This window comes from Chitinophaga sp. RCC_12, from assembly GCF_041360695.1.
Taxonomy (GTDB): Bacteria; Bacteroidota; Bacteroidia; order Chitinophagales; family Chitinophagaceae; genus Chitinophaga.
The window spans coordinates 1-57,033 of the sequence record NZ_JBFUPS010000011.1; the positions used below are offsets into that span (position 1 = coordinate 1).

General features: G+C 45.1%; 61 protein-coding genes and 1 pseudogene (1 of these 62 only partly in view). 13 read left to right on the top strand and 49 right to left on the bottom strand.

The genetic code is table 11. The features are described from left to right. Positions 1-96 precede the first annotated feature (96 nt). Genes AB6805_RS26335 through pafA form a run of 3 tightly spaced genes read right to left on the bottom strand, consistent with a single transcriptional unit; the run spans position 97 to position 3,277 of the window. Positions 97-744 carry a hypothetical protein gene (locus AB6805_RS26335; RefSeq protein ID WP_370912441.1) on the bottom strand — a complete coding sequence of 216 codons (648 nt, stop codon included), beginning with the start codon at positions 742-744 and terminating at the stop codon, positions 97-99. 39 nt (positions 745-783) lie between these two features. Further along, positions 784-1,563: an enoyl-CoA hydratase/isomerase family protein gene (locus tag AB6805_RS26340; protein WP_370912442.1), complete on the bottom strand. Its 780-nt coding sequence runs from the start codon at positions 1,561-1,563 to the stop codon at positions 784-786. Positions 1,564-1,612: 49 nt separating this feature from the next. Next, positions 1,613-3,277, bottom strand: coding sequence for an alkaline phosphatase PafA (pafA, locus tag AB6805_RS26345; RefSeq protein WP_370912443.1), 1,665 nt, complete (start codon positions 3,275-3,277; stop codon positions 1,613-1,615). A 174-nt stretch (positions 3,278-3,451) separates the two neighbouring features. Here pafA and AB6805_RS26350 point away from each other — a divergent pair, with 174 nt between their 5' ends. From AB6805_RS26350 to AB6805_RS26360, 3 genes are all read left to right on the top strand, one after another. Next, entirely contained in the window at positions 3,452-4,693 is a 1,242-nt protein-coding gene (locus tag AB6805_RS26350) for an aminotransferase class I/II-fold pyridoxal phosphate-dependent enzyme (RefSeq protein WP_370912444.1), read from the top strand. Between the two features lie 651 nt (positions 4,694-5,344). Continuing rightward, the gene (locus AB6805_RS26355) at positions 5,345-6,388 is read left to right on the top strand and encodes a PepSY-associated TM helix domain-containing protein (RefSeq protein WP_370912445.1); all 1,044 of its coding nucleotides are present in this window, start codon (positions 5,345-5,347) and stop codon (positions 6,386-6,388) included. Next, entirely contained in the window at positions 6,385-8,526 is a 2,142-nt protein-coding gene (locus AB6805_RS26360) for a TonB-dependent receptor (protein WP_370912446.1), read from the top strand. Before AB6805_RS26355 ends, AB6805_RS26360 begins: the two co-directional genes overlap by 4 nt. Before the next feature lie 73 nt (positions 8,527-8,599). Here the strand turns inward: AB6805_RS26360 and purL are convergent, their stop codons facing one another. Further along, entirely contained in the window at positions 8,600-10,825 is a 2,226-nt protein-coding gene (gene purL, locus AB6805_RS26365; RefSeq protein ID WP_370912447.1) for a phosphoribosylformylglycinamidine synthase subunit PurL, read from the bottom strand. Positions 10,826-11,115: 290 nt separating this feature from the next. Between purL and AB6805_RS26370 the strand changes: the two genes are divergently transcribed. Together AB6805_RS26370 and AB6805_RS26375 are read left to right on the top strand one after the other, a co-directional pair. Next, positions 11,116-13,305, top strand: a complete 2,190-nt coding sequence (locus AB6805_RS26370) for a glutamine synthetase III (RefSeq protein ID WP_370912448.1) — start codon at positions 11,116-11,118, stop codon at positions 13,303-13,305. Between the two features lie 212 nt (positions 13,306-13,517). Then, the gene (locus AB6805_RS26375) at positions 13,518-14,327 is read left to right on the top strand and encodes a hypothetical protein (protein WP_370912449.1); all 810 of its coding nucleotides are present in this window, start codon (positions 13,518-13,520) and stop codon (positions 14,325-14,327) included. A 64-nt stretch (positions 14,328-14,391) separates the two neighbouring features. On the opposite strand, the gene accC is transcribed toward AB6805_RS26375, so the two are convergent. The 3 genes from accC to efp form a co-directional block, all read right to left on the bottom strand. Next, the gene (gene accC / locus AB6805_RS26380; protein WP_370912450.1) at positions 14,392-15,729 is read right to left on the bottom strand and encodes an acetyl-CoA carboxylase biotin carboxylase subunit; all 1,338 of its coding nucleotides are present in this window, start codon (positions 15,727-15,729) and stop codon (positions 14,392-14,394) included. 115 nt (positions 15,730-15,844) lie between these two features. Further along, complete coding sequence (gene accB, locus AB6805_RS26385) at positions 15,845-16,324, bottom strand: acetyl-CoA carboxylase biotin carboxyl carrier protein (protein ID WP_370912451.1); 480 nt, start codon at positions 16,322-16,324, stop codon at positions 15,845-15,847. A 137-nt stretch (positions 16,325-16,461) separates the two neighbouring features. Further along, positions 16,462-17,028, bottom strand: coding sequence for an elongation factor P (efp, locus tag AB6805_RS26390; protein ID WP_370912452.1), 567 nt, complete (start codon positions 17,026-17,028; stop codon positions 16,462-16,464). Positions 17,029-17,217: 189 nt separating this feature from the next. On the opposite strand from efp, the gene AB6805_RS26395 reads away from it, so the two are divergent. The 3 genes from AB6805_RS26395 to AB6805_RS26405 all read left to right on the top strand — a co-directional run bounded on the left by AB6805_RS26395 (position 17,218) and on the right by AB6805_RS26405 (position 19,546). Continuing rightward, positions 17,218-17,721 (top strand): peroxiredoxin family protein, encoded by a 504-nt coding sequence (locus tag AB6805_RS26395; protein WP_370912453.1) that lies wholly within the window; start codon positions 17,218-17,220, stop codon positions 17,719-17,721. A 98-nt stretch (positions 17,722-17,819) separates the two neighbouring features. Further along, a complete protein-coding gene (gene mdh / locus AB6805_RS26400) occupies positions 17,820-18,761 on the top strand; it encodes a malate dehydrogenase (RefSeq protein WP_370912454.1) in 942 nt (313 codons plus the stop codon). Positions 18,762-19,084: 323 nt separating this feature from the next. After that, positions 19,085-19,546 carry a MarR family winged helix-turn-helix transcriptional regulator gene (locus AB6805_RS26405; RefSeq protein ID WP_370912455.1) on the top strand — a complete coding sequence of 154 codons (462 nt, stop codon included), beginning with the start codon at positions 19,085-19,087 and terminating at the stop codon, positions 19,544-19,546. On the opposite strand, the gene AB6805_RS26410 is transcribed toward AB6805_RS26405, so the two are convergent. The 3 genes from AB6805_RS26410 to AB6805_RS26420 form a co-directional block, all read right to left on the bottom strand. Beyond that, entirely contained in the window at positions 19,547-20,782 is a 1,236-nt protein-coding gene (locus tag AB6805_RS26410; protein ID WP_370912456.1) for an MFS transporter, read from the bottom strand. A 77-nt stretch (positions 20,783-20,859) separates the two neighbouring features. Next, the gene (locus AB6805_RS26415; RefSeq protein WP_370912457.1) at positions 20,860-21,543 is read right to left on the bottom strand and encodes a DedA family protein; all 684 of its coding nucleotides are present in this window, start codon (positions 21,541-21,543) and stop codon (positions 20,860-20,862) included. Between the two features lie 66 nt (positions 21,544-21,609). Further along, positions 21,610-22,890 carry a dicarboxylate/amino acid:cation symporter gene (locus AB6805_RS26420; protein WP_370912458.1) on the bottom strand — a complete coding sequence of 427 codons (1,281 nt, stop codon included), beginning with the start codon at positions 22,888-22,890 and terminating at the stop codon, positions 21,610-21,612. Positions 22,891-23,088: 198 nt separating this feature from the next. Between AB6805_RS26420 and AB6805_RS26425 the strand changes: the two genes are divergently transcribed. Together AB6805_RS26425 and AB6805_RS26430 are read left to right on the top strand one after the other, a co-directional pair. Continuing rightward, complete coding sequence (locus AB6805_RS26425; protein WP_370912459.1) at positions 23,089-24,585, top strand: amino acid permease; 1,497 nt, start codon at positions 23,089-23,091, stop codon at positions 24,583-24,585. A gap of 175 nt (positions 24,586-24,760) precedes the next feature. After that, positions 24,761-25,471 carry a YebC/PmpR family DNA-binding transcriptional regulator gene (locus AB6805_RS26430; RefSeq protein WP_370912460.1) on the top strand — a complete coding sequence of 237 codons (711 nt, stop codon included), beginning with the start codon at positions 24,761-24,763 and terminating at the stop codon, positions 25,469-25,471. An 89-nt stretch (positions 25,472-25,560) separates the two neighbouring features. On the opposite strand, the gene AB6805_RS26435 is transcribed toward AB6805_RS26430, so the two are convergent. The 3 genes from AB6805_RS26435 to AB6805_RS26445 form a co-directional block, all read right to left on the bottom strand. Further along, positions 25,561-26,283 (bottom strand): response regulator transcription factor, encoded by a 723-nt coding sequence (locus tag AB6805_RS26435; protein ID WP_370912461.1) that lies wholly within the window; start codon positions 26,281-26,283, stop codon positions 25,561-25,563. A gap of 238 nt (positions 26,284-26,521) precedes the next feature. Further along, the gene (locus tag AB6805_RS26440; RefSeq protein WP_370912462.1) at positions 26,522-27,478 is read right to left on the bottom strand and encodes a D-2-hydroxyacid dehydrogenase; all 957 of its coding nucleotides are present in this window, start codon (positions 27,476-27,478) and stop codon (positions 26,522-26,524) included. A gap of 249 nt (positions 27,479-27,727) precedes the next feature. Beyond that, on the bottom strand, positions 27,728-30,106 hold the full coding sequence (locus AB6805_RS26445; RefSeq protein ID WP_370912463.1) for a thiamine pyrophosphate-dependent enzyme: 2,379 nt from the start codon (positions 30,104-30,106) through the stop codon (positions 27,728-27,730). Between the two features lie 218 nt (positions 30,107-30,324). Here AB6805_RS26445 and AB6805_RS26450 point away from each other — a divergent pair, with 218 nt between their 5' ends. Continuing rightward, positions 30,325-30,735 (top strand): DUF1573 domain-containing protein, encoded by a 411-nt coding sequence (locus AB6805_RS26450; RefSeq protein WP_370912464.1) that lies wholly within the window; start codon positions 30,325-30,327, stop codon positions 30,733-30,735. Positions 30,736-30,839: 104 nt separating this feature from the next. Next, on the top strand, positions 30,840-32,039 hold the full coding sequence (locus tag AB6805_RS26455; RefSeq protein WP_370912465.1) for a pyridoxal phosphate-dependent aminotransferase: 1,200 nt from the start codon (positions 30,840-30,842) through the stop codon (positions 32,037-32,039). A gap of 686 nt (positions 32,040-32,725) precedes the next feature. Here the strand turns inward: AB6805_RS26455 and carA are convergent. From carA to rpsJ, 32 genes and pseudogenes are all read right to left on the bottom strand, one after another. After that, positions 32,726-33,838: a glutamine-hydrolyzing carbamoyl-phosphate synthase small subunit gene (gene carA / locus AB6805_RS26460; RefSeq protein WP_370912466.1), complete on the bottom strand. Its 1,113-nt coding sequence runs from the start codon at positions 33,836-33,838 to the stop codon at positions 32,726-32,728. A 142-nt stretch (positions 33,839-33,980) separates the two neighbouring features. Further along, complete coding sequence (locus AB6805_RS26465) at positions 33,981-34,808, bottom strand: hypothetical protein (RefSeq protein ID WP_370912467.1); 828 nt, start codon at positions 34,806-34,808, stop codon at positions 33,981-33,983. A gap of 250 nt (positions 34,809-35,058) precedes the next feature. Further along, a pseudogene (gene rplQ, locus AB6805_RS26470) lies at positions 35,059-35,409 on the bottom strand (50S ribosomal protein L17); the annotation flags it as partial. Positions 35,410-35,525: 116 nt separating this feature from the next. Then, on the bottom strand, positions 35,526-36,521 hold the full coding sequence (locus AB6805_RS26475; protein ID WP_079470750.1) for a DNA-directed RNA polymerase subunit alpha: 996 nt from the start codon (positions 36,519-36,521) through the stop codon (positions 35,526-35,528). 68 nt (positions 36,522-36,589) lie between these two features. After that, positions 36,590-37,195, bottom strand: coding sequence for a 30S ribosomal protein S4 (gene rpsD, locus AB6805_RS26480; protein WP_079470751.1), 606 nt, complete (start codon positions 37,193-37,195; stop codon positions 36,590-36,592). Between the two features lie 154 nt (positions 37,196-37,349). Beyond that, entirely contained in the window at positions 37,350-37,751 is a 402-nt protein-coding gene (gene rpsK / locus AB6805_RS26485; protein WP_079470752.1) for a 30S ribosomal protein S11, read from the bottom strand. 107 nt (positions 37,752-37,858) lie between these two features. Continuing rightward, complete coding sequence (rpsM, locus tag AB6805_RS26490) at positions 37,859-38,239, bottom strand: 30S ribosomal protein S13 (protein ID WP_089903187.1); 381 nt, start codon at positions 38,237-38,239, stop codon at positions 37,859-37,861. A 58-nt stretch (positions 38,240-38,297) separates the two neighbouring features. Continuing rightward, positions 38,298-38,414 (bottom strand): 50S ribosomal protein L36, encoded by a 117-nt coding sequence (gene rpmJ / locus AB6805_RS26495; RefSeq protein ID WP_073083232.1) that lies wholly within the window; start codon positions 38,412-38,414, stop codon positions 38,298-38,300. Positions 38,415-38,484: 70 nt separating this feature from the next. Then, a complete protein-coding gene (infA, locus tag AB6805_RS26500; RefSeq protein WP_012789309.1) occupies positions 38,485-38,703 on the bottom strand; it encodes a translation initiation factor IF-1 in 219 nt (72 codons plus the stop codon). A 149-nt stretch (positions 38,704-38,852) separates the two neighbouring features. Continuing rightward, positions 38,853-39,653 carry a type I methionyl aminopeptidase gene (gene map, locus AB6805_RS26505; protein WP_370912468.1) on the bottom strand — a complete coding sequence of 267 codons (801 nt, stop codon included), beginning with the start codon at positions 39,651-39,653 and terminating at the stop codon, positions 38,853-38,855. Between the two features lie 167 nt (positions 39,654-39,820). Continuing rightward, on the bottom strand, positions 39,821-41,164 hold the full coding sequence (secY, locus tag AB6805_RS26510) for a preprotein translocase subunit SecY (protein ID WP_079470755.1): 1,344 nt from the start codon (positions 41,162-41,164) through the stop codon (positions 39,821-39,823). A gap of 78 nt (positions 41,165-41,242) precedes the next feature. Beyond that, on the bottom strand, positions 41,243-41,689 hold the full coding sequence (rplO, locus tag AB6805_RS26515; protein ID WP_370912469.1) for a 50S ribosomal protein L15: 447 nt from the start codon (positions 41,687-41,689) through the stop codon (positions 41,243-41,245). 121 nt (positions 41,690-41,810) lie between these two features. Next, the gene (gene rpmD, locus AB6805_RS26520; protein ID WP_079470757.1) at positions 41,811-41,996 is read right to left on the bottom strand and encodes a 50S ribosomal protein L30; all 186 of its coding nucleotides are present in this window, start codon (positions 41,994-41,996) and stop codon (positions 41,811-41,813) included. A gap of 92 nt (positions 41,997-42,088) precedes the next feature. Further along, the gene (rpsE, locus tag AB6805_RS26525) at positions 42,089-42,607 is read right to left on the bottom strand and encodes a 30S ribosomal protein S5 (RefSeq protein ID WP_079470758.1); all 519 of its coding nucleotides are present in this window, start codon (positions 42,605-42,607) and stop codon (positions 42,089-42,091) included. Between the two features lie 51 nt (positions 42,608-42,658). Further along, a complete protein-coding gene (gene rplR / locus AB6805_RS26530) occupies positions 42,659-43,012 on the bottom strand; it encodes a 50S ribosomal protein L18 (protein ID WP_370912470.1) in 354 nt (117 codons plus the stop codon). A 90-nt stretch (positions 43,013-43,102) separates the two neighbouring features. Then, the gene (gene rplF, locus AB6805_RS26535) at positions 43,103-43,657 is read right to left on the bottom strand and encodes a 50S ribosomal protein L6 (protein ID WP_370912471.1); all 555 of its coding nucleotides are present in this window, start codon (positions 43,655-43,657) and stop codon (positions 43,103-43,105) included. A gap of 125 nt (positions 43,658-43,782) precedes the next feature. Continuing rightward, entirely contained in the window at positions 43,783-44,181 is a 399-nt protein-coding gene (rpsH, locus tag AB6805_RS26540) for a 30S ribosomal protein S8 (RefSeq protein WP_089903208.1), read from the bottom strand. Positions 44,182-44,296: 115 nt separating this feature from the next. After that, complete coding sequence (gene rpsN, locus AB6805_RS26545) at positions 44,297-44,566, bottom strand: 30S ribosomal protein S14 (RefSeq protein ID WP_079470762.1); 270 nt, start codon at positions 44,564-44,566, stop codon at positions 44,297-44,299. A 20-nt stretch (positions 44,567-44,586) separates the two neighbouring features. Beyond that, the gene (rplE, locus tag AB6805_RS26550; protein ID WP_079470763.1) at positions 44,587-45,162 is read right to left on the bottom strand and encodes a 50S ribosomal protein L5; all 576 of its coding nucleotides are present in this window, start codon (positions 45,160-45,162) and stop codon (positions 44,587-44,589) included. Beyond that, on the bottom strand, positions 45,162-45,500 hold the full coding sequence (rplX, locus tag AB6805_RS26555; protein ID WP_370912472.1) for a 50S ribosomal protein L24: 339 nt from the start codon (positions 45,498-45,500) through the stop codon (positions 45,162-45,164). The genes rplE and rplX overlap by 1 nt, the downstream gene beginning before the upstream one ends. A gap of 169 nt (positions 45,501-45,669) precedes the next feature. Then, the gene (gene rplN / locus AB6805_RS26560) at positions 45,670-46,038 is read right to left on the bottom strand and encodes a 50S ribosomal protein L14 (protein WP_079470765.1); all 369 of its coding nucleotides are present in this window, start codon (positions 46,036-46,038) and stop codon (positions 45,670-45,672) included. Positions 46,039-46,113: 75 nt separating this feature from the next. After that, the gene (rpsQ, locus tag AB6805_RS26565) at positions 46,114-46,374 is read right to left on the bottom strand and encodes a 30S ribosomal protein S17 (RefSeq protein WP_079470766.1); all 261 of its coding nucleotides are present in this window, start codon (positions 46,372-46,374) and stop codon (positions 46,114-46,116) included. 91 nt (positions 46,375-46,465) lie between these two features. Next, positions 46,466-46,666 carry a 50S ribosomal protein L29 gene (gene rpmC, locus AB6805_RS26570; protein WP_079470767.1) on the bottom strand — a complete coding sequence of 67 codons (201 nt, stop codon included), beginning with the start codon at positions 46,664-46,666 and terminating at the stop codon, positions 46,466-46,468. Between the two features lie 69 nt (positions 46,667-46,735). Beyond that, positions 46,736-47,155, bottom strand: coding sequence for a 50S ribosomal protein L16 (gene rplP, locus AB6805_RS26575; protein WP_106527847.1), 420 nt, complete (start codon positions 47,153-47,155; stop codon positions 46,736-46,738). Positions 47,156-47,210: 55 nt separating this feature from the next. Further along, positions 47,211-48,002 (bottom strand): 30S ribosomal protein S3, encoded by a 792-nt coding sequence (gene rpsC, locus AB6805_RS26580; RefSeq protein ID WP_079470769.1) that lies wholly within the window; start codon positions 48,000-48,002, stop codon positions 47,211-47,213. A gap of 64 nt (positions 48,003-48,066) precedes the next feature. Next, positions 48,067-48,414, bottom strand: coding sequence for a 50S ribosomal protein L22 (gene rplV, locus AB6805_RS26585; protein WP_079470770.1), 348 nt, complete (start codon positions 48,412-48,414; stop codon positions 48,067-48,069). 96 nt (positions 48,415-48,510) lie between these two features. Beyond that, positions 48,511-48,777, bottom strand: coding sequence for a 30S ribosomal protein S19 (rpsS, locus tag AB6805_RS26590; RefSeq protein ID WP_079470771.1), 267 nt, complete (start codon positions 48,775-48,777; stop codon positions 48,511-48,513). 68 nt (positions 48,778-48,845) lie between these two features. Next, positions 48,846-49,679 (bottom strand): 50S ribosomal protein L2, encoded by an 834-nt coding sequence (gene rplB, locus AB6805_RS26595; RefSeq protein WP_079470772.1) that lies wholly within the window; start codon positions 49,677-49,679, stop codon positions 48,846-48,848. Positions 49,680-49,767: 88 nt separating this feature from the next. Then, positions 49,768-50,067, bottom strand: a complete 300-nt coding sequence (rplW, locus tag AB6805_RS26600) for a 50S ribosomal protein L23 (RefSeq protein WP_079470773.1) — start codon at positions 50,065-50,067, stop codon at positions 49,768-49,770. Positions 50,068-50,130: 63 nt separating this feature from the next. Then, positions 50,131-50,775 carry a 50S ribosomal protein L4 gene (rplD, locus tag AB6805_RS26605; RefSeq protein ID WP_370912473.1) on the bottom strand — a complete coding sequence of 215 codons (645 nt, stop codon included), beginning with the start codon at positions 50,773-50,775 and terminating at the stop codon, positions 50,131-50,133. Between the two features lies 1 nt (position 50,776). Further along, positions 50,777-51,394 (bottom strand): 50S ribosomal protein L3, encoded by a 618-nt coding sequence (gene rplC, locus AB6805_RS26610; protein WP_079470775.1) that lies wholly within the window; start codon positions 51,392-51,394, stop codon positions 50,777-50,779. Between the two features lie 193 nt (positions 51,395-51,587). Beyond that, positions 51,588-51,893, bottom strand: coding sequence for a 30S ribosomal protein S10 (rpsJ, locus tag AB6805_RS26615; RefSeq protein WP_012789286.1), 306 nt, complete (start codon positions 51,891-51,893; stop codon positions 51,588-51,590). A gap of 506 nt (positions 51,894-52,399) precedes the next feature. Between rpsJ and AB6805_RS26620 the strand changes: the two genes are divergently transcribed. Further along, positions 52,400-52,600: a hypothetical protein gene (locus AB6805_RS26620; RefSeq protein WP_370912474.1), complete on the top strand. Its 201-nt coding sequence runs from the start codon at positions 52,400-52,402 to the stop codon at positions 52,598-52,600. Between the two features lie 1,320 nt (positions 52,601-53,920). Here AB6805_RS26620 and AB6805_RS26625 read toward each other — a convergent pair. The 4 genes from AB6805_RS26625 to fusA all read right to left on the bottom strand — a co-directional run. Continuing rightward, positions 53,921-54,517 (bottom strand): hypothetical protein, encoded by a 597-nt coding sequence (locus AB6805_RS26625; protein WP_370912475.1) that lies wholly within the window; start codon positions 54,515-54,517, stop codon positions 53,921-53,923. A gap of 368 nt (positions 54,518-54,885) precedes the next feature. Next, positions 54,886-55,662 carry a polysaccharide deacetylase family protein gene (locus AB6805_RS26630; protein ID WP_370912476.1) on the bottom strand — a complete coding sequence of 259 codons (777 nt, stop codon included), beginning with the start codon at positions 55,660-55,662 and terminating at the stop codon, positions 54,886-54,888. A gap of 6 nt (positions 55,663-55,668) precedes the next feature. After that, positions 55,669-56,394 (bottom strand): glycosyltransferase, encoded by a 726-nt coding sequence (locus tag AB6805_RS26635; RefSeq protein WP_370912477.1) that lies wholly within the window; start codon positions 56,392-56,394, stop codon positions 55,669-55,671. A 349-nt stretch (positions 56,395-56,743) separates the two neighbouring features. Next, positions 56,744-57,033: the 3' end of an elongation factor G gene (gene fusA / locus AB6805_RS26640; RefSeq protein ID WP_370912478.1), read on the bottom strand. 1,855 nt of this gene lie beyond the right edge of the window; only the last 290 of its 2,145 coding nucleotides appear in the window; its start codon lies beyond the right edge, outside the window; it ends in the stop codon at positions 56,744-56,746.

Genomic DNA, 57,033 nt, shown 5'->3' on the forward strand with positions numbered 1-57,033 from the left:
CGCTTATATCTCCCCGAATCTTTTAAAATCAAAAATGTTCAAATCAGCGTAATCAGTGTAATAAGTTTAATCCTGAGTAAGACAACCTCCGCTCCGCTACATATTCTGCAGCTCCTTTTGGCTCACTTCCTTGTAGCCTGTTTTGGGCACATCAAAATAGGAGGCGGGGATCGGGTATAATTCTATCTTTGTGGCTACTACCCTGGTTTTGGAGCCGGTTTTGGTGATAATCTCGAACTCCAACGGAATACCCTTCAGGTTCACAAAACGACGGTTGTATTGTTTGTTCTCCGGTACCAGGTCGAGGGCATAATACACCTCAAAGGTTTTGCCGTCGGGCATAGTACCAATGGCTTTACGGCAATCGTAGCCTGCTATTTTCTTGGTTTCAGACTGGTCCTGGAACTGGATGCTTTCGTATTGTTTCAGGTCCTTCTGGTATTGCTCTTTCCCTGCGCGTATCAGGTATTTGTTCCCATGCTGGTCTATCAGCGTGGTCATTGTTTCCGTTTTACTGTTGATCAGGTAGGTGTAGTGAACAATATTGAAATTCATATCAATCCTGCTCAGTGGTCCGCGCATATATTGGGTAAAGGTGCTGCCTTCGAGCATGGCATCCATCTGGAGCTGCTCAGGCGGCAGCTCCATTTTGTAAACGATTTTGGCATCAGAAATAACACGCTGCGCCAGCAATGAGCCTGTGCAGCACAGGAAGATAAAAGTTAATAACAACCGGTATGACATAGTGTGGTGTATTAATAATAAAATGGCCTCAGTGACCCGTTACCAGTTAAGCTTCTCTTTGTTTAAAAACGCAGCTATTCCGCGTTTACAATCATCATGACCGCGGGTGGCAGCATTTAGTATGGCTGCGTGCGCCAACCCATCCGCTACCGGTAAGTCCAACACTGTGCCAATCAATTTTTTGGTCACTTTCAGGGAGTTGGCAGAAGCTTCATTACATAGGCTGGCAGCCACTTTAGCTACCTTTTGGGCGATTTCTGAAGCAGGAATCACTGCGGTGATCAGCCCATCGGCGGCCGCTTTTTCGGCTGTTACCAGTTTGCCGGTTAATAACAGCTCCCGGGAGCGGCCCTCTCCTATTTTGCGAACCAGGAAAACAGCTACCAGCGCCGGAATAAACCCGATTTTCACCTCGGTATATCCAAGCAGCGCTTCCGGTACCGCGTAACTGAGGTCACAGAGGGTTACAAGCCCGCAACCACCGGCCACCGCATGTCCCTCTACCTGGCCAATCACTATCTTATCAAGATCATAGATCTCCCGGAATAACTGCATCAGTTCCCGGGAATCTGCGAGATTTTCATCATAGGTATTTTGCTGCAGCTGTTGCAGGTATTCGAGATCGGCGCCTGCGCAAAAAGCTTCGCCGTTCCCCTTCAACACCACTACTTTCACGGCTTTATCGGCTTCCGCCTCACGGAATGCAGCCCGGAGTTCTGCTACCATGGGCCCGTTAAGCGCATTGCGCTTCTCAGGCCGGTTCAGCGCGATGGTAGCTACCCGCTCCGCCACTGTATACTGGATAAAAGAAAATGCCATAAACAAAGAATTACAAGGCCTTGTTTATGGCAATCTAAGCAAAAAAAATTTAATGGGTAATCTCCTGTATTACCTGACCTACATTGCCGCTGGGCATCTGGATATGCAACAAAGCAGCCAGGGTAGGCGTAATATCCGTCATACCAACAGTACGGTTGGTTTTACCCGGGCGAACACCCCAGCCCATCCATACCAGCGGGATATGTGCATCGTAAGGATACCATAATCCGTGCGTGGTGCCCACATTGGTACCATCGATATAACCAGGCGTTAATACCACCTGTATATCACCGCTTCTTTTGGTGTTAAAGCCGTTGGACAACATCGTGCGCATGGGTTCCGGCAAGGTGGTGCCCATGAGGTTATCTATAGAAAAAGCTTTGGCGACAGCGGGTGATTTGAGCAGCTCCCGGATCATAAACTGGCGGATGTCTGCTTCACTTTTACCTGCCTGCTCAATAGCCTCGTGGTTCAGCCAGAACTGGTAGTTATCGGTGGCTTTCACCGCATTTTTTACACCGAATTTGGCTGATACCTGGTCGTTCAGGGTGGCTACTGCTGCTTTGTCGTCCCATGTGCCGCCCGGCAGTTTGTTTTCCGCCATAAACCCGGGTACATGTGCAACGCCGTGGTCGGCTGTGATAAAAAACAGGTACTGCCCCTTGCCTACTTTCGCATCGAGATAGGTGAAGAACGCGGCCAGGTCCTGGTCCAGGCGCAGGTAGGTATCTTCGGCTTCCACTGAGTTGGGGCCGAACTGATGGCCTACATAATCAGGAGAGGAAAGACTGACAGCCAGCAAATCCGTTACCGGGCCTGTTCCCAGGCCGTATGCTTCCATTGCTTTTTTGGCAAATTCCAGCGTCATGGTATTGCCGTAAGGCGATGCCGAAATAGCGGTATTGGCGATCTCCGACAGGTTATGCGGGAAGGAGGTGTTACCGGCATTTTTATACTTTCCTTCGTAAGGTTTCTCATCGGCTGTGCTAAGGGTATAGGTAGATGCAGGATACAGGGTAGTCCATGGTTTGCTGAGATATTGCTGCGGGAATTTCTGCTGGTTAAATTCCTGGGCCCATGCAGGCAATTCATTCATGTAATAGGTGCTGCTCACCCAGTTACCGGTGCTGGCATCGTACCAGAAAGCTGCGTTGGCACTGTGTCCGGCAGGAAGAATAGCGCCCCTGTCTTTAATAGCAACACCGACCACCTTACTCTGGAAATTATTGGATAACTTCAATTCGTCGCCGATAGTGGTTACCAGCATATTCCGGGGGCTCATTTTACCGGCGGCGGAAGAGCTTCCGACGGTGGTTACCGTGGTATCTTCCGCGCAATACATCGTACGACCCAGTTCCGGGCTGTACCAGGTGTTACCGATAATACCGTGGATAGCCGGCACGGATCCTGTATAGATACAGGTATGACCACAGGCGGTGATGGTGGGGGTGTAATTGATCAGCGTATTTTCACAGGAGAAGCCTTCCTGCAGCAAGCGCCTAAAACCACCGGCGCCATACTTGCCGGCGTAGCGGTACAGGTAATCCCACCGCATCTGGTCTACCACCAGGCCTACAACGAGTTTGGGACGGGCTGCGGTGCTGGCGTTCTTAGCAGCAGGAAGACGATGAAGCGGCTTTGAAGGAGCGTTTTGCGCTTTGCCGGCTGTGGCAGATAACAGGAATGCGACTGCCAGGAAATGTGTAAATTTCATTAGATTGTAATAATTTAAAAGTCACTGTAATACAACAAGATAGACGGTTATCTGGCATCAATAACGGCATAAAATAGCTGGTGCCAAATGTAAACCAAGTTTACAAAAAGTAATATTTTAATACCTTTGTGTCCATTTTAAATGGAATGAATTAACCATTACATAATATATCGTATGGATATTTTCGAGAAACTGCTGAAACATCTGGGCCCTATCGGGGAACATTCAGACAGAGCCCACGGCTATTTTGCCTTTCCCAAACTGGAAGGAGAAATAGGCCCCCGCATGAACTTCCGGGGTAATGAAAAGATTGTCTGGAGCCTGAACAACTATCTGGGCTTGGCCAACCACCCGGAGGTGCGCGCTACCGACGCCAAAGCTGCCGCAGACTATGGAATGGCCTCTCCAATGGGAGCGCGTATGATGAGCGGAAATACCAACTACCATGAGCAGCTGGAAAATGAGCTGTCTGACTACATGGGCAAAGAAGCAACTACCTTACTGAACTACGGTTACCAGGGCATCATGAGTGCCATTGATGCAGTAGTAGGCCGCAGGGATGTAATTGTATATGATGCAGAGTGCCACGCCAGTATCCTGGATGGTTTGCGCCTGCACCCCGGCAAACGTTATGTGTTCAAGCATAACGATATGGAAGATTTCGACAAGCAGATGAAACGTGCTACTGAACTGGCTAAAACCCAGGGTGGTGGTATACTCGTGGTAACAGAAGGTGTGTTTGGCATGGCCGGCGACCAGGGTAAACTGAAGGAAATTGCTGCATTTAAAGATAAATATGAGTTCCGCCTGCTGGTTGATGATGCCCATGGCTTTGGAACAATGGGTAAAACCGGCGCCGGTACCGGTGAAGAACAAGGCGTTCAGGACAAGATCGACCTGCTGTTCAATACCTTTGCAAAATCCGGTGCTTCTATCGGCGCTTTCATCAGCGGCGAAAAACAGATCATCAATTACCTGCGCTATAACATGCGCTCCCAGATCTTCGCGAAATCCATTCCTTTACCGATCGTTATCGGCCACCTGAAACGTGTGCAGCTGATGCGTCAGCACCCGGAAATGAAGGCTAAGCTGTGGGAGAATGTGAATAAACTGCAGCGTGGTCTGAAAGAACGTGGATTCAATATTGGCAGAACCAATTCCCCGGTAACACCTATTTACCTGCAGGGCGATATCCCCGAGGCGACTGCTATGTGCCTGGATCTGCGCGAAAACTATAACATCTTCTGTTCTATCGTGGTATACCCTGTTATTCCAAAAGGACAGATCATTTACCGCCTGATCCCCACTGCTGCGCACAGCGATGAGGATATTGAACTTACCCTCAAGGCATTCAGCGAAACCAAAGCAAAACTGGACGAGAAAGTGTACGAGGTGGCAGAGATCCCAATGGTATAACTGACACACGCTATCATATTAAAAGCCTTCCTGCTTTCCAGGAAGGCTTTTCTATTTAAAATGGGAAAAGGCCAGAGGGGTTATGGCTAAAGAAGGTACGGCAAAATAACCGGGAAAAACAAAAAGGGCTGATTTTAGTCAGCCCTTTACTTCAAATCGTTCTTTCACTAGGTGTAATTTTTCATTAGATTTCATCAGGACATGGTAGAGAACAACTGGTTTTCATAGAAATTGGAATAACCAAGTGATTCCAAGTATTTTATAAGAGTTCTTTTATTTTAATTCGGTCTTTTTATTCATTGATGCTTATCAAAAATAGCTCAGATTTCACCAAAAAATATAACACATACGTTGGATTTTGTTAATGGCTTGTTAAAGATTTCAACTGCAACAATAAATCACCAGGATGTTAAAGCAGCCATTTTTTTCCAATCCGATCAATAATTTTCCCCTTTGCGTAAACGGTTTCCCGCATCCCGCGGTAACTTCGCGGCGGAAGCAATACATACTCAACCTTTTAACCATTATGGCGGTGACGGGGTAAGGCGGTAAAAGTGTCTATAGCACTTTCGTTAACGCCCGGGTATATTTTTAAGTCAAACTGATAAGAGACAGGTGTTCAACATTCAATGGAGCAAGCAATTTTTCCGCGTGCACAGAATTACCGGGTTGGTAGCCGGTGCTATGCTGCTATTGGTAAGCATTACCGGCAGCATGCTGGTATTCAGCGATGAAATAGATCATGCGGTGTATGCTCATGCCTATCACGTTCCTCCGCAGGCTGTTCCCAGAACACTGCAGGAACAAATGAGAGACGCCCGCCAGGCGCTTCCCGGAAATCCCTACCTGTTTTTTGTAAGACTCCCCCAGGCGCCCGGCGAAAGTACCGTGCTGCGGGCCGAATATTCAGCAGATCACAAAGTATACATCTTCCTGAACCCCTATACCGGCAAAATATTACAACAATACGCCAATACAGACCATTTTACGGGCTATGTCATGTACCTGCACTTCACCCTGCTAAGTGGCAAAACAGGGGCTGTAATCGTCTTAATCACAGGAATAGGACTGTTTTTATCCGTTCTCACCGGCCTGTTTGTATACCGGCATTCGCTGGGCAAAGTACTCACCTTCCGGCAGCCGCTGGAGTGGCATAACCGTACACGGCGATGGCGCAACCTGCACCGCATCGTTGGCGTGTGGGCGCTGCTTTTTAACCTCCTCATTTCTTTTACCGGCTTCATGATGGAACTGAAAGTAATTGACGCGCGGAAAAACACCAAAGCAGGATATACTGCCGTTCCTTTTCCCGGTGAATATGAACCCCTGCTCATCAAAGCTGCGGCCACCATCCCCGGCTTCCGGGCCACCGGTCTCCGCCCTCCTAAAAAAGCAGGCGACCCGGTACGGATACTCGGTCATGCCCATGAATCCGCATTCTTCGGGGAATACGCTTCGTCGGTATTCATCGATGAACAAGGCGCCGTTAAAAAAAAGGTGGACTTCCGCAACGCCTCTTTCAGCGATAAATTCAATGCATCCATCGCTCCCCTCCACTTCGGCAACTACGGCGGCATCCTCCTGAAAATCATTTATTCACTCTTTGCCCTAACCCCCGGCGTATTATCCGTATCAGGATTCCTGATCTGGTACCGCAGAAAATTTATTATCAAAATACACGGAAACAGAAAATGAAGAAGGCTTTCGTAGCAGCATTAATAGTCATTGCAGCCATCATGCAGGCAGCAGCACAGCAAATACAGGGTGCCCCCGTGCCCACAACTGATAGTATCATTCAACCATCGGATGTAGGTCTGAATGAAATAGTGGTAACTGCCAGCCGTAATAAAGAAACACTGGGCACCGTGCCATCTTCCATTACCATCATCTCCGGAAAACGATTAAGGGAACAAAGCGCGATCACCACCGATATTAACCAGCTGCTCAGCATGAATGTGCCGGGCCTTACACTGGGCACCAATACTTCCACCAACAAAGGACAAACCCTGCGCGGCCGCGGCATGCTCATCATGATCGATGGCATCCCGCAATCCACCCCGCTGCGCAACGGCGATAAAGATATGCGCAGTATAGACGTATCCGTTATTGAAAGAGTGGAGGTGATCAAAGGCTCCACTGCTATTTATGGCAATGGCGCCGACGGCGGTATCATTAACTTCATTACCATCAAAGCCAACCCGAACAAACGTTTCAGCGGAAGCACCGATATCAGCACCGCCGGTTCCCTTACGAATGGCGCCAACAGCCTCGGTGGCCGCATCTCCCAGAACTTCTCCGGCAAACTCAATAAATTTGATTACGTGGTAAGTGGCACCTATGAACAAACAGGTGTGAACAAAGACGCAAACGGAGAAGTAATCGCCCCTTTCCAGTCGCTCAGCCAGAATGAAAACGTAAACCTGTTTGCAAAACTGGGATATGATATCAATGCCGATAACCGCATCGAAGTGATGTACAACTATTACCGCACCATGCAAAACAGCACCTACGTGGATGAAGGCGGCGAATTTGGTAAAAGCCCGATCATTGGCGTAGTGGGCACCAATCCCGGTGATAAACAAGGCACCCCCTATAATCACAATGCTTATGTGAATTATACCAATAAAAATATTTTACACAACACCTCACTGAATGTAAACCTTTACTACCAGGACTTCTACACGGTATTTGAATGGTCCGATTTTTATGCGCCTCCGGGCAATTCTGCCATTGCTTCCAAAAAAATGGGCGCGCGGCTGAACTTCAACACCGTTTTCAATTTCCATCCCAACTTATCCGGAGATGTTACCTGGGGCGTGGATATCCTTAACGATAAAACGTCCCAGCCGCTCACCGACGGTCGTCCGTTTGTGCCGGAGATGAATATGAAAAACTATGCGCCCTATGCACAGCTGAAAACAGTACTCTTCAAAGATTTCCTGGTGAAGGCAGGCGTACGGTATGAAAATATTTCCCTGGACATCCCGGATTATACGACTATCAAATTTGGTAACTATGCCGGCGGCGTATTTGTAAAAGGCGGTGAACTTCCTTACGAAGCGCTGGTATTCAACGCAGGCTTACGGTATACGAAGTTCCCGGTATTCAATCCTTTTGTGAGTTATTCACAGAGCTTCTCCCTGTACGACCTGGGTCGCACGCTGCGACTGGCAAAAGCAGTCAGCAATGGCGCCACCAGCATTAATACCATTGAAACCGAAGCCATCATCACCAACAATTATGAAGCTGGTTTTAACAGTAACATCGGGAAGTTCAATGCGTCCGGTTCGTACTTTATCAGCACCTCCGATCTTGGTACCAGCCTGAAAGATGTAAACGGTGTGGCCGTGCCGGAGCGCGCTCCTGAACGGGTACAGGGCTTTGAATTTACTGCCGGCTACCAGTTCCTGCCTAACCTGTATGCCAGCGGTGCTTATTCTCATGTAGAAGGAAAGAAAGAGGTGAACGGCACTAAAACCTATTTGCCTACCACCCGCATTTCACCCGATAAAATGACATTCAACGTGAACTACTCCCCGCTGAAGCAGTGGGATCTTGGGGTGTACTATATTTATTCCGGCGTACGCAAACGCTTTGATGTAAACGCCACTACCGGTCAGTACGACCTGGGCAATGGGCCTGTGGGGGATTTCTACCTGGTAAACTTATATACCGGTTACCGTTTCAGCCAGGCTGCATCCATCCGCCTGGGTGTGGATAACCTGCTGAATGCCGACTACTATCCTGTTACCTCACAGGGGCGGGTGCGTACAGATTCCTATATCAAAGGAAGTGGCGCTAGATTTAACCTGGGATTCAAATACAGCTTCTGATAATTCACCGAAATAAAAAGGGTTCGCATAAAAGCTATGCGAACCCTTTTTTATGTTGTTGAAAAGCGGAAGATTATTTCTTCAGATGCTCTTCAATGGCGGTATCATATGTTTTTTTCCAGGTACTTACATTGCCCCAGTCATCCCCATTTACTTTAATGGATTCACCGGTTACAACACCTAGTTTTTCGTAGCGTACAGAGTTATCTGACGCATCTACCAAACCATGTAACAGCGCTTCGAACTTCTCTTTATCTGCCGGCTTAACGGTTACCACTACACGGCTCTGGCTTTCACCGAAGAGGTAAGCATCTTTACGGAATTTGTTGTTGAGCGCCAGTTCAAAGCCCAGGCCGGATGGCATAGCGCTTTCGAGCAGGGTAACAAATAAACCGCCGTCGCTTACATCGTGTGCAGACCGGATCAGTTTTGCTTTGTTCAGTTTGGTGATTGCCTGTTGCAGGTGCAGTTCTTCATCGAGGTTGAAATGCGGTGCAGGGCTATATTCTATACCAATGATTTTGTGCAGGTATTCAGAGCTGTTGATATCGTTGCGGCTGCGGCCTACCAGGTATACCAGGTCGCCTTCTTCCTTGAAGTTAAGGGTGATGCGCTGATCCAGCGTATCGAGGATACCCACCATACCGATGGTTGGTGTAGGATAAACCGGGCCGTCGGGTGACTGGTTATAGAAGCTCACGTTACCACCGGTAACGGGTGTATTGAATTTACGGCAGGCTTCACCCATACCTTGTACGGCGTGTACAAACTGGTAGTACACTTCCGGATCGTAGGGGTTACCGAAGTTGAGGCAGTTGGTGATCGCCACTGGTTCGCCACCGGAGCAAACGATGTTACGTGCAGCTTCTGCTACCGCTATCTGTCCGCCTTTATGAGGATCGGCAAATACGTAACGGCCGTTACAGTCGGTAGTCATGGCCAGTGCTTTCTTCGTTGGTTTTACCAATACGATAGCAGCATCGCTTGGTGCGTTGGTGGTGGCGTTTGCAGTACCCACCATGCTGTCGTACTGGTTGTAGATCCAGCGTTTGGAAGCGATGTTTGGTAATGCTACCATTCTTTCTGCTACAAAACGCGGATGTTCTGTATCAGGGATATTCTGGATATCGAATGCTTTTACTTTAGCGAAGTAGGCTGGTTCTGTGTAAGCGCGGTGGTATTGGGGAGCGCCGCCGCCCAGTACCATACTTTCAGCAGGAACATCTGCTTCCAGTTCGCCGTTCATATAGAACTTCAGGTTTTTATCTTTGGTAACTTCACCGATCTGAACGCAGTGCAGGTCCCATTTTTCGAAGATGTCCAGCACTGGTTTTTCTTCTCCTTTCTTAACTACTATCAGCATGCGCTCCTGGCTTTCGCTCAACAGCATTTCCCATGCTTTCATATCTTTCTGGCGGGTAGGTACTTTATCTAACCAGATGTTCATACCATGTTCGCCTTTCGCGCTCATTTCTGCAGTAGAGCAGGTGATACCGGCAGCGCCCATATCCTGCATACCAATGATAGCATTGGTTTTGATGATTTCCAGGCAGGCTTCCAGCAGTTTCTTTTCCTGGAAAGGATCTCCAACCTGAACGGCAGGTAAATCTTCTACGCTGTCTTCCGTGATATTGGCAGAAGCAAAGGAAGCTCCTCCGATACCGTCTTTACCGGTAGCAGAGCCAACAATGAAAACCGGATTTCCTTCACCGTATGAAGTAGCGGAAACAGTTTGACCTACTTTTACGATACCTGCGCTGAATGCGTTTACGAGCGGGTTGGTACCGTAGCATTCTTCAAAATAAGTTTCGCCGCCTACGGTAGGAACGCCGAAGCAGTTACCGTAGTGGCCTATACCATGTACAATACCTTTTACCAGGTGTTGTGTTTTCTTATCATTTATATTACCAAAGCGAAGGGAGTTCAGTGCGGCAATGGGACGTGCACCCATTGTAAAGATATCGCGGTGAATGCCACCAACGCCGGTAGCGGCGCCCTGGAAGGGTTCGATAGCGGAGGGGTGGTTATGCGATTCTATTTTAAATACCACCGCGTAGCCATCACCTATATCTACCAGACCGGCATTTTCTTCTCCTGCTTTAACGAGGAGCCTGTCGCCTTCGCGGGGCAGAGACTTCAGCCAAACGATTGAGTTTTTGTAAGAGCAGTGCTCACTCCACATTACTGAGTACATACTTAACTCGGTAAAATTGGGGGTACGGCCTAAAATAGATTTAATTCGTTCAAACTCGTCAGCGGTAAGTCCTAGCTGTTCAGCAATTTCTACGGTGGTTTGCATGTATTTAAGTATAAAAAACGAGATATTTAAAAGAAGTCGCAAAAGTACATGATTTTCCTGCAAATGCCAAGAGTACCCTGTGGTGGCTTTTCTGCAGTTTTTTTGCAGGCAGGTATCATATTATTTATTTTTAAATTCATCAGATTTAAAGTCTATCTGCTCCAAATATTTAATGAAATGATAAAAAAATACCCCTTTTAAAGCCCTAAATGTAATTTTTCAGTTAAAATGAACAATTTATTTGCATTTATAGCGATGGATGCGTTCTTTTGTGTAAAATAATTTACAGCATGCAATCGTTACGTTTCAAAGCGCTGGAAGGATTAGCTGGCGTAGACTCCACTCTCACCGAACATGACGGTAAAATTACCGATGTATTTGGCAGCAATGTTTTCTCTGGTAAAGTTGTTCGGGAATATCTGAGCGATGAGGCTTATAAAAGCCTGATGAACTCTGTTAAAAATGGCACCAAGCTGGAACGTAAAATGTCCGAGCAGATCGCTTCAGGCATGAAAGCATGGGCGATGAAAAAAGGTGTGACTCATTACACACACTGGTTTCAGCCATTGACCGGCACTACCGCAGAAAAACATGATTCATTTTTCACTTTGAAAGGTGATGGCACTGCACTGGAAACCTTTGATGGTGATGCACTGGTACAACAGGAACCAGATGCTTCCAGTTTTCCTAACGGTGGTTTGAGAGCTACCTTCGAAGCCCGCGGCTACACTGCCTGGGATCCTTCCTCTCCTGCATTTATCCTTGAGCAGGGTTATGGTAAAACACTCTGCATACCTACGATCTTTGTTGCCTACACCGGCGAATCCCTGGATTACAAAGCACCGCTGCTGAAAGCACTGGCTGCAATGGACAAAGCTGCAGTAGACGTATGTAACTATTTCGATAAAAACGTTACCAAAGTAACCGGTACCCTGGGTTGGGAACAGGAATACTTCCTGGTAGACGAAACAATGGCGAACGCCCGTCCTGATCTGATCATGACTGGCCGTACTGTTGTTGGTCATGCTCCTTCCAAAGGTCAGCAGCTGGAAGATCACTACTTCGGTGCTATTCCTGAGCGTGCTTACGCTTACATGCGCGATTTCGAAGTAGAATCCTACAAACTGGGTATTCCTTTGAGAACGCGTCATAATGAAGTTGCTCCTTCACAGTTCGAGTGCGCTCCTATATTTGAAGAAGTAAACATCGCAGTGGATCACAACTCCCTGCTGATGGATGTAATGAATAAAGTGGCAAAACGTCACAAACTGAAAGTGTTACTGCACGAGAAACCTTTTGCAGGCATCAACGGTTCCGGTAAACACAACAACTGGAGCATGTCCACCGATACCGGTGTAAACCTGCTGGCTCCCGGTAAAACACCGAAGACCAACCTGATGTTCCTCACTTTCTTTGTGAACACTATTAAAGCGGTGCATGACTACGCTGACCTGATGAGAGCTGCTATTGCTTCTCCAAGCAATGACTTCCGTCTGGGCGCTAACGAAGCACCTCCTGCCATCATCTCCGTATTTACCGGTAAATACCTGTTCGATGTACTGCAGGAAGTTAAAAACCGTGTAAACAACAAGTTCGACGAACAGGACGAAGCTATCCTGAAACTGGATCTGCACCGTCATATTCCTGAACTGTTGCTGGATAATACCGACCGTAACCGTACTTCTCCTTTTGCTTTCACCGGCAACAAGTTTGAATTCCGCGCGGTAGGTTCTTCTGCCAACTGTGCTTCTGCAATGACCGTTCTGAATACTATCATGGCTAAAACCCTGGTTGACTTTAAAGCGGAAGTAGATTCACTGATCGAAAAAGGCGAGAAAAAAGAGATTGCGATCATGCAAACTCTTCGTAAATATATTGTAGATTCGGAAAAGATACTGTTCGAAGGCGACGGATACAGCGAAGAATGGGAGAAAGAAGCTGAAAGAAGAGGTTTACCAAACGTAAAAACCACTCCTAAAGCTTTGGATGCAATGATCACTCCTAAAGCAACCAAACTTTATGCTGACACCGGCGTTTACAGCGAAAAAGAACTGCACGCACGCCACGAAATTCTGCTGGAAGATTATGTGAAGAAAGTGCAGATCGAAGCCCGTGTAATCGGCGATCTCGCTACCAACACCATCCTCCCGTCTGCTATCAGCTACCTGAACGACCTGGTAGTTAATATCAACGGTCTGAAAGGAATTGGCCTCGGCGATGAATCAGTAAAAGCTCAAAAACAAATTGCTGCTAAAATAGCTGAACATATTAATGTCATTAGTGAAAATGTACAGGCTATGATCGAGGCGCGTAAGGTAACTAATAAGCTTACCGACAGCCGTCAGAAAGCGATTGACTACTGTGAAAAGATTAAGCCGTACTTTGATGTTATCCGCTACCACTCCGATAAGCTGGAGTTCCTGGTGGACGACAAAAAATGGGCGCTGCCTAAATACAGAGAGCTGCTTTTCTTGCGATAAAACCGTAAGATTGTTTTGGTGTATGATTAGCCCCGGATTTTCATCCGGGGCTTTGTTTTAAGATCCACCTGAGCAAGTATTGGTTTAACCTCAGATTATCCTTATCTTCATATTATACCTATATACCAATACCCCATATAACTTTTAGATTTTCCTGTACCGTACGCACCACGTTTATTTAATCAGAATCATTTAAAAACAAGTTACCCAAAATGAAAAGACAACTTTTTCAAACGCTTTGCGTCATGGCTATTGCCATCCCTTTACTGCTCCTGAGCTGCCTCAAACCACCGGTAATCATTCCTGGCCCCAACCACTACAGGATCGTGCAACTGAAAGGTATTCACGGGTACGACGACCTGCTGGATTCTGTCCGGATCTCTTACAACAATAAAGGAAACCCGGTTAGCCTGATCGCCACACAGGTGACAACCGGTTATCCGCAGTTCCTGATAGGATATGATAACAAACACGCGCTCGAATGTATTATCGGCGCCTATTCAGATGACCTCCCCTTTTTTGAAATAGCCCATAAATACATCACCGATAACAAAGGCAGAGTGACAACCGACAGCACATTTACTATTGGGATCTATGATCGTAGTACCATGACAGTCACCTCCGGGTATAATACCGCAGTGGAGTATTTCAGCTATGACAATAAGGACAGGATTGTAAAATCCGTCAGGAAACAATTTCCGGAAGAATATTACGGCATAACCACCGTTTACTATCATTACAATGCCGCCGGCAATGCATATAAGATTTCCACGGTTAACTTCTGGCAGGGAAATACCTCTCCTCCCATTGATGTGTACCCCATTTACGATGATAAATTAAACCCGCATCAGCTTCATAAAATATGGATGTTCAACGACAGGGACTACAGTGTTAACAATCCCTTTGTGGCAGATCAGTACAATAACTACGGCCTGCCGGTCAGCATCACTGCAAAAGATACACATCAGGAGTTCCAATTCCTGAATTTCAACTTCAAAAAACTGGAGATTAAATATAATTAACAGCAAACGAAAAAGTCCTCCTGGTTTGACCAGGAGGACTTTCCAAATAGTATATCCGTTACCGTTACACCAGCTTAAACGTTTCTGTAAACTTCGTGGTAAAGTTACCTTTACGGAAGTTTTCATCGCGCATCAGCTGCTGGTGGAAAGGAATCGTTGTTTTTACCCCTTCAATTACAAACTCACTCAGGGCGCGTTCCATTGTGTTGATCGCTTCCTCACGGGTTTGCGCCATCGTGATAATTTTCGCTACCATGGAATCATAGTAAGGCGGAATTACGTAGCCGGCATAGATGTGTGAATCCACTCTCACACCATGACCACCGGGGATATGCAGGGTAGTAATTTTACCGGGAGAAGGGCGGAAATCGTTGTAAGGATCTTCCGCATTGATACGGCACTCGATGGCATGCATCTGTGGCGTATAATTTTTTCCGGAGATAGGAATACCTGCCGCAATTTTGATCTGCTCTTTTACCAGGTCGAAGTTGATCACTTCTTCTGTAACCCCGTGTTCTACCTGGATACGTGTGTTCATTTCCATGAAGTAGAAGTTGCGGTGCTTGTCTACCAGGAACTCAATGGTACCCACGCTTTCGTAATTGATAGCGCTGGCGGCCCTGATAGCAGCATCCCCCATTTTCTCACGCAGTTCAGGCGTCATAAACGGAGAAGGTGATTCTTCTACCAGCTTCTGGTGACGACGCTGGATAGAGCAATCCCTTTCACTGAGGTGACATACTTTACCGTATTGATCACCCGCAACCTGGATTTCAATATGGCGGGGTTCTTCCACGAATTTCTCCATGTAGATACCGTCGTTACTGAAGGAGGCACGGGCTTCATTTTTAGCCATGTTGTAGGCTGTTTCCAGCTCACTTTCTTCCCATACCACACGCATACCTTTACCACCGCCACCGGCGGTAGCTTTGATAATTACGGGAAGTCCCATGTTTTTAGCGATAACTTTCGCCTCTTCCACGCTCTGGAGCAAACCTTCAGAACCTGGAATAACCGGTACGCCGGCCGCAATCATGGTTTCTTTGGCAGTCATCTTATCCCCCATTTTCCGGATCATTTCCGGCGTGGGGCCGATAAATTTGATACCATGTTCGCCACAGATTTCAGCAAAACGGGCATTTTCTGCCAGGAAGCCGTATCCGGGGTGGATCGCATCTGCATTGGTGATTTCTGCAGCCGCCATCAGGTGAGGGATGTTCAGATAAGACTCTGAGCTTTGTGGCTTGCCGATGCATACTGCTTCATCGGCAAATTTCACATGCAGACTGTCTTTATCCGCTGTTGAATAAACCGCCACCGTTTTAATACCCATTTCCTTACAGGTACGGATAATCCGAAGGGCAATTTCACCACGGTTGGCAATCAATATTTTTTTGAACATTGTTTTCCTTATAAGTTTAATAATAGCTGTTAGCATTTAGCTGTTAGCCTTTAGCCATCAGCGCACTGCCATTTGGCAAGTCTGAAAGCTAAAGGCTAACGGGTAAAGGCTATTATTATGGTTCAACTAAAAATAAAGGTTGATCGTATTCTACCGGAGAAGCGTCATCTACCAGTACTTTCACAATTTTCCCACTTACTTCACTCTCTATTTCGTTGAATAACTTCATTGCTTCGATGATGCACACCACTTTACCGGAAGTTACTTCGTCACCAACATTTACGAATGGTGCTTTATCCGGACCGGCGCTGCGGTAGAAGGTACCAATCATGGGAGATTTGATGGTTACCAGGTTATCTGCTTTGGCAGGTGCAGCAGGTGCAGCGGCTGATGCTGCGGTGGCCGGAGCTGCTGCAGGAGTTACAGCGGCTACTGCCTGAACGGGTGCCATGGCTGCAGGAACAGTGATTACCTGCTGAACTTCATTATCCTTCTGCTTTATTGTAATCTTAAACTTGTCCTGTTCAATGCTCAGTTCACTGATATTTGATTTGTTGATCATTTTTACCAGTTCCTGAATCTGTTTAAAGTCCATGTAGACAGTTTTTGGTTTAGAAATATATAGAATATGACAAATACTTTTTCACGCATTCAGCAACTTTGTTTCAGAAACATATCTTTCTGAAACAAAGTTGCTTTTCTCTGAAAACCAGTATTTCAGAAATGATTTATTTATGCTTTTACTCTTTCGATGTACTCACCATTTTTAGTGTTTACACGGATCAGTTCTCCTTCGTCTACAAACAGCGGAACCATCACAGTGGCGCCGGTTTCAACGGTAGCTGGCTTCAGGGTACGGGTAGCCGTATCACCTTTCACACCGGGTTCAGAATAAGTAACCAGTACTACAATTTTATCAGGCAGTTCAACAGCCATGTACTGTTCAGTTTCTGTATTGATCTGTACACTTACTTCCTGTCCTTCTTTCAGAAACTGAGGTGCATCGATTGCTGTTTCCGGCATAGCGATCTGCTCAAATGTTTCATTGTCCATGAAATTGTAGCCGGTATCATCTTTATATAAATACTGAAAAGGTTTCTTTTCAATACGGATCGGAAAGATAGTATCACCTGAGTTCCAGGTATGCTCAATGGAACGGCTATTATCAACGCCTTTCAATTTAGCCCAAACCTTTGCGGCTGCACGGGCGGTTTTGTTCTGACCAAACTCTACAACAGAATACAAGCTGTTATCCAGCTTGATAATTAATCCTGTTCTGATATCTGCGGTGGTAGCCATAAATAGGTTACTGATTTTAAGTTAAAAATTTATACGGATTGCAAAAGTAAAAATTTTCGCATATGAACAAGCAACTAATTCCCAAAATTAGAGAGATTAGTCCCTTTTCGGCTCAATTTTCGGCTTTTTTATTCAAATAATGACATTTATCCGGTAATTTTAAACTCAAATCAAGAAACTTTTATAAGTATGCGCTACGTGTTTTTCGTTATTTTAAGCTGTTTACCCGTGTTTTTGATGGCCCAAACGCCTGCTAATTCCAGCACCAAAGCACCTTATTTACAATACCCGATCATTCCCGCTTTTCCGTTAAGCCTTGTTGATGGCCACACTATCACCAAAAACGACCTGAAGAAAAATGAGAAGACCATGCTCTTTATATTCAGTGTTGACTGTGACCACTGCAAACACCTCACCGAGGAAATGCTGAAAAATATTGACAAGTTCAAAAAAACACAGATTGTGATGGTCACTCCCTTCAAAGTGGAACAAATGAAGGAATATTACGATCATTATAAAATTCAGAACTATCCCAACATCATTATGGCCAGTGAACCTTCCCGGCAGATCATGTACTTCTATGACCTCCATTATTTCCCTGGTTTGTATATATATAATAAGAAACAACAGTTTGTAAAAGGTTTTGAGGGAACAGTAAAGCTCGATTCCCTGCTGCTTTATCTCAACAAATAATGCTTTGTGAAAATGTAGCCGCCAGCGGATTATTGTAAGGCCGAATCCTTACATTTGTTCAATCACATTCATTCTTCACTTTTAAAGCTAAAGACAAAATGAAAGTTACAGTAGTAGGAGCCGGGAATGTAGGCGCAACGTGTGCCAATGTACTGGCCCACAAAGATTTTCTGCAGGAGGTGGTTTTATTGGATATTAAAGAAGGAACGGCTGAAGGTAAGGCGCTGGACACATGGCAGCAGGCTCCCATTGATTATTACAGTACCAAAATTACAGGGGTAACCAACGATTACACCAAAACCGCAAACAGCGATGTAGTGGTAATTACTTCCGGACTTCCCCGTAAACCCGGTATGAGCAGGGACGACCTGATTTCTACCAATGCCAATATTGTGAAATCGGTTACCGAAAATATTACAAAACATTCCCCGGATGCTATCATTATCATTGTAAGCAACCCGCTGGATGTAATGACCTATTGCAGCTATCTCACTGCAAAGAAAAACAGCAGCAAGGTATTTGGTATGGCAGGCATCCTGGATACCGCCCGCTACCGCGCTTTCCTGGCTGATGAAATAGGTTGCTCTCCCAAAGACATCCAGGCGATCCTGATGGGTGGTCATGGCGATACAATGGTTCCTTTGCCCCGTTATACCACCGTTGGCGGTATCCCGGTAACTGAACTGGTAGCCACCGAAAAGCTGGACGCTATTATCCAGCGCACAAAAGTAGGCGGTGGTGAAATTGTAAACCTGCTCGGTACTTCTGCATGGTACGCACCCGGCGCCGCCGCTGCACAGATGGTGGAAGCCATTGTAAAAGATGAAAAACGCATTTTCCCCGTTTGCGCATGGCTTACCGGCGAATACGGACTGAAAGATATTTACCTGGGTGTACCCGTAGTATTGGGTAAGAACGGCATCGAAAAGATCATCGAACTACAGCTCAATCCTGCCGAAAAAGAATTACTGAATACCTCTGCACAACACGTTAAAGAAGTAATGGACGTACTGGACAAAATGCAATCCGCTACAGCGTAATGCGGATTTTGTCTTTCTCAGGATTACGCTGATTATACTGATTACTCAGATTTGATCCTGTTTGATTTTTTAAGATTAAGGGAGATATAAGCGAATATGCCCGCATATATCTCCCTTAATCTTTATAAAATCATCACGTTATCCAATCCTTAAAATCAACAAAATCAGCGTAATCCTGAGAAAGACAATTTAAAATCGCCGAAGGCGATCCTGACTATAAATCCACATTTATTCGTAATTTTACCCCGATCCTGTATTGGCTAAAGCCGTCTAAATGAAGCAGTTCTAATTAGTTTCATAAAATTTGGTTTAACTCTGAATGTATGTCTAACCTGGAAAAACTGATTACGCAGAAAACATTTGAAAACGAAAATCAGCGCGGCCTGATAAGCCTGATTTTCATCGGGAACTGGATAACGTCCCGTCACCAGCAATTTTTTAAACGTTATGGAATCACCATGCAGCAGTTTAATATACTGCGGATCCTTCGCGGTCAGCATCCACAGGCTGCCAGCATCAACATCTTAAAGGAAAGAATGCTCGATAAAATGAGCGACGTATCGCGCCTGGTGGAAAGGCTCCGCAAAGCAGACCTGGTAGAACGTAAGAACAGTGAAATGGACAGGCGCGCGGTAGACGTACGTATCAACGATAAGGGCCTGCAACTGCTGAAAGAAATCGATACCGAAATCAGGCAGCTGGATAACACACTCCAGTCGTTAAACGAAAAAGAGGTTATCCAGCTGAATAAATTACTGGATAAAATGCTGGATAGTTATCATTAATTAAATCTCTTCCAGGTAGTTAAGATCTTTGCCAAATGTTTCTTCCACCTTCCAGGCTGTAATCAACGCAACGCCAATACATACCACTGCCACAATAGCCCCGCTTTGAAGGAAAGTAAAATATTTCTGTACTTGTATAAATAATATAGAGATCAACGGTAGCATTCCCCTCGCAAAATTCGGAACAGTAGTAGCCACGGTAGCCCGCAGATTGGTACCAAAGCTTTCAGCTGCGATCGTTACAAAAATTGTCCAGAAGCCCACGCTGAAACCGAGTATACAACATACGGTATAGAACACCCATGTTTCTACGCCATGCAGGTTTAAATATACAGTTACCATTATCCCGGTGAAAACGAGGAACAATAACATCACCTTCCGGCGGCTTCTCCATAGCTGGCTGATCAAACCGGAGGCGAAATCACCTACTACCAGCCCTGCATAACAAAACGCTATCGCGTCGCCGGGGCTAATGGCGCCTTTTACGTTCATCATAGTGGCAAACTTGTTGGAAAAAGCAATGAGGATCCCTACCACAAACCAGGTAGGAGTACCCAGCAGCATACATTTCAGGTATTTGATAAACCGCTCGCGGTTAGTAAACAAAGCCATAAAACTGCCCCTGGAAGCGGATGAACTTTTCACCGCATTAAATAAATGGGATTCCATTACGCTAACCCGCAGGACCAGCAGTGCCAGTCCTAAACCGCCGCCTATGAAATAACAGATCCGCCAGTCGCCTACCAGCTTGGCAATCAGGTTGGCAGCCACTGCGCCGGAAACCCCTACAGTAGCCACGATCATGGTACCATAGCCCCGCTTCTCTTTTGGCAGTATTTCCGATACCAGCGTAATACCGGCGCCCAGCTCTCCCGCCAGCCCAAAGCCGGCCACAAAGCGCCATAGCACATACCCATTGATCCCCTGAACAAAACCATTGGCAATATTGGCAACAGAATAAATAAGGATAGAACCGAACAAAACGCTCAGCCTTCCCTTTTTATCTCCGATAATACCCCAGAAAATACCCCCGATAAGCAACCCTACCATCTGGATATTAATAAGCAGCATACCGGCGCCGGCATCAATTTCACTATCAGGCAATCCCAGTGATTTCAAACTCGGAACCCTTACAATTGTAAACAGCAGGAGATCATAAATATCTACGAAATAGCCCAGTGATGCCACTATAACGGCAATATTGAAAATGGAGACGGGACGGTTGTCGGCTTTCATTTCTTAATTTGGTTGACGATAATAACGGGAATAAAAAAAAGGGCCTCGTTTAAAGGCCCTTTTAAAGATATAAAAAATTATATTGGAGAATCAGTTTTTTCTGTTTCAGCTGGTGTGTGCGCCGGCTGTTGTTTTACCTTACCAAATACTACTTTAATAAGTACCGGTAAAGTAGTGATCACCACTATGACCAGGATAATCAGTTCCAGGTGATCTTTCAGGTTAGGGAAGGCTTTATCCAGGTAGTGACCCGCCAGCATCATGGAAAATACCCATGCAAAGGAGCCGATTATATTAAAGAACATGAATTTCTTACCGTCCATACCCACAATACCCGCCACTATAGGGGCAAAGGTGCGGATGATAGGCAGGAAGCGGGCAAAGAAGATAGCGCCGCCGCCATACTTTACAAAAAACTCATGGGCCTGGTGCAGGTGCTTCTTTCTGAAAAAGAAAGTATCCTTCTTCTTAAATAAAATAGGTCCGGATTTTTTACCAAACCAGAAGCCAACCATATTCCCGAGCACACCGGCGGTGGCAATCAGGAACATGATCACCACAAATGGAAGATCAAAGAAGCTGCGGCAAAGGTCTTCGCTGTAGATACCCGCTACAAAGAGCAGGGAATCCCCTGGCAAAAAGAATCCAATAAAAAGACCTGTTTCTGCAAAAATAATTCCCAGTAACAGGTAAAGGCCACCATGTTCAATAATCCACGAGGGATTAATGAGGTGTTTAAAAAACTCAATAATCTGGTCCATGCTAAATACGCTATTTCTATTTCTGAAGTGGTAAAATAATCAATAAACTGTTACGCATTTGTTAAGTTAGGCTTTGGCAGCATCTTCTGTTGGCGGCGTAAGCTTATTTTCCCATTTGGAAACAACGGCGGTAGCCATCGCGTTTCCGATAACATTGGTGGCAGAACGGCCCATGTCCAGCAAGTGATCCACGCCCAGCAGCAGTATAAGGCCGGCTTCGGGGATCTTGAACATTGACAGCGTGCCTGCAATCACCACCAGGGAAGCACGGGGTACGCCCGCAATGCCTTTACTGGTAATCATTAATACCAGCAACATGGTAATCTGCTGGTCGATGCTCAGGTGCATACCATAAGCCTGGGCAATAAATAAACTGGCAAAGGTCATATACATCATGGAGCCATCCAGGTTAAAGGAATAGCCCAGGGGTAATACAAAGCTGACAATGCGGCTGTCGCAACCAAACTTCTCCAGCTCTTCCATTGTACGCGGATAGGCCGCCTCACTGCTGGCGGTACCAAAAGCCAGTAGCAGCGGGTCTTTGATCATTCCCAGGAGCTTGAATACCCGTTTGCCCAGGATCAGGCTTCCTACCAGGGAAATAACCACCCACAAACAGAGCAGCCCAAAATAAAACTGCAAAATAAACTTCCCATAAGTTACCAGTACAATGGGGCCTTTCAGCGCAATGATACCGGCCATAGCGCCAAATACTGCGAAAGGGGCGAAGTTCATTACAAAACCCGTTACTTTCAGCATGATATGGGCAACGCTGTCCAGCAGCTTCACTACCGGGTTGGCTTTTTCACCTATGGCTGCCGCCGCTACACCGAAGAAAATGGCAAATACCACGATCTGCAGTATTTCATTATGGGCCATTGCATCGACTACGCTATCCGGTACTACGTGGCGGAAAAATCCTTTCAGGGTCATATCTGCCTTGGCGATGCCGGAAGAGGCATGTTCATCAGGCAGTGGCAATGCCAGTGATAATCCTGGTTTCAGCAGGTTAACCAATACTAAGCCGAGAAACAATGATACAAAGGTTGCACTGATAAACCACAGCATTGTTTTTCCGCCGATGCGGCCAACAGCTTTTATGTCGCCCAGCTTGGCCACTCCCACCACGAGGGTGGAAAATACCAGCGGGGCAATGATCATTTTAACAAGACGCAGGAAGATATCGGTAAGAATGGAGATATTATCAGCGAAGATCTGCGGGGTATCCTTGGCGCCTGTTGCAACAGGCGCATTGCCATAGGTAAGGAAAACACCATAACCAGTGCCTATTCCGATTACCATAGCAATGAATATATATAAAGTAAGCAGATTCGATGATTTCTTCATGCTAGCCAGAATTTATCTTGTAATAATTAAAAGTTGTAACCGGAAAATTTCCCAAAAATAAGGTTAAGCAGCTAAACATGCGCTTTGGCAGGTAAAATAAAACTATCTGTTTTTGATTTTAGATATTATATTTGGCGATCAACAGAAATACAACAACAACTAAACTACCTTAAAACATCAACCACAATACGACTGCGTATGAGCAAACTCTTTGCTAAAAAACAACTGTCTGTTTTATTGGCCGAAGCTGGAGAATCTGAAAAGGGTCTGAAAAGGACGCTTGGTGCAGGTTCTCTTATAGCATTAGGTATTGGCGCTATTATTGGCGCCGGCCTCTTTGTAAGAACAGCTGCAGCTGCCGGTCAACATGCCGGACCTGCTGTCACCATTTCCTTTATTATTGCTGCTATAGGTTGTGCGCTGGCTGGTTTATGCTACGCAGAATTTGCGTCGATGATCCCTATTGCGGGAAGCGCCTACACCTATTCCTATGCTACACTGGGAGAATTTATTGCCTGGATCATTGGATGGGATCTTGTGCTGGAATATGCGCTGGGAGCGGCTACCGTAGCTATTGGCTGGTCGCAGTATCTCAATAAGCTGCTTACAAATGTCTTTCACGTCACGATACCGTACCAATGGTGTCACAGTCCCTTTGAAACTTCTGATGCCGGTGTACAGGGTATCATGAACGTTCCATCGCTGTTTATCCTGCTGGCACTCACTATGCTGCTGATCAGGGGAACACAGGGTTCTGCCATTGTGAATAACATCATTGTTATCACTAAAGTAGCCATCGTGATGTTATTCATCTTCCTGGGATGGAAATTTATCAATCCTGCCAACCATACGCCATTTACCATTCCAGGAGATGCCGGTACCGTAAAAATGCACAATGGCCAGATCGTGGATTATTCCAACTTCTGGAATCATGGCTGGGCGGGGGTACTCAGGGGGGCCGGGGTGGTATTCTTTGCTTTCATTGGTTTTGATGCGGTATCTACTGCTGCACAGGAAACCAAGAATCCTAAAAAGAATATGCCGATCGGTATCCTTGTATCGCTGGCTGTTTGTACCTTATTATATATCCTGTTTTCTTTTGTGCTCACAGGTATCGCACCGTTCACCGACTTCCTGAAAGCAGGTGGTGAAGCTTCTGTAGCTTATGCGATTGATACTTATATGCCTGGTTATTCCTGGTTGTCGACTTTCATCACCGTGGCTATCCTGGCGGGATTTTCCTCCGTTATCCTGGTGATGTTGCTGGGTCAGACAAGGGTATTTTACTCTATGAGTAACGATGGACTGGTACCGGCTGTATTTGCGAAACTGCACCCAAAATACCGTACACCTTACCGCTCACAGTGGATGTTCTTTGTTTTTGTATCCCTGTTTGCTGCATTCATTCCGGACAATGTGGTGGGTGATATGACCAGTATCGGTACCCTGTTTGCCTTTGTACTGGTGTGTATTGGTATTATTGTAATGCGTAAAACCAACCCGGAACTGCCACGCGCCTTTAAAACGCCGTGGGTACCATTTGTTCCCTTGCTTGGAGCGGCTTTCTGTCTTACCATGATCATCAGCCTGGGTATTGAAAACTGGGCGCGTTTATTTGTGTGGCTGGCTATTGGCTTTGTGGTTTACTTCGGCTATAGTGTAAAACACAGTAAGGCCCGTAAAATGCTGGAATAGTTTACGGAGATTAACATTTCCGGATATCATACGAAGCGGAGAACAGAACAAAGGGGGTTACCCTTGTTTTGTTCTCCGCTTTAGTTAAAATCAGGGGAATCCGCTATTCTGGTACCTGAAAATCCTTATTTTTGCGTTCTGTTTTTAAAAGTCATAATAAATATATACCACTCCAATGGGAAGAATATTTGAAGTAAGAAAATCGACCATGTTTGCCCGCTGGGATAAGATGGCGAAAGCATTTTCAAGAATAGGTAAGGAAATAGCCATTGCCGTGAAGGCTTCTGGTCCTGATCCGGATAATAACCCCGCACTCCGTCGCTGTATTCTCAATGCGAAGAGTGTTAACATGCCTAAAGACCGTGTAGACGCTGCTATCAAGCGTGCTATGGGTAAAGACAAAACTGATTATGAGGAAGTGGTGTATGAAGGCTATGCTCCCCATGGCGTGGCAGTGATGATTGATACCGCTACCGATAATACCACCCGCACCGTAGCCAACCTGCGTATGCACTTTACCAAAGGTGGCGGCAGCTTAGGCAACAGCGGCTCTGTTGGATTTTTATTTAACCGCGTAGGCGAATTCAAAATAAAGAATGCCGGCCAGGACCTGGAAGAACTGGAACTGGAACTGATTGATTTTGGTTTGGAAGAAGTAGGAGAAGATAGTGAGGGTAACATCATTATCCGTGCTGCATTCACCGAGTTTGGCAACATGGCCAAAGCGCTGGAAGAAAAAGGACTGGAAGTGATCAGCTCCGAGCTGAAACGTATTCCAACCACTACCGTGGAGCTGAATGACGAGCAGGCAAAAGAAGTGCTGGAACTGGTAGACCGTTTGGAGCAGGATGAAGATGTGCAGCAGGTTTTCCACAATCTGAAATAGGATATTAATCTATATAAAAAAGGAAACGTCCGCCATTACGGTGGACGTTTTCCATTGGATACGGTTAACTTTCCAGAACCAAAAAACAGCTAAACTTTAGCAATGGTGTGTGTGCGTCCCAGGTCATCAGCGATGAACATGAGTCCCTTGCCGTGGTAGGTTTCGAGTTTTACGGCAGGGTCCTGCGCAATGTGTTTACGAAGACGGGTCAGATAAACGTCCATCACACGAGACGCGAAGAAGTCTTCCTGTCCCCAGATCACAGACAGGATATCATCTTTCTTCAGTTTTTTGTTAGAATTCTCGCACAGAAAGCGAAGCAACTCCGCTTCTTTTGGGGCCATACGAACATGGGAGTCGGCATCTTTATGCCGGATATGATATTGTGAATAATCGAAGATCAGGTTACTGATGGTGTATACCACGCGGCGCTCACTTTTCAGCAGGCGGCTGCGTTTCAGGTATACTTCCACGCGACAGATCATTTCCTGCATATTGAAGGGCTTGGTGATATAGTCATCCGCGCCTGCTTCAAATCCCTGCAGCCTGTCCTGTTCCATATAACGGGATGAAGTAAAAATGATGGGAATGTTTTCATCCATTGACCGGATATCTCCTGCAAGGGCGAAACCATCTTTTTTGGGCATCACCACATCCAGTATGCACAGGTCAAACATATGTTTCTGGAATTTTTCCCAACCTTCCTGGCCGTTTTCACAGAAGTTTACGTTGTAACCGGCGCGTTCCAGGTGTCTTTTTACCACTTTGGCAAAAAATACATCGTCCTCTACCAAAAGAATGCTTGATTGCATGTAACGTTGGTTTTAAGCGAATAAATAGATTTTAGTTGTAGCGTACCTTTTAAATAAGTGTAGCAGGTACCTTTATCCAAAAATAAATAACATAATCATAACCCTGGCCATCCATCCCATTCACTTCTGAAGGCATCATTCATTTCAACCATTCAGTTACGCGGTATACCCCAAGGCCTGTTATTTTCTGTTTGCATCCTACTAACTAATAACCTGTTTATTCGCTCAACGGGTAATCCTAATTGATAATATTTTTAGGATTTCCTTCGAGAAAGGCTTTTACGTTTTCCACCGATGTATGCATGAGCCGTTTCCGGGCCGCCTGGGTAGCCCAGGCAATATGTGGTGTAATAATGGTGTTGGGCGCTGTGATCAGTGGATTCCCCGCAGGCGGTGGCTCTGTGGATAATACATCCAGCGCAGCGCCGGCAATAACTCCTTTCTCCAGGGCATCCGCCAGATCGGCTTCACAGATCAACGGACCGCGACTGGTATTTACCAGGAAGGCGTTCTTTTTCATGGTACGCAGCAGAGCGGCGTTTACAAACTCTTTATTGGCAGGATTCAACGGGCAATGCAACGAGATAATATCCGCCTCCCGGAAGCAGGTGGGCTGGTCCACAAAAGTAACACCGGGCATCGCGTCTCGGTCAGGATGTTTATGGTGGGCAATCACCTTCATCCCAAACGCCAGCGCAATACGCGCCACCGCCTGCCCTATCTGCCCCAGACCTACTATGCCCAGCGTATTGCCCGCCAGCTCCGTGAGCGGCGTTTTCCAGTAACTGAAGTCGATACTGCTGCTCCACTCCCCTGCCCGCACACCTGCAGCATGCAAACCGGTATGATGACATAATTCAAGGATCAGCGCAAAAGTCAGCTGCGCAACAGATGCCGTGCTGTAGGCAGGTACATTCGTTACCGGGATATGCCGGCTTCTTGCCGCATGCGTATCCACTATATTGAAGCCGGTAGCCGTTACACCTATATATTCCAGGTGTTCCAGCTGCCGGATGATTTCCCCGCTTACAATAGCCTTATTGGTTAATATGATATGTGCATCCTTTGACCTGGCGGCCACTTCATGTTCGGGTGTACGGTCATACAATGTAACGTTGCCCAATGCCTGTAACCCGCTCCAGTCGAGGTCGCCGGGGTTCAACGTATGCCCGTCGAGTACTACGATGTTTTTCATGGTCTTCGTTTTGCCGACAAGATACATCATACATGAAATAATCATTAACTCACCTGTAAACACTTTATACATTCAAAATATCCCTGACCTTTGCTGCGCCATAATAAGCCAATACTGCTAAGCCTGCAAACTGCTTAATGTAAGAAGCCACCATATCAGCAGATTGATGCTGTTATAGTGGCTTCGCCAATTAAAGGAAAAGCCGGCTCCTGTTAGGGCAACCGGCTTTTGTATGATTTTAAAGTGCAACTATTCCTGCATCATCTCCATAATTACTTTTACTACATCTTCTGTATTGGGCTTGGAGAAATAATCCCCGTCGGAGCCATACGCCGGGCGGTGGGCCTGCGCACTCATGGTGCGTGGCGACACGTCCAGCCAGCGGTAGCCGCCCTGTTTTTCAATTACCTGCTGGAACATGTAAGCAGTTCCGCCACCGGGTACATCTTCATCTATAAAGAGGATGCGGTTGGTTTTCTGTAATGATTCCACAATACTGTGATGAATGTCGAAAGGCAGTAAAGTCTGTACATCGATCAGCTCACAGGAGATACCCGTTTCTGCCAGCGTCACCATTGCTTCTTCCACGATACGCGTCATAGAACCATATGTAACAATCGTTACGTCTGTTCCTTCATGCAGTATTTCCGGGATGCCCAGTGGTACGGTATACGTTTCCAGGTTGGCTGGTAATTTTTCTTTCAGACGGTAGCCGTTTAAAGATTCTATCACCAGGGCCGGTTCGTTGGCCTGTAACAGCGTGTTATACATGCCTGCTGCCTGTACCATATTACGTGGTACGCATACGTGCATGCCGCGCAGGGAATTGATGATCATGCCCATTGGAGACCCGCTGTGCCAGATGCCTTCCAGGCGATGGCCACGGGTACGTACGATCAGCGGGCAATGCATAATTCCTCTGGTGCGGTATTGCAGGGAGGCCACATCATCGCTGAGTGGCTGCAGGCCGTAGAGGAGGTAGTCGAGGTATTGAATTTCAGCAATGGGGCGCAGGCCGCGCAATGCCAGTCCTATTCCCTGACCCATGATGGTCAGCTCCCGGATACCGGTATCGGCTATACGTACTTTACCATGTTTCTGCTGTAGTCCGGCAAAGCCCTGGTTTACGTCGCCAATCTTTCCTACATCTTCCCCGAAAGCAAATACGCGGTCGTTGTTGGTAAACAGCTGATCAAAATATTTATTCAGTATTTCGTACCCGTTTACAGTGATGCTGTCTGCTTCGTATGCAGCCGGAACTACCGGTACATTCAGGGCAGAGTTCACGCCGGTGGCATGGAGCAGTGTATTGTACACTTCTTTTTCGCCGGCCAGATAGGTATCATAATATTGCTGCAATGCCTGAACGGCGGCATCTGATTTCAGGCGCCGGTGTTTCAGGAGAATAATGGCGCTGGCCTTCAGGATATCGCGGCGGAGCGGCTCGCGGTTATTCTGCAGGTCGCGGATAAAGGTGTTTATCATGTTTGCATCGGCGCCTGCAATAGCAGCTACCGGTGCGGCCAGTGCGGTAAACGACTGTACCTGTTCCTTGATCGGCGATATATATTTTTCCCAGGCAGCTTTCCGGGCATGCTGTGCTTTTACTTTTGCTTCTGCTTCAACGGCGCGCAGGGTTTCTTCCTCGCACAAAGCATTTTCAATGATCCAGGAACGCATTTTTACGTTACAGTCGAACTCCCGTTCCCAGGAAAGACGTTCCTTGCTTTTATACCGTTCGTGCGAACCACTGGTAGAGTGACCCTGTGGCTGGGTGATTTCTTCCACATGAAACAGTGCAGGGATGTGTGTTTCGCGGATCTTGCGGATAGCCGCTTCGAACACTTCACACATGCCGGCATAATCCCAGCCTTTTACATTATATATGTCAAAGCCATTGGATTCTTCCGTTTTGCGGAAGCCTTCCAGTGCGGCGCTGATAGACCCTTTGGTAGTCTGATATTTACGGGGTACGGAAATACCATAGCCATCGTCCCATACAAATACGGCCAGTGGCACCTGTAAAACACCGGCGGCATTCATGGTTTCCCAGAAATGGCCTTCCGACGTAGAGGCGTCACCGATAGTAGCGAAACAGATTTCGTTACCGTTGTTGGAAAGATTTTTATATTGATGCAAGGCTTCCACCTCACGAAACATTTTAGAGGCATAGGCAAGGCCTAGTGCGCGGGGCATTTGCCCGGCGGTAGGGGCCATGTCGGCAGCAGAGTTTTTCATCTGCGTCAGATTGAGCCAGTTGCCATCCTGATCAAGATTAGGAGTAGCATAATGGGAGTTCATCTGCCTGCCGCCTGAAAAAGGATCATTTTCCAGGTCGGGATCTGCATATAACTGCGAAAAGAATTGTTCGGGAGTGGCGATACCAGTGGCAAATGCAACAGTTTGGTCGCGGTAATAACCGGAACGGAAGTCCCCTGGCTGAAAGTATTTTGACATTGCTATCTGCGCCACTTCTTTTCCATCTCCAAAAATGCCAAACTTTGCCTTGCCTGTAAGCACTTCCTTACGGGCCAGCAGACTAACTTCCCTGCTTTCGCAGGCCAACCTGTAATCATTAAGCACTTCCTTGCGGAACTCTTCGAATGATAACCGGCTTTCTAAATTCATAGCTAGTTCGTTATTTTCTATCATGCCTCATGGTTAAAGTACAAAAGTAAGGTTAATTATACAGTTGAAAAATGCTGTGAATCTTTCATTTAAAATAATCTGATTTTTTTTAATAAGATTTTAATAAATTGTAAGGTTTATAATGCTTTTTGGCTGTAAATTTGTTCTAACCAAGAAAGATATCAATATTTTTTAACCGGTCGCTTTAAAACCATCATATGAAAATGAAAAAATTTATCTTATCCCTGTTTGCGAGCATGCTGCTGACTACAGCGCTGTGGGCCCAGACCGCTCCAGCACAGAATCCGGCAGATACAAAAGTAAAATTTGCCAAAGAAACTGTTGATTTTGGTAAAACTGAGTTAAACAAGCCAGTTACTGTTGATTTCGAATTCACTAACATTTCCAAAGAACCGGTGTTGATTGAAGCTGCCCGCGCAAGCTGCGGCTGTACTACACCTAAGTGGACGCAGGAGCCTATTTTACCGGGTAAAAAGGGCAAAGTAACCGCGAGCTACAGTGCAAACGGTTTAGGTCAGCAGAATAAAACCATCTGGGTAAAGTTCAGAGGCGTGGATCAGGACAAAGAACTGCACTTAACAGGTACAGTTGGTTCCAACAACAAGTAACTCCACACTTTAAAACATACTAAGACCTTACAGCACATGCTGTAAGGTTTTTTTGTTGCCCATCGTATCCCCTATCTTTGCAATGCAAAAGTCAAAACAATTTTATGCCTACCATTAGCCAGAGAGGTGAGCAAATGCCATCTTCTCCCATTAGAAAGCTTGTACCATTCGCCGAAGCAGCCAAGAAAAAAGGGGTGAAAGTATACCACCTGAACATCGGGCAACCAGACATCGAAACACCAAAACCCGTACTGGATGCGGTTCGCCATTCAGAATTCAAGATCCTGGAATACAGTCACAGCGCAGGTTTCGAAAGTTACCGCCGCAAGCTGGTCACTTATTACGACCGGTTTAACATTGCTGTGAACCACAACCAGATCATTGTTACCACCGGCGGTTCAGAGGCAATCATATTTGCCTTCATGGCCTGCCTGGATCCGGGAGATGAAGTGATTGTTCCGGAACCTTTTTATGCTAACTACAATGGTTTTGCCGTAGAAGCGGAAATAAAGATCAAAACCATCACCTCCAGCATTGAAACCGGCTTTGCTTTACCGGCGATGGCCGATTTTGAAAAGGCGATTACTCCACGCACCAAAGCTATCATGATCTGTAATCCCAATAACCCCACCGGTTATCTTTACAGCAGGGAAGAGATGGAAGTGCTGAAACAGCTTTGCCTGAAATACGACCTGTTCCTCTTCTCTGATGAGGCTTACCGGGAGTTTTGTTATACAGGAGCACATTTTTCCGCCATGAACCTGGAAGGCATGGAAAATAATGTGATCCTGCTGGATACTATTTCTAAAAGATACAGTGCCTGCGGAGGCCGCATCGGGGCTTTTGTGACCAGGAATCAACCTGTGCTTGACGCTGTGATGAAGTTTGCCCAGGCCCGTCTGAGCCCTCCTACCTTTGCACAAATCGCTGGTGAGGCCGCAGTGGATCTGCCTGCTGATTATTTTGACGGTATCAAAGCGGAATATTTAAGCCGCCGGGATATCCTGGTAAAGATGCTGAATGAGATCCCGGGGGTATTTTGTCCGAATCCGGGTGGCGCCTTCTATGCAATGGCCAGGCTGCCCATCGATGATTCAGATAAATTCTGCCAATGGATCCTGGAATCCTTCTCTTACGAGGGCCAAACGGTTATGATGTCACCCGCAACCGGCTTCTATGCCACCCCTGGGTTAGGAAAAAATGAGGTACGGCTGGCTTATGTATTAAATACAGTGGACATTAGTCATGCAATGGTCTGCCTGGAAAAGGCATTAGAGGTATATCCCGGGAAAACTGCCAAATAATTTTTATGTCAAAACCAGGTATAAAATCCGACATGAGAGCCATTAAATACATTACAATAAATTCTATATATGTATTTTTAAAGAAAAAAGCAATTATTTAACACTCAGTGCTTGGAATTTTGATATTTTGTTTCGTATATTTGATGTAGAAATAACAACAACGACAAAATTTATCTAATTATAAAAATATTTACAGATACGATGGACTGCAAAATCTAAACTTGTTTAAGAAAAATTTAACCTGCATTATTTCTTATAACGTTTATTTGGTCCGACCTTTGAATTATTAAAACAAGAAGATTTATCAGTCTTCTGTAAAACTCAAAGATTAACTAAAACGTTTTAGCAAAATATCGTATTTTTGTATCAGTTTTTCATAACGTGGAATTTATAAAGGCAAACGGCTCTGATCACAGAGCCGTATTTTTTTGTCCTAACCGTACCTTTTCCCGCCACTGACGGCGGAATCCAACAGAACAAACAAAATATTCTGAAAATATTCCCCCTCCTGTTTACCTTTTTTCGATAATATTGTTATGTAATAAAACGGGCGGGGCTACCGGCGCTTTCAGCAATGGTAATATCCGTTTGTTTTCATAACGTGGAATTTTAAAATGCAACGGTCCCGATTCCTCGGGACCGTCTTCATTTCCAGGCAGCATGGCTGCTGTATATAATTCCTTCAGTTATGCCTTATTCGCTTTGATCATCTCAAAGAAATCATCAAACAGGTAACGGCTATCAAACGGACCAGGAGTGGATTCCGGGTGATACTGCACGCTGAATGCAGGTTTATTTTTGATACGGATACCTTCTACGGAGTGATCATTGAGGTTTACATGGGTAACTTCCACATTTTCACTGGCCGCTACTGCTTTTGCATCTACCGCAAAACCATGGTTCTGGGTAGTGATTTCGCACAAACCTGTTTTCAGGTTCTTTACCGGGTGGTTTAAACCGCGGTGACCGTGGTGCATCTTGTAAGTTGGGATATCGTTAGCGAGCGCCAGCAACTGGTGCCCGAGGCAGATACCAAACATAGGTCTTTCTGCAGCCAGAATCTTTTTCACCGTATCTACTGCGTAAGTCAGCGGAGCCGGATCGCCGGGACCGTTGGAAATAAAGTAGGCATGCGGTTTAAATTCCTCGCAAACCTCAAAAGTAGTGTCGGTTGGGAATACCTGCAGGTAAGCGCCTTTATCAGACAGGCATTTCAGCATATTTCTTTTCACGCCGTTGTCGAGCACTGCAATACGGATTTCCGCTGCAGGGTTGCCTACGTTGTAGGTTTCCGGGGTGGTCACTTCTTTGCAGAGGGCCAGCCCTTCCATTGAAGGCACCTTTGCCAGTTCAACTTTCAGCTGATCCAGGTCCAGGATAGCAGAAGAGATAATGCAGTTCATAGCACCTTTGCTGCGGATGTGGGAAACAAGCGCACGGGTATCTACGTCATAAATGGCTACCAGGTTATTATCGGTCAGGAACGTATCCAGTGACCCATCGGCCATTTTCCTGGAATAGTTGTACGCAATATTTTTTGCGATCAAACCATTGATTTTCACACTGCTGCTCTCTACGTCGTCCTTTTTGGTACCGTAGTTCCCGATGTAGCAGTTGTTCATTATAAGTACCTGTCCTTTATAAGAAGGGTCCGTAAACACTTCCTGGTAACCCGTCATACCGGTATTGAAAGCTAATTCACCGGCGGCTGTGCCAATTTTCCCAAAAGCTTTTCCCTGAAAAACCGTACCGTCTTCTAACAGCAGTATGGCAGGTTGGATGGTTCTTGTCTGAGGCATTTCTGGTATCTGTCTTGTTTTATATTTTTAAAAAAAACCTTCAAGGGTACAAAAATTGCCCTGAAGGTTCGGATAAAAAACCGTGCAAAGGTATGAAATGCAACAGTTAAATACAGATTTTTTTTACCAGAATGAAAAGATGTTACTTAATTTTTACAGATTTAAGCACGCGCTGTGCCACCTGGCGGCCAATAGGGTCGTCGTCGCGGTAATTAATCTGGATTTGCCAGCGGTTGCTTCCTTTGATCATTACCAGGTTACAAAAGGCCAGGCGGATACCGCCTTTATACAGATAATTCCCTTCTTCCAGTACGCCCTGCATCCCGGAAATGAGTACGGGTATTGATTTACAGTTGATATCTGTGGCGGTTTCCTTCAGTTGCATGCTGTTATGGGAGGCGGCCACAGCATCTTCCAGGCTGTTAGCTACGCTGCTGATATAACTAAACATATTTACGGCGATGCGGATACCTCCCCCATCTTCATTAGTATAGGTTTTCGCGTATTCTATCACCTTAGCCTCTTCTCCTTCCAGTGGCTGGTCGTGTACCCACAATTTTACGGGTGTGCTGATCTCCAGTGCCTGACGGCCTATGGTAGCAGTATGCCAGGTGCTGTACAAACTGGCCAGTGGTACTTTGGGATACAGGAAGGTAAACACGGCTCTTTTACCGAACAGCGTGCCGGTAATGGCTACCAGCAGGAAAACGAGTGAAAAAAAGATGACTATTTTCCTTTTGCCGGCGGATTGCAGCTGGTTCTTAATCCAATATAGCGGGCCGGTCGTTTTTTTCTCTCTCAGTGAGATGCCAACTGCCTGGGTATACTCCGGGAATGTGGCCATTGGATGGAGCTTTCGCCATTCGGCGAAGCTTTGTGGCAGCTTTTTTCCGCACGCATCGCAAAAAGTAAGGTATTCAGATTTGAGTGGGTTGGGATGGCCACAACTATCACAGTGCAGGTATTTCATAGGGATACTCATTAAAACTGCTGTAATATTACGAAATATATGTATTTATCAGCGCATAAAAAAAGGACAAAGCCAGGCTTTGTCCTTTTTCGTATCGTTTGATATAAGATTACTCAGCAGATTTTTCTTCTGTTGCAGTATCAGCAGCTTTAGTTTCAGTTGCTTCATCTGCTTTCTTCTTAGCACCACCGGCACGACGGGTTTTCTTAGCAGCAGCTTTTTCTTCTGATTTACCGTAGATTTCGTTGAAGTCTACCAGTTCAATCAGCGCAACTTCTGCGTTATCGCCCACACGTTTACCCAGTTTAATGATACGGGTGTAACCACCAGGACGGGTAGCTATTTTCTCACTGATCGTGCTGAACAGTTCCTTGATAGCTTCTTTATCCTGCAGGTAGCTGAACACAATTCTACGGTTGTGGGTAGAATCGGTTTTGCCTCTTGTCAGCAGCGGCTCAACATACACGCGGAGGGCTTTCGCCTTTGCCAGTGTAGTGGTGATACGTTTGTGGCTGATCAGTTCGCAAGCCAGATTGGACATCAGGGCTTTACGGTGGGAAGCAGTTCTGCTTAATTTGTTTAATTTAACTCCGTGACGCATAACATTATTTGTTTTAACCCTTACACCGTGTCAGGAATTGCAAGGTACTTGTTAATTATAAAGTAGTTAAGCCAAAGCTATTGCGGATGCAACGGCTTTGGCTTAACAGATAAATACTATTCTTCTTCGAGTTTCAGTTTAGACAGATCCATACCGAAGTGCAGACCTCTTTCGCCTAATACCTGTTCAATTTCGCTGAGTGATTTCTGGCCGAAGTTTCTGAACTTCATCAGTTCTTCCTGTTCGTATTGTACCAGTTCGCTGAGGGAATTGATTTTAGCTGCTTTCAGACAGTTGAATGCACGTACGCTCAGATCGAGATCTTCGAGTGGTGTTTTCAGTATCTTACGCAGTTGCAGTGTTTGTTCGTCTACCACGTCTTCTTTTTCAGTGTCTTTGGTATCAAAGCTGATGTTTTCATCGGTGATGATCATCAGGTGCTGAATGAGGATACGGGAAGCTTGTTTCACTGCTTCTTCCGGATGGATAGTACCGTCGGTGATCACCTCCATAACGAGCTTCTCATAGTCAGTTTTCTGCTCCACACGGGTATTTTCTATGCTGTACTTTACGTTTTTGATAGGCGTAAAGATAGAGTCGATCGCGATGTAGCCGAATACTGCATCCTTGGGTTTATTTTCCTCAGCCGGAACATAACCACGGCCTTTACCGATAGTCAGTTCGATATCCAGCTTGGCAGAAGGATCCAGGGTGCAGATTAACAGCTCCGGATTCATGATCTGGAAAGCACTGGTGGCTTTTTCAATCATATCAGCGCGGAACTCTGTTTTACCCTTAATGGACAGTGTGATCTTTTCGTTCGTTACATCACTCTCTGAAATCCTCTTGAAACGAACCTGTTTCAGGTTCAGGATGATTTCAGTAACGTCTTCAGTAACACCTTTCAGTGTAGCGAACTCGTGATCGGCTCCTTCAATTTTAATACCCACAATGGCATAGCCCTCCAAAGAAGACAACAGTACGCGACGTAACGCATTACCGACAGTCACAGCATAACCTGGTTCTAATGGACGGAATTCGAATTGAGCTTCAAAGTCGGTAGACTTCTGCAATACGATCTTATCAGGTTTCTGGAAATTTAAAATTGCCATTGATATGATAGATTTATTTGTTAAATATGAGGTTAGTCCGTGACCTTTGGCCACGGACTAATTATTTATTACTTAGAGTACAATTCTACGATCAGTTGTTCCTTGATATTTTCAGGAACGCTCTCTCTCTCAGGATAAGCAATGAATACACCTTTCATTTCTTTCTCGTTCCAATCCAGCCAGCTGAACTTAGGATTTTTTCCACGGATAACGCTGGTCAGTGCAGAATTGTTTGCAGTTTTGTTTTTCAGGCTGATAACGTCTCCTGGTTTCAGTTGGAAAGAGGGAGTGTTAACAACGATACCGTTAACGGTAACGTGCTTGTGAGAAACCAGCTGACGGGCAGCGGGACGTGAAGGAGCGATACCGAGACGGAAAACGGTGTTATCCAGACGGGCTTCGAGCAGTTTGATCAATACTTCACCGGCAACACCTTTTCTGCGGGTAGCTTCATCAAACAGGTTACGGAACTGACGTTCCAGCAAACCGTAAGTGTATTTAGCTTTTTGTTTTTCTCTCAGCTGCAGTGCGTATTCGCCTAATTGTTTGCGTTTACGGTTAGCACCATGCTGACCCGGAGGGTTGCTGTTCTTACTTAAATACTTGCCATTACCGAGAATGGGCTCACCAAAAATTCTGGAAATTTTGGTTTTGGGACCTGTGTACCTTGCCATGTTTTAAATATACTTTAGATTTTTTAGTTAATGATGCATGCTCTTCAAAAAATCTGAAAACCTGATCATGCATCCATTTATTTAATAATATTACAACGTCCAGATACCAAACTTCTAATGAAATCTGGTATCTGGATGCTGTAAATATATATTACTATACTCTTCTCTTCTTAGGAGGGCGGCAACCGTTGTGTGGTAAAGGCGTAACGTCTTTAATCATGTTCACTTCGATACCGGAGTTAGCGATAGCGCGGATAGCACTTTCACGACCAGCTCCAGGGCCTTTTACAAATACATCTGCTCTTTTCAGACCTGAGTCCATTGCAACTTTAGCAGCATCCTGTGCAGCCAGCTGAGCAGCATACGGAGTGTTCTTCTTAGAACCTCTGAAGCCCATTTTACCAGCAGAAGACCAGGATATAACCTGACCATGCTTGTTGGTGATGCTCACGATGATGTTGTTAAAGCTAGCAGAGATATGAACATCTCCGTAGTTATCTACCTTTACTACTCTCTTTTTATTAGCAGCAGTTTTTGTATTATTTGCTTTTGCCATAATGATTTAAATTCCAAATATGAAATTCCGCATCCCAAATTACACGACTCACGGTCATTGAAACCCCTCAGATTCGGATTTGGGATTTCAACCTGGGATTTTATTTATTATTTCTTAGTTGCTTTTTTCTTACCAGCCACTGTCTTACGTTTACCTTTACGGGTACGGCTGTTGGTACGTGTACGCTGACCTCTTACCGGTAAGCCTTTCCTGTGACGCAAACCGCGGTAACAAGCGATATCCAGCAGACGCTTGATATTCATTTGCACTTCGGAACGCAGCTGACCTTCTACCTTAAACTCACCGTTGATAATGTTACGGATGGCAGCTTGATCATCATCATTCCAATCACGCACTTTTTTGTTTACATCAATTTCCGCCTTGTTCAGGATATATTGGGCGGTAGAACGGCCTATACCAAAGATATAGGTGAGGCCAATTTCTCCTCTTTTATTTTTAGGAAGATCTATACCGGCTATACGTGCCATATTTCTATTTTAGATTTTATGATTCTGATTAAAAAATCAAATTCCGTTAGGGAACCGATTAACCCTGGCGTTGTTTAAAACGAGGATTCTTTTTGTTGATCACCAACAAAACACCTTTTCTACGAACTATTTTACAATCCGCACTTCTTTTTTTGATTGCAGCTCTTACCTTCATGATTAATACTTTATAAAAGGTTATGATATTTGTTAAATTATTATTCCAATCCCCTCTACGCTGTTCCCACTTATTTGTATCTGAAAATTATACGGCCTCTTGACAAATCGTATGGGCTCATCTCCACGCCAACCTTATCTCCTGGCAGAATGCGTATGTAGTGCATTCTCATTTTTCCAGAAATGGTGGCCAGGATCTCATGCCCGTTTTCCAATTTTACACGGAACATAGCGTTCGACAAGGCTTCTAATATAATTCCATCCTGTTTAATGAGTGCCTGTTTTGCCATAAAAATTTTTAGGACTGCAAAGATAGCATTTATCTTTTGAAATAGAAAAATTTCCCCTGATTATTATTAATATTGCCAGTTTTTTTACCAAAACCTGTCGTTTTCACCCTGAAAGCCCCTGTTATATTAGATAAATCCAAAATCCTATACTAGTAATTTGAATTTAATTCGGGGTTGTTTTTCTCTTCTTTTTCTATATCCACATAGGTAGATAACACATCCGCCTTCCCTTTTCCAACAGCCACCGTATGTTCAAAGTGAACAGACGGGCTTCCGTCGCGGGTAGCGACTGTCCAACCGTCCTCCAGGTACTCCACGTCTTTCGAGCGGAGATTGATCATAGGCTCGATGGCTATCACCAGTCCTTCCTTCATCACCGGACCACTACCTCTTTTACCGTAGTTAGGCACCTGAGGGTCCTCATGCAGGTTCCGGCCGAGGCCATGCCCTACCAGTTCCCTTACTACGCCGTAACCGCGCTCTTTTTCGGTATATTCCTGTATTGCATAAGAGATATCACCTATCCTGTTACCAACAATTGCTTTTTCAATGCCTTTATACAGGGAAGCTTTGGTGGCAGTCATCAGGCGGAGTACGTTTTCAGGCACATTACCAATGGCAAAGGTGTAGGCGCTATCGGAATGGTATCCGTTCATGTATACTCCTACGTCCACGGTGAGGATATCACCGTCTTTCAGCACATATTTATTTGGAATACCGTGTACTACTTCTTCATTTACTGAAATGCAGCAGGCATTCGGGAAACCTTTGTAATTTTTGAAGGAAGGTGTTCCACCATTTTCAACGATAAACTTATCAGCAACAGCATCCACGTCCAGTGTAGTCATTCCCGGTTTCAGGGTCCTGGCTACTTCTGCCAGGGCTGCACTGAGAATCAGGGCACTTTTACGTATCAACTCTATTTCTTCCTTCGTCTTATAGTGAATCATAACATCCTTGTTTCTGTCGCTGTTAGTGATCAGCATCAGCTTTCTGCGTATGCTTTTAACTGAAGCTAAGGACTAACTGTTCTTTATTCAAAAATAATATAGCCACCAAAGCGGGAAAGCTTCTGTGGCTATTTTATTGTTCTTGTAACACTTTTGTGTTCAATTACTTATGCGTTAGCCGGGGCAGTTCTGCCTTTGATTCGGCCAGTGCTCATCAGTCCATCGTAATGGCGCATCAAGAGCTGGCTTTCAATTTGTTGCAGTGTATCCAGGATAACTCCCACCATGATCAGCAGGGATGTACCTCCGAAGAAAGTAGCAAAGTTGCTGTTCACTTTAAAGGCGGCAGCCAGGCCGGGCATGATACCCACTATTGCCAGGAAGAATGCGCCGGGCAAAGTGATACGGTCCATTACTGCACCAATGTAATCAGCGGTTGCTTTACCTGGTTTGATACCCGGGATGAATCCGTTATTACGTTTCATTTCATCCGCCATTTGGGTTGGATTGAAAATGAGCGCAGTATAGAAGTAGGTGAATACAATAACGAGCACCGCGTAAATGAGGTTGTACCAGCCGTTCGTGTGATCACTGAAGATGCGGATAAAGCCGGACGCACTTTCTGAGGAAGTGGCAAAGCCTATGGCAGTTGCAGGGATGAACATGATCGCCTGGGCGAAGATGATTGGCATTACACCGGCAGCATTCACTTTCAGGGGAATGAACTGGCGTACACCACCATATTGTTTGTTACCTACAATACGTTTAGCGTAATTCACCGGTATTTTCCTGGTACCCTGAACGAGCAGGATAAGGCCTACGGTGATTAAGATAAAGATGGCAATTTCAATGAGGAACAGGATCGGTCCACCCGCTTCACCTGCAACTTTACTGGAAAATTCTGCGACTAAAGCCTGTGGCAAACGGGCGAGGATACCCATCATGATGATGATGGAGGTACCGTTACCAATTCCTTTGTCTGTGATCTTTTCACCGAGCCACATTACGAACAGGGTACCTGCGGTAAGTAAAACGGTGGTAGAGAGCCAGAAGAAAAAGGTGCCATATTCGGCAATAATAGCGCCACCTGACTGATTACGCAGATAAGCAACGTAAGCACTCGCCTGGAAACCTGTTACGATCACTGTGAGGTAACGGGTGAACTGGTTAATTTTTTTGCGGCCGCTTTCACCTTCTTTCTGCATTTTCTGGAATTGCGGAACAGCTATAGTTAATAACTGGATGGCAATAGACGCAGAGATGTAGGGCATAATACCCAATGCAAATATGGAGGCCCTTGAAAACGATCCGCCGGCAAACATGTTAACCAAACCCAGGATACCCTGATTAGAATTTTTCTCAAAGTCGGTGAGCGCATTTGCATCAATGCCGGGCAAAGCGATATAGGATCCTACGCGGTAGATGAGGACCAGGAGCAGGGTGGTCAGGATGCGGTTACGCAAATCCTCAATACTCCAGATATTCTTAATCGTTTCGATAAATTTCTTCACAGGAAGATAAAGGTTTAATAGCGCTATTAAATATGAAAAGACGCACTACTCCGTAGGCGTCTCCTCAGTCGTAAAGTCTTATACCAGTTCTACTGATCCACCTGCTGTTTCGATGGCCTGTTTAGCTTTTTCGCTGATAGCGTTAACTTTAACAGTCACCTTTGTTTTGAGTTCGCCGTTAGCGAGAATCTTAACTTTAGCGGTTCTGTTAATCAGACCGTTCATGAACAAGGTTTCCAGATTAAACTCCTGGAGGCCATATTTCTCAACTAATTGATCCAGCTGACCCAGGTTGAAGATTTTGTATTCTTCACGGTTGTTATTTTTGAAACCGCGTTTTGGCATACGGCGTTGGATTGGCATCTGGCCACCTTCGAAGCCTCTTTTGCTCGCGTAACCAGCACGTTGCTGGATACCTTTGTTACCTTTTGTAGAGGTACCACCTTTACCGGAAGCCTCACCACGTCCAAGACGTTTTTCTTTATGTACAGCGCCTTGTGCAGGCTGTAATGAATGCAGATTCATAATTAATTGTTTTTACTTGCGCGGAAATTAACCGCTCGCTTTTATTCTAAAATAAAAATGGTAAAGTCACAAATGTAAAGGTAAGATTATCAACAGACAATCCCACAGCAGTGTTACTTAATTAAGCGTTAACTGTTTCTACCGTTACAAGGTGATTAACTTTACGGACCATACCCAGGATCTGAGGAGTTGCTTCTACTTCAACAGTAGCGTGCATTTTAGTCAGGCCCAGTGCCTTCAAGGTCAGTTTCTGCCTTTCCGGACGGTCTATACCACTTTTCACTTGAGTGATCTTAATCTTTGCCATAAACCCCTATCCGCTAAAAGCGGAGTAATTTAATTGTTAATGAATTATTTTCAAAATTTTCCGGAGGTACCCAGCTTTTCAGTGGGTATAAATCAACCGTTGAAAACTTTCTTCAGGGAAACGCCTCTTGTTTTGGCGATGCTGATTGGTTCGCGTAACATGCCTAAAGCTTTGAAGGTAGCTTTTACCACGTTGTGTGGATTAGCAGAACCCAGAGATTTAGCCAGTACGTCGGTTACACCAACGCTTTCCAGTACTGCACGCATGGAACCTCCTGCGATCACACCGGTACCGTGAGCGGCTGGTTTGATCAACACTTTGGCGGCGCCTTCTTTAGCAAACTGATCGTGAGGAATGGTACCGTGCATAACAGGAACCTTGATCAGGTTCTTCTTAGCATCGTCTATACCTTTGGTGATAGCCTGCTGTACTTCTTTGGCTTTACCAAGACCGTGACCAACAACACCGTTTTCGTTACCTACAACTACCAGTGCGGAGAAACTGAATGTACGACCGCCTTTAGTGGTTTTAGTAACACGGTTGATCGCCACTACTTTTTCTTTCAGCTCCAGATCACCAGCCTTTACTTTATTGAATGAATTCTTTGCCATTTTATTTTATAAGAATTACTTGTTCAGAATTATAAGATTCGGACCTCGTGATTAAAACTGAAGACCGCCTTCTCTTGCTCCGTCAGCTACGCTTTTCACGCGGCCATGATATAAATAACCACTTCTGTCGAAAACGCAGGTGGTGAGACCCAGTGCCAGTGCTTTAACAGCCAGCGCTTTACCTACCAGTACAGATTTTTCGCTTTTGTTACCTGCCTGTGCTTTGATATCCTTATCACGGGAAGAAGCGGAAGCCAGGGTAGTGCCATTGGTATCGTCGATCAACTGCACATAGATATCGCTGTTGCTGCGAAATACAGATAATCTTGGTTGCTGTGCAGTACCGGAAATTTTCTTACGGATGCGGTAGCGGATTTTCTGTCTCCTGTTAACTTTTGTGCTCATTTTGAGTTTTATTTTATTACCCCGATGCTGCCGGGGTATCTGTTAAAATCAGCTAACCAGCTATAGTAGCTGATTAGCCAATTAAATATTTTACTTACCGGCTGATTTACCAGCTTTCTTACGTACCACTTCATCGCTGTAGCGAACACCTTTACCTTTGTATGGTTCTGGTTTACGCAGACCGCGGATCTTAGCGGCTACCTGACCCAGCAACTGGTTATCGATACCTTCCAGCATGATCTTAGGGTTCTGACCTTTTTCAGTCAGGGTAGCTACCTTCAGTTCTTTCGGAATTTCGAAAACGATATTGTGAGAGTAACCTAAAGCGAGATCCAGTAACTGACCGTTGTTTGTTGCTTTATAACCAACACCCACCAGTTCCAGTTGTTTTTTGAATCCATCAGTCACACCCAGAACCATATTCGCCAGTAAAGAGCGGTATAAACCGTGGAGTGCTTTGTGGCGGATCTGTTCGGTTGGGCGGACAATTGTTAAAACGCCGTCCTTCACGTCAATCTTCATGTCCCTGTCGATGTTCTTTTTCAGTTCACCTTTAGGGCCTTTTACGGTTACTTCATTGGAAGGGGAAACAGTAACTGTAACTCCGCTAGCCAATTTGATAGGACTTTTACCTATACGAGACATAACTTTAATTTAAAGTTGTTTGATATTGATGTACCGGTTATCCGTGTTCAGCGCCGTATAGAGAGCTTAATTGTCAGATAACTTAAGTGAATGACTGGTTGGGTAACAACCAGTCATTCAATATATTAATAGATGAAGCAAACTACTTCGCCACCTACATTTTGAGCTTTTGCTTCCTTATCGGTCATTACACCTTTGGAAGTAGAGATAATCGCTACGCCTAAACCGTTCTTCACGCGCTTAAACTCTTCTGGTTTAGCGTACTGACGCAGACCTGGGCGGCTGATGCGTTGTAATTCCTTGATAGCGGGTTCTTTAGAGATCGGATCGTACTTCAAAGCGATTTTGATTACGCCTTGTTTAGTATCTTCTTCAAATTTGTACTTCAGGATATAACCTTTGTCGTACAGAATTTCTGTAATGCGTTTTTTCAGCTTGGAAGCCGGAATTTCCACAATCCTGTGGGTGGCCATTTGCGCGTTCCGGATACGTGTCAGGAAGTCTGCTATTGGATCAGTAACCATTGTTGTAATAGTTTGATAAATGTTTACAATGCGATATCCAATCGTAATAAGATGGGAATCAAATAACTTTTTCGGGATTTAGGCCTCCGGTAAACCGGAAGTTAAACACCTTGAATTACCAGCTGGCTTTTCTAACGCCAGGGATTTTACCTGCGAGAGCCAGGTCACGGAACATGTTCCTGCAGAGGCCGAAGTGACGCATGTATCCTTTAGGACGACCGGTCAGCTGGCATCTGTTGTGCAGACGAACAGGGGAAGCATTTTTTGGAAGTTGATCCAGTGCAGCGTAGTCACCGGCAGCTTTCAGGGCAGCGCGTTTTTCTGCGAACTTAGCTACCATAGCTTCTCTTTTCCTTTGTCTGGCTTTTACGGATTCTTTTGCCATAATTATATTATCGTTTCGATTTACTGATTATCTTTTTTCATACCCTTGAACGGCATACCCATTTCCTTCAGGAGCTCGTAAGCTTCTTCGTTGGTGTTTGCAGTGGTAACGAAGGTGATATCCATACCGGACATTTTCGTTACTTTATCGATATCGATTTCAGGGAAGATGATTTGTTCGGTGATACCCATAGTGTAGTTACCACGACCGTCAAAAGCTTTTTCGTTCACACCTTTGAAGTCACGTACACGTGGGAGGGATACAGCGATCAAACGATCCAGGAAGTCGTACATATTAGTGCTGCGTAAAGTTACACGTGCACCGATAGGCATGTTCTTTCTGAGTTTGAAGTTGGAGATATCCTTTTTAGACATGGTAGCGATAGCTTTCTGACCAGCGATGCGGGTCATTTCGTCTACTGCGATGTCTACCAGTTTCTTATCACCTACTGCACCATTGATACCCTGGTTCAGGCAAATTTTTACCAGGCGAGGAACCTGCATAACACTTTTGTAGTTGAATTTCTTCATCAGTGCAGATTTAACTTCCTCGTGGTATTTAGTCTGCAGTCTCGGAGTATATTTTGTGTTTGACATTATTTAATTTCCTCCCCTGATTTTTTAGCGATACGAATTAATTTACCGTTTTCTCTCTGCCTGTTAACCCTGGTAGGTTTACCAGTTTTAGCATCCCACAGCATTACATTAGAGATGGCGATAGGAGCTTCCTGCTTAACAATACCACCTTTGGTATTCTGGGCAGTTGGCTTCGTGTGCTTGGTAATAATGTTAACGCCTTCTACAAGAATGCGGGCTTTCTCAGGATTCACTTCCAGCACTTTACGCGCTTTGGTTCTATCCTTGTCATCACCGGCAATTACCGCAACCAGGTCGCCTTTCTTAATGTTAAATTTAGGCTTAAATCTAGTTTTCATTACTTTGATTTATTTATAAACGCCAAGCGAAACAATAGTTTCGCTTGATTAATGTTTTTTCTCGTTTTGCAAACGGGCTGCAAAGATAAGAAATATTTTCGGATTTCGGGATTTTGGCTTTTTTTGATAAAAATCATAAAAATTCCAAAATCCCTGTACCGCTATATCTTTATAATACCTCAGGAGCGAGGGAGATAATTTTCATATAACCCTTGTCTCTCAGCTCACGTGCAACCGGACCGAAAATACGGGTACCGCGAGGTTCGTCTGAGTTATTGAGCAGTACAACCGCGTTATCATCGAAACGGATATAAGAACCATCTTTACGACGTAATTTGTTCTTAGTTCTTACGATTACAGCTTTGGTCACCATACCTTTCTTCACACCGCCACCTGGCATTGCGTCCTTAACGGTTACTACAATTTTATCGCCTACGCCAGCGTAGTCCTGACCGGAGTTACCTAATACGCGGATGCACAATACTTCTTTGGCACCGCTGTTATCAGCTACACTCAGTCTTGATTCTTGTTGTATCATCGAAATGAGATTTGATATTGTTTAGTCAGCGGCTGGCACCGGGGTTGCCGGCAGCAGCTTGAAACAAATAAATAATTATTTTACTTTAGCGATTACTTCTACCAGTCTCCAGCATTTGTTCTTGCTTAGAGGGCGTGTTTCCGCGATTTTCACGGTATCGCCTATGCTGCACTCGTTTTTATCGTCGTGCGCCATGAACTTGGTAGTTTTTTTCACGAATTTACCATAGATCGGGTGCTTTACCTTACGCTCCACCTTAACGGTAATGGTTTTATCCATTTTGTTGCTGGCAACCACACCAATCCTGGTTTTTCTTAATTTTCTTTCGGTCGTCATTGTTGAAAGTATTTAACCCTCCGTGAGGAGGTCATAAATTGTATTATACTAATGCTATGTCAGCAGTCCCGGTATCACCGGGACTGAAGAATCAGAAGCCCAGTTGTCTTTTACGCAGTTCGGTATTCATCCGAGCGATATCGCGTCTTACGGCGCGGATGCTCATTGGATTTTCGATTGGCGTAATTGCGTGACCAAAGGTCATTTTTTTCAAGCGGAGTTCTTCTGCAGAGATTTTCTCTTTCAGATCTTGTTCGCTCAGGCCTTTCAGTTCCAGCTTTTCTTTTGCCATTGTATTGAGTTTGATTCGGTTAGCTGCCGGGGCAGTGTTACCGGATTTTTAGTTATTGTGTACCTGTAATTAAGCTACGAAGTCGCGGCTGGTTACAAATTTTACTTTAATGGGCAGTTTCTGTGCTGCGAGTTCCATTGCTTCTTTTGCTACCTGTAAGGAAACGCCATCAGCTTCAAATAAAATTCTACCTGGCTTTACAACTGCTGCCCAATGGTCAGGAGCACCTTTACCTTTACCCATCCTCACTTCCAAAGGCTTAGCAGTGATAGGTTTGTCAGGGAATATGCGGATCCATACGTTACCTTCACGTTTCATGTGCCTTGTCAGCGCAACACGTGCAGCTTCGATCTGCCTGTCGGTGATCCACTTAGGTTCTAATGCTTTAAGACCGAAAGTACCAAAGGAGAGGGTAGCGCCTCTTTTAGCGTTCCCTTTGATGCGGCCTTTGTGCATCTTCCTGTGTTTCGTTCTTTTTGGCTGTAACATCGTCTATGTTGTTAATGTTAATAGTAATTGTTAATGTCTGCTTAACCGCCAGATACTATCTGCGGCCACCGCCACGGTGTTCTCCACCGCCTCTTCTTTCGCCACCACCGCGGTTGTCTCTGCGTTCACCGTGATGTTCTCTTCTTTCGCCGCCATGACCAGTACCACGGTTATCACCTTCTTTACCGGTTAAAACGTTCGGGTTCAGATCGCGTTTACCCAGTACTTCACCTTTACAGATCCATACTTTGATACCGATTTTACCATAAACGGTTAAAGCGAACAGGGAAGCGTAATCGATGTCCATACGGAAAGTATGTAAAGGCACGCGACCTTGTTTCATTTCTTCGGAGCGGGCAATTTCAGCACCACCTAAACGGCCGCTGATTTTAACCTTGATACCTTCAGCACCCATTCTCAGAGCGGTAGCAATCGCCATTTTGATAGCACGTTTGTAGTTGATACGGCTTTCAATCTGTTTTGCGATTGTTTCAGCAACGATGTTAGCATCCATTTCGGGACGACGGATCTCCAGGATGTTGATCTGTACATCTTCTTTGCCTGTCAGCTTCTTCAGCTCTTCCTTGATGCGATCAACTTCGTTACCGCCTTTACCAATGATGATACCAGGCTTAGAAGTATGAACAGTGATGATTAACTTACCTAAAGTTCTTTCGATCACAACTCTTGAGATGCCACCTTTGTTGATACGGGCATTCAGATAAGTTCTGATCTTGTTATCTTCGATCAGTTTAACAGCAAAGTCTTTTTTGCTGCCATACCAATTAGAGTCCCATCCTCTGATGATACCTAACCTGTTACCAATAGGATTTGTTTTCTGACCCATGTTCTGGTTATTTGTCTATTAGTTTAATAGTTTTGTTTCTATTTTGTTTCCGGTTTGCACTGAATTACTGTGCTTTACCGTCCACTACGATCGTTACGTGGTTACTTCTCTTGCGGATACGGTAACCCCTTCCCTGTGGAGCCGGGCGCATTCTTTTCAGGGTGCGGCCGCCATCAACAAAAACGGTTTTCACGATCAGGTTAGCATCTTCTACCCTTGCACCTTCGTTCTTCACTTTCCAGTTGGCGATAGCGGATATCAGCAACTTCTCTAAAGGTACGCTTGGGTGTTTCGGATGGAATTTCAAAATATTCAAAGCCTTTTCCACATCCAGACCACGGATTAAGTCCGCGAGCAAACGCATTTTGCGGGGAGATGTAGGATTATTATTCAGCTTAGCTACTGCTTCCATTGTTATTAATTTCTTTTATTATTTAATGTCTGACGTCTGGTGTTTGATGTTCCGGTTTGAAACGAATACTTCAAACCTCAAACCTCAGACTATAATTTACATTTTCTTGTTTACGTGTCCTCTGAAGTTACGTGTAGGTGCAAATTCGCCCAGTTTATGACCAACCATAAATTCCGTTACATAAACAGGAATAAATTTGTTGCCATTATGAACAGCGAAAGTGTGACCAACGAAATCAGGAGTGATAGTAGAACGACGGCTCCAGGTCTTGATAACAGAACGCTTGGTACCGGTATTCATCTTTTCAACTTTTGTTTCTAATTTCAGGTCTACGTAAGGACCTTTTTTTATGGAACGAGCCATGTCTTACTGATTTATGATTTTTCAAACCCGGGATCCGGTATTGCTACCGGAGCCCTGATTCAGAAATACTATAATTTTTTACCGTTTTTTCTGCTAATGATCAGCTTATCAGAACTCTTATGCGGTTTTCTGGTTTTCAGACCTTTCGCATATTTACCAGTTCTTGATCTTGGATGGCCTCCGGAAGATTTACCTTCACCACCACCCATTGGGTGATCCACAGGGTTCATAGCCACACCACGGTTGCGGGGGCGGATACCTCTCCAACGGTTAGCACCTGCTTTACCGATGGATTGCAGTGCGTGGTCGGAGTTAGAAACAGTACCTACGGTTGCTTTACAAGTATTTAATACTTTGCGGAGCTCGCCGGAAGGCATTTTCAGTACGGCATACTTTTCTTCCTTGTTGGACAGCTGTGCGTAAGCGCCGGCGCTTCTTGCGATTGCACCACCTTTACCAGGCTGCAGCTCGATGTTGTGCACAACAGTACCCAGTGGCATATTCTTCAGTGGTAAAGCGTTACCTACTTCAGGAGCTACGTCGGAGCCGCTTATAACGGTACCACCAACCTGTAAGCCCTGTGGAGCAATGATATAACGTTTTTCACCGTCAGCATAGTTTACCAGTGCGATGAATGCGCTACGGTTAGGATCATATTCGATCGTTTTAACTGTAGCAGGTACATTCTCTTTATCACGTTTGAAATCAATTACACGGTATTGTTTCTTGTGACCACCACCTATGTAGCGCATGGACATTCTTCCTTGCGCATTTCTACCGCCGGTCCTTTTGATGGGCTCCAGCAGGCTTTTCTCAGGGGTATCCGATGTCAGCTCAGCGTAAGCGTTGCCTATTTTCCAGCGGGTACCGGCCGTCATTGGTTTGAACTTCTTCAGTGCCATTACTTCCTAAAAAGTTAAATGTTGTTATTAAATATAAATAGTGATCTGTATATACATCCACATCCCGGCTGTTCAGGCCGGAACGGCACTACATGTTAGCATACAGATCTATAGTTTCACCACTTGCAACGGTAATGATCGCCTTTTTGTAAGACGGTTTTTTACCTGCGATGAAACCGGCTTTAGTAAAGCGGAATTTTGCTTTACCTGGCATTACAGCAGTATTTACTTCTGCTACGGTTACGCCGTAAAATTCTTCTACTGCTTTCTTAATCTCCAGTTTGTTGGCTTTTTTGTCAACAATGAAGTAGTAGCGGTTGAATTTTTCGGTTGCTTTGTTAACCTTTTCGGATACCACCGGTTTGATTAAAACGTCAGAAAGTTTCATCTTCTTTATAGCATTAAGCTGTTGGCGTTAGCCGCAAGCTGTTATTTAATTGGTTTTGACATCCTATGCTTCCGCTTCTGCAGGCTCTTCAGTGAAGATCTTTGCAGCGCTTTCTGTGAACACGATATAATTGCTGTTCATGATGTCGTAAGTGTTTACGTCGCTCAGTACAGTACCGTCTACAGTAGGAATGTTTCTTAAAGACAGGTAAACATTGTCATTGTATTCAGGCGTGATGAACATAGTCTTTCTGCCTTCAACATTGATGTTCAGATTCTTCAGGAAGCCAACGAATTGTTTGGTTTTTGGTGTTTCGAGCTGCAGATCTTCAACAATGATGATGCTGTTTTCTTTAGCTTTTACTGACAGGGCGGAGATCTTTGCGAGATCTTTCACTTTTCTGTTCAGTTTGAAACCCCAACCGTGCGGTTTTGGTCCGAAGATGGTACCACCACCTTTATACAATGGGTTACGGATGTTACCTTTACGGGCGCCACCGGTACCTTTCTGTTTGTGCAGTTTGCGGGAAGCACCTTGTACTTCAGCTCTGGTTTTTACCTTGTGGGTACCCTGACGCTGAGCAGCCAGGTATTGTTTAACAGCCAGGTAAATTACGTGGTTGTTAGGCTCAACACCAAAGATCTCCTCAGGAAGATCAATAGTCCTTCCGGTTTTCTTACCTTCTATATTTAAAATATCGATTTGCATGTTACTTCTGGATTAAAACGATTGAACCAATGTGGCCGGGAACGGAACCACTTACCAGGATATAATTCTTTTCAGGGAATATTTTCACGATCTTCAGACCTTTCACTTTCACTCTTTCGTTACCTGTCTGGCCGGCCATACGCATACCCTTGAAAACGCGGGAAGGATAAGAGGATCCACCAACAGAACCAGGAGCCCTGCTTCTATCGTGCTGACCGTGGGTAGCTTCACCCACACCACTGAATCCGTGGCGTTTTACAACACCCTGGAAACCTTTACCTTTGGAAGTGCCTACAACGTCAATTGTTTCACCTTCTGCGAAGATTTCGCAGGTGATAGATTCACCGAGGGCTTTCTGTACGTCCGGGTTGCGGAGTTCTTTTACAAAACGTTTGGGAGAGGTGCTTGCTTTCGCGAAGTGACTGCTTTCTGCTTTAGTGGTGTGTTTTTCTTTCTTCTCACCGAAAGAAACCTGAATTGCATTGTAACCATCTGACTCCAGGGTTTTTACCTGAGTTACAACGTTGGGACCCGCTTCGATAATGGTAACAGCAGTTTGCTTACCATTAGACTCGAAGATACTGGTCATACCAATCTTTTTGCCAATAATACCTTTCATTTTTTATATGATTTTACCCAGCGCCTGGGGGATTTCGTGCTATCCCCAGGATGGGCGGTTTAAATACATTTATTGGGCGGCCGCCCAGAAGGCGCGACCTATGTTTGCTTGTTAAAATTGCTATCCTGCTGGTAATCAACATGATAACCATAAATCAATAAAAGGCCGGCCTTTCGCCCGCCTTGCTGTTGTCCTATGCTTTAATTTCAACTTCCACTCCGGAAGGCAGATCGAGCTTGCTCAGCGCGTCTACAGTTCTGGAAGAAGACGTGTAAATATCCAGTAAACGTTTGTGTGTACACAGTTGGAACTGCTCGCGCGCTTTCTTATTTACGTGCGGAGAACGTAATACTGTAAATATTTTCTTCTCGGTAGGTAAAGGAATTGGACCTGTTACCACGGCACCCGTGTTACGCACGGTTTTAACGATCTTCTCAGCAGACTTGTCTACCAGGTTATGATCGTAGGACTTCAGCTTGATTCTTATTCTCTGAGACATATGCAATGAACTTCTTCTTGTTTTTTCCCAATACAATTTGGGAGGGCAAAGGTAACCCGTTTTTTCTATTTGGCAAATAAATCTCAGGAAAAAATAAAAGAAACCGGGCAAGGGGCTGGCTCCGGCGGCGAAAGAGGTGCGGTAAAAATGCTGTTACCGGGGAGGACGGCTTCAGAAACCATTCATTGTGTGTATGTTAAGCCTTAAGGTAACTTCACATGCCCCGTTTCGACAAATATAGGAAAACATATTTCAAAACCAAAAAAAGGAGAATTTCTTTACAATTTTTTTCCCGGGAGATGGAAAACGGAACAGATAGCTCTCAACAGGATCCGGGAACGGGAATCCGGGAAACATAGGATTTTTCTTCCCCCTGTATAGCCCTGTCAGGACGAGATAGTGCATAGGGAGTGCATGCTTAGTGCATGAGGAGTGCATCAGGAGTCCATCAGGAGTCCATGCTAACAGTATTCATACTGCATAGATAGTCCAGGGTATACGCAGGTTTGAGGCATGGGAGAAATATCAGTGAGGTAACCGCTGCCCTGGAAGGCAACTTCCCCGGTGTAAGGATCAAAAATACCAGCAGCGCGGCTGACAGGCTCCATAAATCCTTACTTCAGGAGGAAGCGGGGCCATCCCTGGCTGATGACAATAACCCAAAAGAGAAAGGGCTGTTCCCGCTTACCTGGAACAACCCTTTCTGAATAATTGAAATGGTTTGATGACTTGTTGGTCAATCGACCCAACAATGATTAGAGTGGTAAACCACCTAATAATGACTTAACTAATCCTAAGATTAATGCCAGCAGTTGATTCAGTAAATCCATGGAAAAAGGTTTTTATAAGATACTGCCTACTCTATTACCTGGTTTTCGGCGATGCCCAGTTGTTATTCAGTTAACACGTCTAAATTAAAAGCTCTCATTCAATATCCGGCCGTTCATTTTATTCATTCCAATTCAATAGCAATTATTTGTTCATTTAGCCACCATAGCCATGTTACGCGGATACTGCCAACAAAAAAAAGAGGCTGTTCTGGTATTGAACAGCCTCCGGATGATGTTGTAAGGGAAATAGTATCATTTAAGTACGGAACAATCCCTTACCGAAAGGAGTCCTTATTACAGGCCACCCAGCAGAGATTTCAGCAGGGCAATCAGCGTTGCCAGCAGTTGATTCAGTAAAGCCATAAGATAGTTTTTACTACGGGTGACACCTACTCTCTTTATTTGGTTTTCGGCAATCCCATGTACACTTCTTGTTTTAGTGCCTGCCGAAATTAATGGCTATTCACAGAATTCCGTTCGTTCATTTTGTTCAGTTCGGTATCCTGATATTATACTGTTCAATAGGCCGCCATGGCCTGCTTACATTAAAAGAAAAAGCCCCGGTAAACTATACCGGAGCTTTTTGTTCAGAAGTTGTTAAATCAGCTTCCTGTCTGAAGCGCGATTCGTGATTCACCGGTAATAAGCATTGTATTTACATTACGGAACCATATGCAGGTACTTTCATATGTTACAACCTCGGCCGGGGTTAGTGCTAACTAACAATACAGGTTAAATGCCGCCAAGCGCAGACACCAGCAGCGCCAGCAATCCTGTCAGAAATGTGTTTAAAGCATCAAGGATCATAAGGTGTTGTTTTCATTTGGGCCTACTCTTACTTGTGATTTTCGGCAATTTAATTAATTAATATCCTTGTGTAACAAGGTGCAAAATTACAGTGCGCCAGCAACGGTTGCCAGGAATTTCAGCACTGCCAGGAGAATAGAGTTTACCATATCTGGAGTTTTATGGATGTAATGCTTACTCTGTTCCGGGTTTTCAGCTTCCCCCTGTCTGCGCCTTCACAGACAACTACTAAAATAAATGGTTCCGGCTTAAAAGCCTCCGTTCAGTTAATTCATTTCTGCTTCTGCTGTTCATTTTATTCAGCGCCCTTAAAAGACAGGACTCCTTATAACAGCAGCGGCGGCAATAATCATTGCCGCCGCTGCTGTTGAATTTGTATTATATACTAAATTATTTTCCTGTTTCTTCCCTGTAAATCTGTTTCGCCTTTGCTGAAGGCAGATAGATCTGGAAACCTACACCCAGATTCAGCCTGTTTGAAGTGGTAGAGCTGCCAAAACCTACTGTGAGATCGTATTTCAGCAATCCTTCCAAACCAATATTAGGGGTAATAAAATAGGAAATGCCAGGTCCTACACCTATATTAAGACCGTTGGTTGAAGCCCCGTTAGCAACGTTGGTACCTGCAAAACCAACGTTTCCTTCCACGAAGAAACGGGTACGTTTGGAGAATTCCAGTTTCCTTACATTTTTATCCTCCACAAAATAACGGGCAAGTGCACCTACGCCGTAGTTTGTATTGGTACCCGGGTTATCAGTCGTCAAACCAAAGTTTACGTAGCCTCCCAATGCAAGACCATCCCTGATAAACCAGGCCGCTTTTGGTGTGAGATCCATACTAAACTGGGTGCTTTCTTTCTGGAAATTTAAACCCAGGTTGCCCAGGGTACCACCTACCATAATATTTCCTTTCTGAATCTGGGCGTTAGCAGCAGAACCAAACAATACAGCCGCAAGTGCAAGGGTTAAGAGACGAATTCTTTTCATAGTCTGATTTTTAGTTTTAACAATTTACATGTTGAATGAATAAGAAATTAGCACGCAAACGCTTTCCGTTTGCAACTAAAGCTGCTGATCAGCCGTAAAAAAATAAAGGCAGGGGATAATGGGGAGTAGTCTTACCTCGTCAAACAAACATCATCACAGTTAACAATACGTATTGTAGCACAAAACTACTGAAAATGAGTCTAATATGTGCGCATCTTTCAAAAAAAATCTAAAAAACACCTTATCAGATCCCTTCAGATATTATACTTATTCGATTCATTATTACTATAACATCCAGAACTTAAATGTTGTTGTATAAAAACCTGAATCAATAGAAAAGAAAAGGGAGATCATCCAGCCATAGCCAGTCAGGACATACCTTTCAGCAGATCGGCATGCGTACAGAAAGTTCCGTTTTGTTGCAGGAAATCAAGGAATAAATCCATCTTTTGCTGCATTCTTTTACCGGATACGCGCCTGATATAGCCAGGTAATTCATACGCGTTGATGTCGCTCAACTCCCAGGGATGGAAGTAAAAAGAAAGGTAGGAGTCCTTCTTCAAAATTCTTTTACTGAAATGCCGGGTTACCCACAGGGGCATATTTTTCACACTCAGCCAGAACAGGGGATACCTGAGAAAAGGGGATACAGAAGACGGAATGATCCAGGTATCCTGGTCTTTGAACACGGTTCTCGGCAGATGCCGGTTATTGTATCTTCCGGGAAGCCAGGTGGGGTTCACCGAGGCATCGTACAGGTAGCCGGCCGCTTTCAGCGCCTGCATATTTACTTTACGGAGGCGGGGCATGCGAAACCCCTGTACCGGCTGACTGCTGATTTCCTGCAGCGCCAGGCGGGAACTTTCCAGGTCCGCTTCTGTAAAAGAGCTATGATAATAGGCATGAGAGGCTATTTCATGCTTTATTGCTATTTGCCTGATCAGTTCAGGATAATGTTGTGCCCAATAAGCGGTAACGAAAAACGTAGCGCGTACATTGTATTTGTCAAATAAAGCCAGTGTGGCCAGCAACCCGCTCCTGGAAACTTCCAGTTTCTCCTGGAGGGTTACCTGCTGGCCGAATTCTTCGGGGATATCAAATTCCTCCACGTCCACACTAATCAGTATCCTGTTTCTTTGTTCCATAAAAATTTAAGCAGCCGATGAGCCGAAAACAATCCTGCAATAATTCATCATTTCTTTCATTAAAAGTTTCACCCTGAAAGATGAAAACTGGATGCCCGGCCGGCAAGATACTGCGACTGCGCCAATTTTGAGATGGGAACGTTTGCCTGCGTGGTATAAAAATTCGCTGTCGTACAGGAAGCCATTGATGCGGGTGGAGAGCAGGACATTCTTTCCATAGGCATTAAAGCCCTTTAAACCGGCCTGTGCGTCTTCTACTTTGAGGTCCAGCACTACCCGGTTCAACAGGCGGCTGATGCGGGTAATTATACGGCGTTTGCGGGGTAACTCACGGAGATAGGCTTCTCCCCTTTCTCCCGCTACCACATCCAGGCCCTGCATTAGACGATCGTAGGCTTCTTTTACCGCTGATACGCCAAAGGGGAAATCGAGGTCGGTATACACCTGGAAAGTGTGTTGTGAGCGCTTTACGCCTTCCCTCACTGCGTATCCTTTACCGCGGTTACGGGAATAGCTGATGATAATGATGTCCGGGATAGCTGCCTCCAGCCAGCTGATATGCTGCCGGGTAAAGTTTTTTACAGAGCCGTCGTTCACCAGGATGAGCTGAACGGGCGCGGTTCCCATGAGGTTGGTTATTTCGTGGTAATGCCTGATAAGTGATTCCACCCAGGGGCCCGACGGGTTCCAGCAGGGCAGAATCAAATCCAGACCGGGAGTTAACGTAACCATTTCCCCCGAGGTATGTACCACAGTTGTAGGAGGTGCTTGTAATAACGCTGATGACATAATTCAAAGGCTATCAGTAAATAATACCGGTTGAGATGGTTTATATGCTATACCTATGACGTCGAAAGAGAAACCTCCCCCTATCACCGGGGGGTTAAATAATAAAAAAGGTCCTGTAAAACAGGACCCTGGCAGTTAGCAAAAAGTAAATTGCAGTTGTAGGTTATCGTTATTGTAAAATATCGAATATTCTTGTCATGGCAATAGCATGTTCATGTCAGTTAGTGCTATAAAAGCAGAAAGGTTGTTCCGCTTTGGCAGAACAACCTTTCCGGTATAAAAGAAACTATGATTAAGCGTTTACTTTGCCTTTCACTTTAGCTACCACTTCTTCCGCTACGTTATTCGGAGCAGGAGCATAGTGGGAGAATTCCATGATAGAGCTTGCACGACCGGAAGACAGGGAACGCAGCTGAGTTACGTAACCGAACATTTCGCTCAGTGGCACTTTAGCTTTGATTACCTGAACACCGTTTTTGGAGTCCATACCTTCCAGCATACCACGACGACGGTTCAAATCACCTGTAACATCACCCATGTATTGATCCGGAGTAAGTACTTCTACTTTCATGATTGGCTCCA

Excerpts from the sequence above, each read along its gene's own strand:
- AB6805_RS26335 (WP_370912441.1), bottom strand. The coding sequence starts at position 744 with ATGTCATACCGGTTGTTATTAACTTTTATCTTCCTGTGCTGCACAGGC.
- AB6805_RS26340 (WP_370912442.1), bottom strand. The coding sequence starts at position 1,563 with ATGGCATTTTCTTTTATCCAGTATACAGTGGCGGAGCGGGTAGCTACC.
- pafA (WP_370912443.1), bottom strand. The coding sequence starts at position 3,277 with ATGAAATTTACACATTTCCTGGCAGTCGCATTCCTGTTATCTGCCACA.
- AB6805_RS26350 (WP_370912444.1), top strand. The coding sequence starts at position 3,452 with ATGGATATTTTCGAGAAACTGCTGAAACATCTGGGCCCTATCGGGGAA.
- AB6805_RS26360 (WP_370912446.1), top strand. The coding sequence starts at position 6,385 with ATGAAGAAGGCTTTCGTAGCAGCATTAATAGTCATTGCAGCCATCATG.
- purL (WP_370912447.1), bottom strand. The coding sequence starts at position 10,825 with ATGCAAACCACCGTAGAAATTGCTGAACAGCTAGGACTTACCGCTGAC.
- AB6805_RS26370 (WP_370912448.1), top strand. The coding sequence starts at position 11,116 with ATGCAATCGTTACGTTTCAAAGCGCTGGAAGGATTAGCTGGCGTAGAC.
- AB6805_RS26375 (WP_370912449.1), top strand. The coding sequence starts at position 13,518 with ATGAAAAGACAACTTTTTCAAACGCTTTGCGTCATGGCTATTGCCATC.
- accC (WP_370912450.1), bottom strand. The coding sequence starts at position 15,729 with ATGTTCAAAAAAATATTGATTGCCAACCGTGGTGAAATTGCCCTTCGG.
- accB (WP_370912451.1), bottom strand. The coding sequence starts at position 16,324 with ATGGACTTTAAACAGATTCAGGAACTGGTAAAAATGATCAACAAATCA.
- efp (WP_370912452.1), bottom strand. The coding sequence starts at position 17,028 with ATGGCTACCACCGCAGATATCAGAACAGGATTAATTATCAAGCTGGAT.
- AB6805_RS26395 (WP_370912453.1), top strand. The coding sequence starts at position 17,218 with ATGCGCTACGTGTTTTTCGTTATTTTAAGCTGTTTACCCGTGTTTTTG.
- mdh (WP_370912454.1), top strand. The coding sequence starts at position 17,820 with ATGAAAGTTACAGTAGTAGGAGCCGGGAATGTAGGCGCAACGTGTGCC.
- AB6805_RS26405 (WP_370912455.1), top strand. The coding sequence starts at position 19,085 with ATGTCTAACCTGGAAAAACTGATTACGCAGAAAACATTTGAAAACGAA.
- AB6805_RS26410 (WP_370912456.1), bottom strand. The coding sequence starts at position 20,782 with ATGAAAGCCGACAACCGTCCCGTCTCCATTTTCAATATTGCCGTTATA.
- AB6805_RS26415 (WP_370912457.1), bottom strand. The coding sequence starts at position 21,543 with ATGGACCAGATTATTGAGTTTTTTAAACACCTCATTAATCCCTCGTGG.
- AB6805_RS26420 (WP_370912458.1), bottom strand. The coding sequence starts at position 22,890 with ATGAAGAAATCATCGAATCTGCTTACTTTATATATATTCATTGCTATG.
- AB6805_RS26425 (WP_370912459.1), top strand. The coding sequence starts at position 23,089 with ATGAGCAAACTCTTTGCTAAAAAACAACTGTCTGTTTTATTGGCCGAA.
- AB6805_RS26430 (WP_370912460.1), top strand. The coding sequence starts at position 24,761 with ATGGGAAGAATATTTGAAGTAAGAAAATCGACCATGTTTGCCCGCTGG.
- AB6805_RS26435 (WP_370912461.1), bottom strand. The coding sequence starts at position 26,283 with ATGCAATCAAGCATTCTTTTGGTAGAGGACGATGTATTTTTTGCCAAA.
- AB6805_RS26440 (WP_370912462.1), bottom strand. The coding sequence starts at position 27,478 with ATGAAAAACATCGTAGTACTCGACGGGCATACGTTGAACCCCGGCGAC.
- AB6805_RS26445 (WP_370912463.1), bottom strand. The coding sequence starts at position 30,106 with ATGAATTTAGAAAGCCGGTTATCATTCGAAGAGTTCCGCAAGGAAGTG.
- AB6805_RS26450 (WP_370912464.1), top strand. The coding sequence starts at position 30,325 with ATGAAAATGAAAAAATTTATCTTATCCCTGTTTGCGAGCATGCTGCTG.
- AB6805_RS26455 (WP_370912465.1), top strand. The coding sequence starts at position 30,840 with ATGCCTACCATTAGCCAGAGAGGTGAGCAAATGCCATCTTCTCCCATT.
- carA (WP_370912466.1), bottom strand. The coding sequence starts at position 33,838 with ATGCCTCAGACAAGAACCATCCAACCTGCCATACTGCTGTTAGAAGAC.
- AB6805_RS26465 (WP_370912467.1), bottom strand. The coding sequence starts at position 34,808 with ATGAAATACCTGCACTGTGATAGTTGTGGCCATCCCAACCCACTCAAA.
- AB6805_RS26475 (WP_079470750.1), bottom strand. The coding sequence starts at position 36,521 with ATGGCAATTTTAAATTTCCAGAAACCTGATAAGATCGTATTGCAGAAG.
- rpsD (WP_079470751.1), bottom strand. The coding sequence starts at position 37,195 with ATGGCAAGGTACACAGGTCCCAAAACCAAAATTTCCAGAATTTTTGGT.
- rpsK (WP_079470752.1), bottom strand. The coding sequence starts at position 37,751 with ATGGCAAAAGCAAATAATACAAAAACTGCTGCTAATAAAAAGAGAGTA.
- rpsM (WP_089903187.1), bottom strand. The coding sequence starts at position 38,239 with ATGGCACGTATAGCCGGTATAGATCTTCCTAAAAATAAAAGAGGAGAA.
- rpmJ (WP_073083232.1), bottom strand. The coding sequence starts at position 38,414 with ATGAAGGTAAGAGCTGCAATCAAAAAAAGAAGTGCGGATTGTAAAATA.
- infA (WP_012789309.1), bottom strand. The coding sequence starts at position 38,703 with ATGGCAAAACAGGCACTCATTAAACAGGATGGAATTATATTAGAAGCC.
- map (WP_370912468.1), bottom strand. The coding sequence starts at position 39,653 with ATGATTCACTATAAGACGAAGGAAGAAATAGAGTTGATACGTAAAAGT.
- rplO (WP_370912469.1), bottom strand. The coding sequence starts at position 41,689 with ATGAATCTGCATTCATTACAGCCTGCACAAGGCGCTGTACATAAAGAA.
- rpmD (WP_079470757.1), bottom strand. The coding sequence starts at position 41,996 with ATGGCAAAGATTAAGATCACTCAAGTGAAAAGTGGTATAGACCGTCCG.
- rpsE (WP_079470758.1), bottom strand. The coding sequence starts at position 42,607 with ATGGCAAAGAATTCATTCAATAAAGTAAAGGCTGGTGATCTGGAGCTG.
- rplR (WP_370912470.1), bottom strand. The coding sequence starts at position 43,012 with ATGAGCACAAAAGTTAACAGGAGACAGAAAATCCGCTACCGCATCCGT.
- rplF (WP_370912471.1), bottom strand. The coding sequence starts at position 43,657 with ATGTCTCGTATAGGTAAAAGTCCTATCAAATTGGCTAGCGGAGTTACA.
- rpsH (WP_089903208.1), bottom strand. The coding sequence starts at position 44,181 with ATGGTTACTGATCCAATAGCAGACTTCCTGACACGTATCCGGAACGCG.
- rpsN (WP_079470762.1), bottom strand. The coding sequence starts at position 44,566 with ATGGCAAAAGAATCCGTAAAAGCCAGACAAAGGAAAAGAGAAGCTATG.
- rplE (WP_079470763.1), bottom strand. The coding sequence starts at position 45,162 with ATGTCAAACACAAAATATACTCCGAGACTGCAGACTAAATACCACGAG.
- rplX (WP_370912472.1), bottom strand. The coding sequence starts at position 45,500 with ATGAAAACTAGATTTAAGCCTAAATTTAACATTAAGAAAGGCGACCTG.
- rplN (WP_079470765.1), bottom strand. The coding sequence starts at position 46,038 with ATGATACAACAAGAATCAAGACTGAGTGTAGCTGATAACAGCGGTGCC.
- rpsQ (WP_079470766.1), bottom strand. The coding sequence starts at position 46,374 with ATGACGACCGAAAGAAAATTAAGAAAAACCAGGATTGGTGTGGTTGCC.
- rpmC (WP_079470767.1), bottom strand. The coding sequence starts at position 46,666 with ATGGCAAAAGAAAAGCTGGAACTGAAAGGCCTGAGCGAACAAGATCTG.
- rplP (WP_106527847.1), bottom strand. The coding sequence starts at position 47,155 with ATGTTACAGCCAAAAAGAACGAAACACAGGAAGATGCACAAAGGCCGC.
- rpsC (WP_079470769.1), bottom strand. The coding sequence starts at position 48,002 with ATGGGTCAGAAAACAAATCCTATTGGTAACAGGTTAGGTATCATCAGA.
- rplV (WP_079470770.1), bottom strand. The coding sequence starts at position 48,414 with ATGGAAGCAGTAGCTAAGCTGAATAATAATCCTACATCTCCCCGCAAA.
- rpsS (WP_079470771.1), bottom strand. The coding sequence starts at position 48,777 with ATGGCTCGTTCCATAAAAAAAGGTCCTTACGTAGACCTGAAATTAGAA.
- rplB (WP_079470772.1), bottom strand. The coding sequence starts at position 49,679 with ATGGCACTGAAGAAGTTCAAACCAATGACGGCCGGTACCCGCTGGAAA.
- rplW (WP_079470773.1), bottom strand. The coding sequence starts at position 50,067 with ATGAAACTTTCTGACGTTTTAATCAAACCGGTGGTATCCGAAAAGGTT.
- rplD (WP_370912473.1), bottom strand. The coding sequence starts at position 50,775 with ATGCAAATCGATATTTTAAATATAGAAGGTAAGAAAACCGGAAGGACT.
- rplC (WP_079470775.1), bottom strand. The coding sequence starts at position 51,394 with ATGAAAGGTATTATTGGCAAAAAGATTGGTATGACCAGTATCTTCGAG.
- rpsJ (WP_012789286.1), bottom strand. The coding sequence starts at position 51,893 with ATGTCTCAGAGAATAAGAATCAAGCTGAAGTCCTACGATCATAACCTG.
- AB6805_RS26625 (WP_370912475.1), bottom strand. The coding sequence starts at position 54,517 with ATGAAAAGAATTCGTCTCTTAACCCTTGCACTTGCGGCTGTATTGTTT.
- AB6805_RS26630 (WP_370912476.1), bottom strand. The coding sequence starts at position 55,662 with ATGGAACAAAGAAACAGGATACTGATTAGTGTGGACGTGGAGGAATTT.
- AB6805_RS26635 (WP_370912477.1), bottom strand. The coding sequence starts at position 56,394 with ATGGTTACGTTAACTCCCGGTCTGGATTTGATTCTGCCCTGCTGGAAC.